The following is a 56,572-nucleotide window of genomic DNA, read 5'->3' as shown; positions in this document are numbered from 1 at the left end:
TCAGGAATGGGCTACCGGATTGAAATGATGCTTTTCGCAAATGCAGTATTCTCTTTTTGGGGAACGCGGTTCGGCTTCCTGTCAGCTTCCCTTGGGTTTCGTGGGCAGCGTTCCAACCGGGTCCGTTGTGATCAGCTTCTTGTTAACGAACTCCTCGAATCCAGCCATTGACAGCTCCCTCCCGAATCCGGAGTTCTTGACACCTCCGAACGGTAGCTGAGGAGTCGTCGCAAACGGTCGATTGACAAACACCATGCCGCTGTCGATTTGCGTAGCAATCTGCTCGCCACGCTCAAGATCGGCAGTCAGGATTGAGCCTCCGAGCCCATACTGCGAATCGTTTGCCAGCCGAATGGCTTCTTCTTCATTTGCAACAACGAAGAAGGAAGCGATAGGACCGAAGAACTCTTCCTGATAAATCGGGGCGCTCGTGTCGATGTTGCTAAGGATGGTGGGTTCGATATAGAAGCCTTCTCGATCGATACGATGGCCGCCACATTCGATTGTTGCGCCGCAATCCACTGCGCGCTGGATCTGGCCAAGAAGGTGTTCGAGGGCTCTTTGCGACGAAACAGGTCCGAGCGTCGTGTTCGCGTCCATTGGGTCACCTGCTTGCAGGTCGGTCATGGCCTTTTTGAAACCACTGAGGAATTCTTCACCACGCTGCTTGCCGACGACGATGATGCGTTTCGAGCCAACGCAAACCTGTCCGCAATTCAACGTCCGTCCGATTAATGCGGTATTGATTGCCCAATCGAGCGGCGCATCTTCCAGAACGATCATGGCATCGTTGCCGCCGAGTTCGAGCACCACCTTTTTCAGATTGCGGCCGGCTCGCTCAGCCACCGCGGCACCGGCTCTTTCACTGCCCGTGAGGGTGACACCACGCACACGTGGATCGTCGATGATCCTTCCGACCTGGTCAATCGACGCAAAAACGTTGGTGTAGACCCCCGTTGGCGCACCTGCTTCTTCAAATAGTCGGGCAAACGCCAGCGCGCATTGCGGCACGCTTTCAGCGTGCTTCAGGATGAGTACGTTTCCAACCATGAGCTGCGGAGCGGCAACGCGGGCGATTTGGTAGTAAGGGTAATTCCACGGTTCGACACCCAGCAGGATGCCAACCGGATTGACATGGACTGTGGCGCCCGAAACCTCAGGTACTGGTTTTGGCTCAACGAACGCGTGTGCATGCTGGGCGTAATAGTCGAGGATATTTGCAGACAGTCTCACTTCGACGCGTGCTTCGGCGATCCGCTTTCCCATCTCCAACGTAATGATCTGCGCATATTCTTCCTCCTTGTCGCGCAGGATAGAGGCGGCCTTCGAGATGATATGCGCACGATCCGCAACGGACCGGTGCCGCCAATCCAGTTCAAAAGCACTGTGGGCGGTCGCGATCAGTCCCTCGATCTCGTGGTCATTCGCACCCTCGAACGCTTTGACTAATTTCCCGGTTGCCGGGTTGATTGTTTTGTAGTCCATCGAACAGTCCTCGCTGTGTCGGTCGCATAGGGACGAAAAATGGGATCAGACAGCGCCCGATTCCGTGAATCTCCTTACCGCCCATGCATCGTTTGTTCATTCTCGAACTGACGCTGTCGACTGACAATCCCATTGGGAACGGATGCTGTGTTCACTGCCAGTTAACCTTGCGCCTTCGTCATAGCCCCCAGGATCGGATGGGCGTGGCACGTCGATCAGTGCACACGTGGCGAGGCCTGGTGTGGCGCGGGCGGTTGGTGCCGACGCGAACATGGCGTGCTCTGCGACGGACCGGTGGAGCGGGTGCACCGGTGGTCAGTAGTGTGGTCAGAATGAACAAAGGGTTCTCGCGGCGGCGCCTGGGCGGCCGCGCGATTATTGATACGCCTTGTTGAATGCTACGGTGCAACTAGAGGCGGTGAGGCGTCGAATTGGCGCACCGGATGGGAGAGATGGAGCAGGGTGATGCACTTACTTCCAGCACTCGGCGCATTCTCTCAATTCCTTTTCCAGGTAATCGATCAACGCCCGCTTTGCGGGTGACGGGAAACGGCTGGGAAGCGTGAGAATATACAAGCTGTTTAGCTGGCCGACGATCTGGTACTGCGCAAGTACTTGCTGCAGATTTTTGGCGGTGGGTCCGCGCATTGCGTATGTCGGCAGAATACCGATGCCCATGCCTTCCATTACCGCATCGAGGATAAAGGGGTAGTCGGCCGATTGCAGCGTTGGCTGGATATGGACGAGCTGGGCGTCCGTGTCATCATTTCGATTTCTAAGCTCGATCGTCGCCTCCAGACTCGGCGGCAATCCGATAAAAGTCTGCGACGCGAGGTCTGCGGGGTGGTTAATCGGTCCACGTCGCTGAAAGTAGTCTGCGGATGCGCAAAGAATCCAGTCAATTGAGCAAACTTGACGCGCAACGCAATCCAGAGGCGGTGATCGCTCGATCCGCAGCGCGATGTCGACTTCGGCGGCGATAAGATCTTCGATCCTGTTATTGAAAGTAATCGCCAGCGAGATTCCCGGATGAATCCGCGCGAATTCACGTAGCTTGGGCCCGACAAATAACCTGCCAACGCCAGTGGGTACGCTGATGCGAATCCGCCCCGTCAGCGTTTGCCCAAGCATGTCAATGGAGGCGCGAGCGTTGTCCAAATCATCGAGCATGCGCCGTCCGCTGGTGTAGAGAACCTGACCCGCTTCGGTCAACTCGAAGCTGCGTGCCGAACGTCGAACAAGTTGTGCTCCTGTTTCACGCTCAAGAACCTTGAGTCTCTGGCTGATGTTTGACTTCGACATATCGAGCTTGCGCGCTGCTGCAGCCAAGCCACGACACTCAACTATCTCGACGAACAACGTGATCAGATTCAGATCCATTTCAGGTACTTGATGAGTAGCGGCTGCAGGCCGGTGTCGACCTCTCAGTCATCGCACTGTGACTCGGTTACGAGAGGTCGGTAGCGACGCAGGGCTGCGTCGAAACTGATCTCGTCATGTAGAAACGGGCCCTGGCCACGATCCAGGGCCCAGGGGCGGATCTGGTAATCGATCCGCTTGTCGTCGATGGGCAGGTTGCCATTTGTGCAGCGTGAATTGGTATTCAATCTTCTGCAGCGGGAGTCAGGCCGGCTGACGTCGCACCGGTTGTCTGCGGGGTGTCCATGGCAAGGAACAGGCCAATACCACCTAGAATCATCAGCGAGCCCATGACGAACAGTCCATTGTTGAGACTGCCTGTCGTGACCTTGATCCAGCCCATCATGGTCGGACTGAAGAAGCTCCCCAACTGACCCAGGCTGCTGATGACGGAAATCCCCGCCGCGGCGCCAACGCCAGAGAGGTAGCGTTGCGGAATCGTCCAAAAGACAGCCAGGGCCGAGAAGGTCAGCGTCGCGGCAATGGTAAGTAACGCCAGCGCAGCCGGCAGGCTGTGTGTCCAGAAGGCCAGGACGAACAACGCAATACCGCCGCCGACCGCACAGATGAGATGGTGCCAGCGTCGCTCCTGCGTTGCGTCCGAATGTCTGGAAATCAAGATGATTCCAATGGTCCCGATTCCGTAAGGAATCGCACTGAGATAGCCGACCTCAAAGATCGTTTTTGCGCCGGCGTCCTTGATCACGGCTGGCAGCCAGAAGCTGATCACCGCCCCTCCACAGACCAGCGAGAACCAGACCGCAGCCAGGAGATACACACGCGCATTCCTGAGCACATCCCTCGTGGAATTCGCTGTACCTTCCGTGTTTCGTTCCTCCTCTCCGCTCAGCCTGGCGATCAAGGTATCGCGCTCCAGCGGCGCCAGCCACACGGCAGTGCGCGGACCGTCATCGATCATCCAGTAGGCCATGATCCCAAGTACTACCGCGGGAATTCCCTCCAGTATGTACATCCATTGCCAGCCCCTGAGACCATGAAGCCCATTGGCGTGGTCCATGATCGCTCCCGACACGATTCCCCCAACGACGCCAGCAACGGCAATGCCTACGAAGATCCAGGAAGTCGGGGAGGCTCGTCGGCTTGGCGGGAACCAGTAGGACAGATAGAGGACGATCCCAGGGAAGAAGCCGGCCTCGAACACGCCCAACAGGAAACGCACAACATACAGTTGCCAAGGTTCGACAACGAAAGCCATACCGGCGGAAACCAGACCCCAGCATGCCATGATCCGCACGAAGGTTCGGCGAGCACCTATCCTGTGCAGGAGAAGGTTACTGGGCACTTCGAACAGGAAATAGCCAAGAAAAAAAATCCCTGCGCCCAGCCCGTATACCGCATCGCTGAAGCCGAGATCGCCCTTCATCTGCATCTGGGCAAAGCCAATATTGATACGGTCAATGAAGGCAACAACGTAGGCGACAAAGAGGAAGGGCATCACGCGACGTGTGACTTTCCGGTAAAGAGCGTCCTCCGCTGCGGCGCAGCGGTTCTTATTCTTAGGGATCATTTCTGTCTCCGGCTGCCTCTGCCTGCGAGCAGAAGCCGTTTTATGCCGCGTTACCTTTTCAGTTGGCGTCGCGGTCGATGAATGTGGTTGGCCATTTCGACCATCCCAGGTAGGCCAGGGGCTTGAATCAACGATGCAGGACAGGACTCCCTGGCCGTCAACGTCCTTGTGTCTGTGTGAATTTCCCCAAACCCGAGGGCAGATAGAGTGAGCGAACTCTCCCGTCCACGCAGACGTAGCAAGGAACGGGCGGCGCAGAGGGACGCCCGCGCTGCCATTCGGCGGGGCCTGGCGCCAGCTCGCCCGCGGTTACGTCTCAGTCTTCTACACCTGCGACGATGCGCGCGTCCCTTTCTGCGCCATCCCCCAGTACGGCCAATACCTTTTGATAAGCCTCGCTCTGATACGCAGCAAGAGCCTGCTCGAAGCTCGGAAATTCAACCACGACGGTCCGCTGCTCCAGACCCGCCTCGGCCGCAACAACCTCGCCGCCCCGCACCAGAAACTTTCCGCCCGCTGCCTTCACCACGGGTCCCGCGAGGGCTCCGTACGCCGCCAACCTATCTACATCATGAATTGCTCGATACGCTGCCACCCAATATCCTTTTGCCATTTTTTTCTTCCTCAGTTGAAGAGCATTTGAGAACGCAAAGATCATTTACACAGACGTCTCTGCATGAGTACTGAGCGCGTGTATGCATGCGACGAAGAAGGGCCAAGGCATCAACCGGCACTTTCGCGGTGTCGGTCGAATATGGATGACATTGGGGTCAGACAGTGCCCGATTCCCTGAATCTCCTTACCGCCCATGCGCCTTTTTTTTCATTCTGGAATTGACGCTACCGACTGACAATCCCATTGGGAACGGATGCTGTGTTCACTGCCAGTTAACCTTGCGCCTTCGTCACAGTCCCCGGGATCGGATGGGCGTGGCACGTCGATCAGTGCACACATGGCGAGGCCTTTTTGACAGCTACGGTGCAACTAGATGCTCAGAGGCGTCGAATTGGCGCACAGGATGGGAGGGATGGCACAGGTTGATGCGCTTACTTCCAGCTCTCGGCGTATTCTCTCAATTCCTTTTCCAGGTATTCGATCAATGCCCGCTTTGCAGGTGACGGGAAACGGCTGGGAAGCGTGAGAATATACAAGCTGTTTAGCTGGCCGACGATCCGGTACTGCGGAAGTACTTGTTGCAGATTTTTGGCGGTCGATCCGCGTATTGCGTATATCGGCAGAATACCGATGCCCATGCCTTCCAGTACCGCGTCGAGGATAAAGGGGTAGTCGGCCGATTGCAGCGTTGGCTGGATATGGACGAGTTGGGCGTCCGTGTCGTCATTTCGATTTCTAAGCTCGATCGTAGTCTCCAGACTCGGCGGCAATCCGATAAAAGTCTGCGACGCGAGGTCTGCGGGGTGGTTAATCGGTCCACGTCGCTGAAAGTAGTCCGCGGATGCGCAAAGAATCCAGTCAATTGAGCAAACTTGACGCGCAACGCAATCCAGAGGCGGTGCTCGCTCGATCCGCAGCGCGATGTCGACTTCGGCGGCGATAAGATCTTCGATCCTGTTATTGAAAGTAATCGCCAGCGAGATTCCCGGATGAATCCGCGCGAATTCACGTAGCTTGGGCCCGACAAATAACCTGCCAACGCCAGTGGGTACGCTGATGCGAATCCGCCCCGTCAGCGTTTGCCCAAGCATGTCGATGGATGCACGGGCGTTATCCAAATCATCGAGCATGCGCCGTCCGCTGGTGTAGAGAAGCTGACCCGCTTCGGTCAACTCGAAGCTGCGTGCCGAACGTCGAACAAGTTGTGCTCCTGTTTCACGCTCAAGAACCTTGAGTCTCTGGCTGATGTTTGACTTCGACATATCGAGCTTGCGCGCTGCTGCAGCCAAGCCACGACACTCAACTATCTCGACGAACAACGTGATCAGATTCAGATCCATTCCATGTACTCGATGAATAGTTGGTGGGAAGGGCTAAGCCAAAAGGCCTGCAGATCGTGCGTGCATGGCCTCGAGCTGCGACGTGCTGATCGAAAACTACATGGCCGGCTCGTTGGCGAAGTATGGGCTGGATTACGCCACCTTGTCCGGGCTCAATCCGCGACTGGTGTATTGCTCGGTGACGGGGTTCGGGCAAACCGGCCCTCGGGCGGCCGGACCGGGCTGTACTCGACGGTGGCCATTCAGGCTGCGTTGCTCCGTCGCGAGAAAACCTGCCCGGGCCAGCATGTCGACATGGCGCTGCTGGATGTGCAGGTCGCCGCTCCTGAAGAACCTCGATTTAGGTTGACTGACTTCCTCAGGGCGTGATGCTGCCGATCATGTGTGTCTGTAAATCAAGGACAATCCGGTCGTCTTGGCTTGATTCATTCAATAGCGATCCACGTCCACCACCGGCCATGACAGTAGATCACTCGCAGTTTCAAATGATGGCCCGCATAAGCAATGACCAAGTGACTGAGCTTCAAACACTCTGGATCAATCCTGCGTTCAGCCCGAACAGTCGCCACTGCGCTAGTGCAAACGTTTCGAACACGCCCTCGACGTAGTACGGGTCCTTCAGGGCCAGTGCCATCGCTTCGTCTGTCGACTGCGCCCGATAAATGAACAGTGCGCCCGAGCCGTCAGCGAAAGGCCCCGCCATGATCAGTTCTCCGTTCGCCTTGAGTGCCTGTGTATACGACTGATGCGCAGGCATCACTTGCTCGACGTGGGAGCGGTCGGACACGTATTTCGCGTAGTTGACGTAGAGGCGTGCGGTGTGTTCGTCCGGGGCGACGGGGGTAGCGTCGGGTGCACGCGGTACGTTGGGAGGGGCACGCCGATTCGCAGGGACGAGCGAGGCAGTGAGCAACTCGATGTTGCTGTCGAGCACCGTCCATTCGGTCAGGCGATAGTTCGCAATTGCTCCTTTGAGAGCGAAGGGATCGTGTTGGGCCAGCGTTTCGGCTTGCTGTTTCGATTCGACGTCATAAACGAGCAGGACGCCGCTGGGCCGTCCATCGTCGTCGAGCAGCGGCCCGCCCATCACCAGCCGATCGTGCTCGCGAAGCATATCCGCATAGGTCTGGTGCTCGGCCCGGGACGCGTCCACCCTGGCCCGATCCTGAACGTACATCGCGTAGTTCACGATTTTCATCTGGACTGGATTTCCCGAGAGCACTGCGGAAAGTGTGGGAAGTGAAGACGCCGCCATGACCGAAGGCATGTCGGTCAATGCAAGGCATGCGACACCTGCCGCGGATGCGAGAAAGCGGCGACGCGACAGATCTTGAGACACGAAGTTGTCCTCGAGTTGGAGCACGGCTGATGAGGCGTGTCGAATGTGGTTTTATTGCCCCTGCGATGCTTTCACCAGCACGGCATGCACGGCCTTCAAAATTTTATCGGACAACGAAGGGTCGCTTTTGGCGACGGCCCGGGCGACGGCCATGGCACCGATTTCCGCCGCGACGATGGTCATCGCCAGTTGGCGTCGTTCGGCCTCGGGAATGGCGTCGTCGAGCACCGCTTCGAACGCGCTCGCCTTGCTCTGAAACCCTTTGGCGAACTGTTCACTGATGTCCTTTCCGTGTCGGCCGATTTCACTCGCCGACGCCGTCAGCGGACAACTCATGCCTGGGTCGTCCCGGTTAAGCGGCGAAAGCAAGTAGTCGAGATACCCCGACACGCTGTGCTGGCGACGCGACTCTTCGCCCCGGAACGCTTCGCGGCTCTGCATCAGGCCCAGCGAAAAGGCTTGCGCCGCAAGATCACCTTTCGAGCGGAAATGCGCGTACAGCGCTCCATGCGTCAGCCCGGCTTCGCGCGCGATTTGCGCAACGCCCACGCCATCGATGCCCCGTTCGCGAAATAGCCTGCTGGCCGTAGCCAGCAGCACTTCGCGGTTTTCGTCGGATTGCTCACGTTTTACATACACCACGGTCTTCTCCTGAAACGGCTGAAGTTCAGCGCTGCGCGAATACCAGCAATGGTTTGGCATCGTGTGCAGTGCTCTCGGCAGCCGTGAAGGCTTCGAATGCACGATCGACTGAATAGCGCTCTGTTGCCGGCGGTTTCAAGCTGCCCACGGCGATGCTATCCAGCAGATTGCGCAACGCCTGGCTGCTTTCATCCAGCCCCTTGCGTGCCAGCCACGAGAAGATGAGCCAGCCGCGCACCTCGGCACTTGAATAGATAAGCGCCGGGGCGAAAACAGGCATCTCGAAAGCTGCGGGGTCGGTCTGGCGGTGCGACGACAAGGCTCCATAGACGAGCAGGCGGCCATTCGGGGCCAACTGGCGCGCAAGCGTGGCGCCAGTGCGGCCGGCGACGCAATCGATCGCGCAGACGATGCCCTTGCCATCGGTGGCCTTCACCAACTGTTCGGGCCAGCTCTCGTCGGCAGTGCAGAGCACGATGTCACCACCAAGCTTCTGGATCTCGGCAACCTGCTCTGCACGGCGAACGAGGTTGATGGTGTGGACCCCCTGCGCTTTCGCGATCTGCAGTACAAGGCGACCCACCGTCGAGCCGGCCGCGCTCTGTACCAGCCAGTCGCCGCGTTGTAGCTGGTGCTCCGACATCGTCATCGCCCATGCCGTCATCGGATTGATCAGGGCCTGCGCGGCGTCCTCGTCGGAGATCGCCGCCGGTACAGGGATTGCGCGGGCCGCCGGACTAATGACTTGCTCTCTCCAGGTTCCGGGCACGTCCAGTAAAACCACGCGTTCTCCGACCCGCGTGTGTGGCACGTCGCTACCGACGGCGTCGATGATTCCGACACCCTCGGTTCCGGGCGAGGCGGGCAGTACGGGCTGACGCTGACGGGCGAAGCGCCCACGGATGACATGCAAGTCTGACGGATGCACGGGCGCCATCAGAATCCTCACGCGGACTTCAGCTGGACCGGGCGTAGGCTCGGGTAAATCCCGCCAGTGGACTACCTCTGACGGCTCGCCGTTTTGTTCGATGATCAGGGCCTTCATGTGCTTTCTCCTTCACTCGAGTGACGGTGTCAATCATGCCCCCATGGGCGCGACGCGATGCCAAGGCTGCACTCATGTAAAGCCAAGTAGCGGTTTGATTGTGGTCGCAATCAAGATGAGGTACAAGCGTCGCGCCACACCCATTGACCAACGGTATGGATGCGACCCATCGCTGCCGCTCATGCAGTCGTGTCCCAATAGAAATGGATGTACTCATCTTCATACTCCGCGAACAGCGAAACTATGAACTCCGTCTTCATTGAGTACATCAATAGCGCTCCAACGAAACCGGTCGGCTCATGCAGCGGTTGTTTGAGCGGAGCGATCAAATCGATCGCCTGATCCGCAACCATCTGATTGAAAACAGCTTCCGCGAAATAACGTTCTCCTCCAGGCCGCCAATCGATCCATTCCGCGAACAGCCAGAAATTTGATCCGTTCTCGCCTTGCCGCTTGTGAACTCTAGTGACCCTGATGCGCTCCTCAGATGAGCGGTTCGAAAAGCGCTGTATCGACGAATGGTTTCGTTCAAATAGCTGGGCGGTCTGCTGGAGAGAGTCACCTTTTTGCCAGTGATCCCACATCAATTTTTTCTGGCTTTCGGTGTAATAGATTCGAGGTCTCTGCTTCATCTGCAACACTCCTTCTGCTTACACAGAATTTAGTTGTGTTGCTTCGACCGGTTGAATCCACAGCCGATTGCTGCCCGTCACGTAGAGCTGAAATCTCGCCATGGCGGTCTGACCCGCTAAAAGGAAAACAACCAAACACCCTTGTTTTTTGCTTACCTTTAGAAGGCGCATGGTCGCGCGTCTACTGGTCACGCCGTTCTATTTTGATCGCTGAACTGCCGGAGGGCTCCATACGCCATCGACCATTACTTTTTCGGACCATAGCCTTCAGCCTGCCCGGCGAGTAATCCGAAGTCCAAAATAACGGCCAATGGCTTAGCAGCGAATTAACCCATCGTTCAACACGGATGCCCAATAGTCACTTCGCATAGATCGAAATGCGGCTATGGCTGTCCTGCATCACGAAAGATTTTCTTTCCATGCGACGAAATTTATCTCATTTGTCTGCACGTCAGCGCCAGCCAACAATGAGCCCGCACCTCTCCCCATGCGGGACAATTTCAACAACTGGCAAAGGATCTATATCCATGATGCAAGATTGGAATACCCAACGTAATGCTCTTCTTGGGCGGGTCGCCGAATACGCGAAGCTCAGCCCGGATGTGGTGCGCGGCGTCGGCATGATGGACGCAGCAGCGGTGAAAACCGGCAGGCTCGAACCGAAGATTCATGAGCTGATCGCACTGGCCGTCGCAGTAACCACACGCTGTGATGGCTGTATCGCAGTGCATACCAGGAACGCCGTCACCAAGGGCGCAACACGCGAAGAAATCGCCGAAGCACTGGGCGTGGCAATCGCCCTTAATGCCGGCGCCGCACTGACCTACACCGCACGTGTGCTCGACGCTCACGACGCGCTGACGAACAACTGAGGAAGCCCCTTTTATGCTGAACAACAAGACTGCTCTGATTACGGGTGGCAGCTCAGGCATCGGCCTGGCGACCGCAAAACTGTTACGCGATAACGGTGCTCGTGTCGCCATTGCCGGCCGCGACGTCGCCGCGTTGAGCAGGGCGCGCGCGATCCTCGGTAACGACGTGCTGACGCTGGAAGCCGATGTGCGTTCCCGCGAGGGCCTGCAGCATATGGCGGCGCAAGTGAAGAAGGAATTCGGTGGCCTGGATATCTTCTTTGCCAATGCCGGCGTCGCTTACACCACGCCACTGGCGACAACCACCGAGGAACAGTTCGATGGCCTCATGGATATCAACGTGAAGGGTGCATTCTTCTCTATCCAGGCCGTGGAACCGGTGATGCGCGAAGGTGGTTCGATCATTTTGAACACGGCCTGGCTGAACCAGGTCGGAGCGTCAGGGCGTGCTGCGCTGTCAGCGTCCAAGGCGGCGGTACGCTCGTTCGCTCGCACCTTGTCGGCGGAGCTGCTGCCGCGCCGCATTCGCGTCAATGCCGTGAGTCCTGGCCTGATTTCAACGCCGATCCTGCGTGGCGTCGGCCAGTCCGAGCACCCGGGTCAGACGGAAGAGCAATTCCGGGCCTACATCCAGACAGCGGCGGGACATATCCCTATCGGACGTTTGGGCAGCGCAGAGGAAATTGCGGGCGCGGTTCTATTTCTTGCCAGCGATGCTTCCAGCTATATGCTTGGTTCCGAACTCGTGATCGATGGCGGTTTCGGCCAGCTGTAAGCCACTTCCGAAAGTATCCAATCGCGAAACGCCTGCACCTTGAGCAGGCTTTCGCTCTCCGGTCGGTAGACGAGGTAATAGCCCAGGTTCAGTGAAAGGCTTTGCTCGCCGAACGGCCGCACCAACCGCCCCGCGACCAGGTCGTCATGAACCATGACACTTCGTCCCAGCGCTACGCCCTGCCCATCGATCGCGGCCTGCAGCACTGCAGCCGAATTGTTGATGCGAAGGCCGTGCTCCGTCTTCACCTCTGCATAGCCAGCGGCGTCCAGCCAGCTGCGCCAGTTCGGGAAATCCGTCACCGCCGTTTGCGTCAGCGATACATCGTGAATCAGGGTGCTTTGGGCTAAAGTAGCCGGCGTCAGGCGCCCCTCCAGCAGCAACGGATAAGTCGGTGCGCATACCGGATAAAGCGTTTCCTCCATCAAAGACACCACCATAAGGCCTGGCCACTTACCCGCGCCGTAGCGCACACCGACATCGATGTGTTCGGCGAGAAAGTCAACGACACGCGGGTTTGTATTCAGGAAGACGTTCATCTGCGGATTCGCCTGCTGAAAGCGATCAAGGCGCGGAAGCAGCCATTTCGCCGCAAACGCCGGGCTGACAGTAACCGTAAGCTCGGCATGTGGTGTCACGTCCTTGAGGCGCGCCAGCCCGACATTCAGCCGCGCAAAACCTTCCTGAATATCCGGAAGGGCGGCGCGTGCCACGTCGGTTAGGATCAGGCGCGAGGATCCGCTTCCCATGCGATTGAACAGGGAAATCCCCAGCCAGGATTCCAGGCTACGCACCTGCTGACCTACGGCGGCGGCAGTCACATTCAACTCCGCAGCCGCGGCGGAAAAGCTTTGATGCCGCGCGGTAGCCTCGAAAGCTTTCAACGCGTTCAGGTAAGAGGGAGCAGTCATCGGAAGAAATACTTCGTTAGCGGCATGGCAAATGTACGTCGCGGGATCATTTCGGCCCGGCAAATATGGAGCCTTCCAAATTATAGAGGCAAACCATACACCAAGCGTCTGGTGAGTGCTGAGCCGCGCACAGATGCCCGGCATGGGCATGTTGGGCGCGGCATCAGCGATTTATCAGGCGCGACTGCAATCGGCGCGGTTGCGTTCGAAAGCATGGACCTCTTGCGCCGACGCGGGCCGCGGAACACCACCATCGTCCAGCAGCACACGCCAGGCGCCGTCGGCATCCTTGCGCCAGACCGAGTGGAAGGAGTCGAGCAAGAAGTGGTGCCGGGCCTTCGGATCCAGATCCTCGATCAATAGCGGTCCCTTGGACCAGGCGAGATCGCCTGCCAAACCCAGCGTGACCACCGTGGGATACCAGCGCGCCCGGACCTGCTTGCCTTCGATCACACCTCTGAAGCGCTTGACGATGGCATCCCGACCCCGCGCAGGGTCGGTACGACCGACATCGAAGGTGGCCTGTTCGGCGACATGCTCGGCGAAGGCTATGACGTCGTGCGTGGCCACTGAACGGGCAAAGCTCTGCTCGCGTTGCCATACCGTGCATTCCTCGGCGTGGAGTTGAGGAGTCTGCGTGAACTCAGAAGCCACAGGGGCCTTAATGCGGCTGGCTGCCCCCTGCGAATCATTCCGGGTACCCGCCATGCATACGGAGGTGAGCAGGCTGGCAGCAAAAATGCTGACGATAAGTCTGATCATGTTCAAAGTCCTGAAGTCGGAGGAAGGCCGCTACGTGGCTCAGGCAGTAGCGGCACACTGTTGCGATGGGTCGTCAATGCGAGTGCTCGATCGAGCCGGTCACGACAAACGCCTGTGTCACGTCCTGGAACACGCGGTGGTTGGCGTCGACCAGCGAAATCTTCACCTTGTGCGGACCGGGCTTGAGTCCTGCGATATCGACTGTGTTGTTGTCACTTGCATCCGCCCACCACCAAGGCAGGTCGTCAACCGTCACGTGAAGATGCCCGATGCGTGGAGACACCTTTGCGGCAGCGTCTCCAAACACGCTGACGATGCGTAAGTTCTCCACTCGGTATTGAGCCCAATAGATACCATGGGCCAGCCCCTCGGCTAGTGGGGGATCGACGATCAGCTTCGGCGCGGGCTCGTTTTCGATCGCAACGTAAGGTGACCCACCGCGCACTTCCCGTGCGCTCTGAGCGAATGCGCTCGCGGTGAGTAGGGTCAATGCCACTGCGACAAGTGTTGTGATGAACTTGAACATTGCACTTTACCTTTGGAATCGTTGAGATTGGCGGAGGGGTTTCGGATGCCGACTTCGAGGCGCGACAAGTATCGAAAGGTTGACCCGAAATCCCCGTCTACTTTGGTGCCGTCAAACGGATACAGTGATGGCGACGTCGACGTTGCCACGAAGGGCCTTGGAGTACGGGCAAGTCTGGTGCGCGGTATCCACGATCGCTTGGGCTGTTTCCAGGTCCAGGCCCGGCACGCTGACATTGAGGCGCGCCCGCAGAAAGTACTCGGCCCCGGACATGCCGAGATCTACCTCAGCATCGATGGCGAGTTCGGCGGGCAGGGCGACCTTGATCTTGCGGGCGGCAAGGCTCATCGCCGTTTCGAAACACGCCGACCAACCGGCGGCGAAGAGTTGTTCCGGATTGGTGCCGGTGCCGGCAGCACCGGGAGGAGACAACTTGATGTCCAGGCGTCCGTCCGGACTGCGTGCGGTGCCATTCTCGCGTGCACCTACTGTGTGGACCTTGCCCGTATAGAGCACTTTGATTGCTTGGTTCATGGGACTTCTACTCGCTTTGAAATGGAAGGAAATTTCACCGTGATATGCCTGGCCCCATGAAAGGCTTTGGTGATTCGCAGGAGCCAATCGTTAAGGACCGGGCACGAACAAAACCTACTTGCTGCCAGACTCGTCGAGTAGTCGGTAAATTCGAGAGGAATCCTTGCGTGGATTGAAAGTCCGGTACTCACCGCACGTACCAATGTCGCGCTGTGGGACGGGCGCACTGAACTGGCCGCGCATCCTCAAGAAGCGCGGGCTGAACAGGGCCAGGTTGAAGACGTGGATGGATGTTTTGGAGGGTAGAACGAACGCTGCGCAGCGAGCGGACGTTGGAACCGAGGCTGCTCTTACCCGCACACTCGAGCGCCATCGCGGGACAAGTCGACGGTGGTCAGCTCATGCCGGTGGACACCGGAGGAGAGCGCCAAATGAGCGTGCGCGCAACCGCCAATCGGTAGCGCGCAAGCCCTTTCGGCATTGTCACATCAGAGTTCGCCAAACCCGCCATCGACGACCATTTCGGACCCCAGCATGTAGCTGGACGCATCACTGGCGAGGAACAGTACGGCCGCGGCAATCTCCTCCGGCCGGCCCAGGCGCCCGAGCGGAATGTGTTCGCTTGCCCCCTCGAGGTATTTGCGGAAGTCGGCTTCTGTCTGGCCTGGGAACTCCGATTGGCCCACGCGGCGCAGGATGGGGGTTTCAATCAGTCCTGGGCTGATAGCGTTCACCCGAATGCGCCGATCCAGCAGTTCTGCCGACAGCGTGCGCGCGAAGGAGCGTACGGCTGCCTTGGAGGCGGAAAGCGCTGCCCGACCGGGTACGCCGACATGATTGAGCCATGCAGTGTTCAGAATGATCGAAGCGCCTTGCCTGAGCACCGGTTCGATTGCTTGAATCGAGAAAAAGACCGATTTGACGTTCGTGTCCATGAGCTCGTCGTACTGTGCTTCGTCAGTCGTCGCCAATGGCGTAACGAACGCCACGCCTGCGTTGGCAAAGAAGATGTCGAGGCCACCAAAGGTCTGCTCGACTTGGGATGCCATCGCCTGAAGGTCGCGCGGCGAGCGGACATCGACCTGCAGGGTCAGGACGTCGTCGCCAATGGTTTGCCGGGCTTTTTCCAGTGACGCGAGGTCGCGACCGGTGATGGCTACGCGCGCGCCGTTGTCGTACATGAGCTTTGCAGTCGCCAGGCCGATGCCCGAACTTCCGCCCGTGATGAGTGCAGTCTTTGCGTTCAACATGTTCGTGTCCTCTCAGAAGGCTCTCAGGTGTTTTTATAGCGGTCCACGGCGTCGAGCACATGGGCGCTGTAAACCATGGCTGCACCGGCATTGAGATTGATGGCGACGCCCAAGGCCTCGGCGATTTCGTCATCATTGACGCCAAGTTTCACCGCCTGCAGGGCGTGGAAGGCGATACAGCCATCGCAGCGCGTGGTTACCGCGACCGCCAGCGCGATCAGCTCACGCGTCCTGGCATCGAGATGGTTTGTCTTTGCACCGGCTCCCGCGATCAAAGCTGTGCCTTTGAGGGTGTCAGGGGTGCGCGTGGCCAGTTCTTTCAGCCGGGTACCGTCGTCATGCAACGTTTGCTTCCAATCGATCATGAGTCTCTCGCTCCAGTGATGCCCGTCGACAAATGGCCGGGCCTGGAGCAAGAAGCTAGACGCGTCAGCAAATCACGACTAGACGCCAGGTTTGAGAGGAATCCTTGCGCACAGTGAGAGGTCCGGGGCCGGCAGTTTGTGTCGGCACGTCGGCTCACGTCATACGTGGGTCTACTCGACGGTTTACGGACTCTTGTACCCCAACCGCTCTCTCAATCGCGGCACCGAGAAGTCCAGGAATGCACGCAGCTTCAGTGGCACTTGGCGCTGACTGGGGTAGATCAGATTGACGGGCATAGGCGCAGGCTCATAGGCCGCCAGCAAAGTGACCAACGAGCCCGCGTCCACCAGGTCATCCACCTGATAGGAGAATGCCCGTGCAATGCCTGCCCCGGCTGTTGCCGCGATAATCGCCGCCTCGGACGAGTCCACGACGAGCCGCGAGGAGACACGGATCGCCTGCGGAATGGTGTTTGTACCGAAAGCCCAATAGCTGCCGGTCCAAAAACCTTCGTACGCCACGCAGTCGTGCGATACCAGATCTTCGGGCTTCGTCGGTGCGCCGCGAACTTTCACGTAAGCGGGACTCGCACACAGCACCTGTCGAAGCAACGCGACGCGCGTGGCGATCATGCTGCTGTCCGGCAGCTCGCCGAAACGTAGAGCGAGATCGACGTGCTCCTCCAAAAGGTTCACGTTTCGATCGGTCAGTTGCAAGCGCACGCGGATGTCCGAATAGGTTCGCAGAAACTCCACCACCACGGGGACAACATGGATGCGGCCCAACATCGTGGGTACGCTGATGATCAGCTCTCCCTGCGGTGCGCGATATTCGCCGGAAGCCGTTCGCTCGGCTTGCGCAATCTCCTCCAGGATCCGCCGGCATGAGGCGACGTAGTCGTGCCCGGCATCGGTTAAAACCAGTTTGCGGGTGCCGCGCAGGAGCAGGCGCATTCCCAGGTGCTCCTCAAGGTCCGAGACCCGGCGGCTGACTTTGGCCAGGGGGATGTGCAACTGGCGACTGGCGGCGGAGAGGCTGCCAGCGTCTACAGCGGCCACCAGGATGGTCATGGCTTCAAGTCGGTCCATGGTCTCTCTCCTGTGAAAGGATCCCTTGCGAATTTACCGGCTAGTCGGGAAATATTGAAGGGCCTAACCTCTGTGCCACTGGCAACCGCCTGCCACGGCAACACCCTACGTCCCCCAGAGTGATCGTCGCCGGTCACCCACCCATTGGAGTCGAGCATGAAAACGATAGAGCGCTCTGCCATTCTCGCCTTTGCATCTCTGGGCCTGATCTGGGGCAGCAATTTCATTTTCATGAAGTGGGCGGCCGAGCTGATCAGTCCGATCCAGATCGTGTTCCTGCGCGTGCTGTTCGGTTTCTTCCCGATCCTGGCGCTCGCGCTCTATCGCGGCGTCCTGCGCAAGCAACACCTGCGCCACTGGCCCCATTTCCTGGTCATGTCGATATTGGCGACTGCGTTGTATTACTACGCCTTCGCAAAGGGCACCGCACTGCTGCCGTCCAGTGTCGCCGGCATGCTCAGTGGCGCCATCCCGCTTTTTACATTTGTGCTGACGGCGCTGTTTCTAAAGCAAGAGTCGATCAATGCCAGAAAAATCGTCGGCGTGGTATTGGGATTCCTGGGCGTACTGATGATCGCTCGCCCTTGGAATACCGGTGCTGGCGGGCTTGATTTGTGGGGCGTGGGCTACATGATTCTGGGGTCGCTCAGCCTCGGAAGCTCGTTCGTCTATGCCAGGCGTTTCATGTCCAATCTGGACATCACGCCCCTCGCGTTGTCCACGTATCAGGTCGGGTTGGCACTGTTCATTCTCGCGGTGATGACGCCCTATTCGGGCTTGGGCAACATCGGTCAAAGTGGTGTCGCCCTGGCCGGACTCGTCCTGGGTCTCGGACTGACAGGCACTGGGGTCGCTTACGTCCTCTATTACTTCATCGTACAGCGCATGGGAGCGGTGCAAGCCTCTACAGTGACCTACCTGCCGCCGGTTGTGGCGCTGCTGATCGGGCTACTTGTGGGAGAGGCACTGCGGGTGATGGATCTGATCGCCATGAGTGCAATTCTCCTTGGTGTGTATGTGATCCAGACTTCCAATCAGCAACGCTAACAACGTTCGCTGCGACGCGATTTTCGTCCCGATCCTGACAGTCAAACGGGCTCTCAGGCCCCATTGGGTGTCCGGGGCCAAGCGGCCAATGGCGAGCGGGGCGTCAAGATGGCCAAGGCAACCGCCACGATGAAGAGCGCCGGCACGTCACCTGCCAAGTGCCCCATTTGCCCCGGCTGGGTGATCGCCTGGGCGGCCATGACGCCTCCGTGTACGGCGCTGGACCACACGGTGAACCAGATCAGGCTCAGATTGGCTAATGGATCACGCGCGGCCAGGATCAAGAACACGCCAAGTGTGGCGTAGATGCCAACGATCATCATCGGGTAGTCCGAGTGACCGACGTGCCAGGCCCAGCCGGACGGCCAGAACAACATAAGCGGGTAGAGAGCAAGGCACGCGAGGCCAGCCAAAACCAGAACGACGCGCAAATACCTGAGGCGATCGACTACGGTCATGGCGGGCTCCTCTTTGGGCCTGACTCTAAATGGACCCCAAGTGGGGTGATAACGCCTTCACGGGCTTGGTGGATAGCATTCCTTGTTCTGTCGTCTATCCCTGACCAGGCCGGGCATTGTGACAGTCGGGTGATCGCTGATGGGGTTGATACACCATCGACGCAAAGCCCGATCTGCTCAATCAGTTCCGGCAGTAGACCAAGCATAGCTACTCATTTGCTATCGCTCCGTCCAGCGGTTGCTTCTGGCCGATTAGCGTTCCAGCGGCTGTACGACGACAGCCTTTCAACACTGCCCAATGTTCAAAGACTGACGTCGACGTGGGTGATGAAGCGGGTGGTTCAGGATCGGCCGTTGCCGTTGTAGTTCGGCGTTCAGGCGCCCACGGCTTCGACAGGCGTTTGCCCGCGGGCAAAGCGCGTCGCCGAGGTCTGCAGCAACAGCACGACCGACAGGGTCACCAGCAGGAACGGCAGCAGCCAGGCGTTCTCGATGATTGCCAACTGCAGACTGAGGATCAGCAGCAGCATCGGCGTTGCCAGGGCATTTGCCTTGCTCACGTACAAACCGACGGCCGCTTCGCTGTAGCGGCAGGCAATCGCGACACGGATATGCACACGAGCACCGCCAAAGGCCATGCCCAGAATTAACAGGCTCAGTGCTTTGAGAAACAGCGTGTCCGGCATCAGCCACCACATCGTGGTGGAAATCACCGCCAGCGCAGTCAGCGCCGACAGGTAAACCAGCAGGTTACGGCCGGTGTTGGCGATGATGACCAGCACACCGATCAGCGCCATGCCCAAGCCGAACACGGCATCAAGGACACCCAGTTCAAACAGCGTCCATCCGTGATTCGATACGTACACGGGCAACATGAAATTGAACGCGCCTAGAATCGGCCAGATCAGCACCATCGGCACAAACAAAGTCATCGGCAGTCTGGCGGGAGCCGCCACTTCGAGCTTCTCGCGAACATCCATGGGCAGGCCGTTGCGCGTGTAGCAAATACCCGCAACCAGCAAGAAACCGGTGCTCAGTACAAGGGAAAAACCGATGCCGGTCAGAATCGGCATCAAACCCGCTGCCAACAACGGACCGATCATCAGGGCCGCCTGGCTGGTGGCCGTGGTGGCGCCACTGATCCGCCGTACTTTGGTTTCATCCATGCCCCGTTGCAGCTGGGTAAACCACATGTCCAGGCTGGCCTCGAGCGACATGATCATCAGCCACACAAACAGGTTGGTGATCAGCAAGCCGAGGGTAAAGTTTCTCGAGAACCCGGAGATCAGCGCCAGGCCTGTCAGGCACAGTACGAACAGGCTGCTCATCTGGCGTCCGGTCATGTGGCGCGACAGGCGCTTGATCATCATCGGGGTGATGAACGCCGGTATGAACGAGCAGAAAATTGCCAGGGCCAACGGCAGGTAGTCGCCATCGTTCTGTTTGAGAATGGTCCAGGTCAACGAGACCAGCAGTGCGCCGGAAAACAGGCGGTAGACCGTCGAGCAGAACAGGAAAATGGCCAATTCTTTTGCGGTGCTTGGGTGTTCACTCATGTCGTCGATCCTTGCCCTTGAGTACGCGCGATTCATTGAATTTGAATGGCCGACGTCAGCCCCGGCGCCGCATTGAGCGGTGCAGAAGACTGGCGTCGATCCGGGCTGGCTGGGTGTCAGGCGAACGTGCGCATGACCTTGAGGGTTTTCTCGATATCTTCAGGGGTGTTGATGATCCCGGCAGAGAAACGCACCGTCGAATGGCGATACGGTGTGGCACTGGCGATGATCTTCTGCGCTTTCAACTTCGCCACGACATCCTTGGGCGTCCAGCCTTTAACGTCGCAGCACACGATGCCAGCGGAAAACTCGGCGGAGCGGGGCGTGTGCAGGTGCACATTGGGCAGCTTCGCCAGGCCTTCTTTCAGTTGACCGTTGAGTTCGGCGACGCGGTCTGCGATACGCTTGCGGCCGATTTTCTTGACGAACTCGAATGCTTCGATCACGCCCCACTGGTTTTCAAACGCCAGGAACCCTCCAGGGCTGACCCAGGCGGCCTGCGTTTCACCTTGCGGATCGCGTTGCTGGCGCCAGGCGTTGCCAGGCTCGGCGGCCATGATGGTAGGGATGGTGGGAGTGATCTGCGCCCATTGACCTTCACGTGCCCAGACCAGCCCCGTACCGTGCGGGCCAAGAATCCACTTGTGCGTGCCGGCGCTGAAAAAGTCGCAGCCCAGACTGGCCACCTGCGCCTCGGAACAACCGAAGCCGTGCACACCGTCGATCACATAGATGATCCGATCGGCTTCAGCGCGATCACGATTGAGTCGGGTCACAAGTGCACCGATATCCTTGAGCGGCAGGCGCACGCCAGTGCCCGAGTGCACCCAGGTCATGGCCAGAATGCGCGTCGAGGGTTTGATGGCCGCTTCTATGCGCGCGACGATCGCGTCGACATTGACATCCTCAGGCCCTTCGTACAGGTCGATGCGACGGATGCTCCCACCCCATTTGACCACTGCCAGGCGCATGGCCTCGTCGTGGGTATACCACTCGTGATGGGTGGTCAGGATTTCCTGATCGGCACGCAGCTTCAGGCCGTTGTAAATCATCGCCAGACCCTGCGTGGTGCTGGTGGTCAGCGCGATGTCCTCGGCCCGGCCACCGGTGTACTCCGCCGCCGCAGCGCAAACCTTGCGCCAAACCATGTCTTCGGGTTTGGCGAACATATTGTCTTCAAGGTAGGTGTAAGGGTTCTCGTCGAAGGCCTGGCGGTGGCGCGCCATCGCATCGCGTACCGGCTTGGGGTTGGAAGCCAGAAAGAAATTGGAAATGTGCACTAACTCCGGCGACAGCTTGAACTGCGCCCGTACCGACGCCCAATCGGCGGGGTCAAGTGTCGTCACGGTTTCATCCTTGACAGGCGCTTGACCCACCTGTGCGTTTACTACACCAGCAAACATGCTGCCTCCAATCAGGGTCGCTCCTACAGTGGCGCCCATAAAATCACGTCTTCCCAGACTCATACCGGTTCCCTATCGATTCACATTGAAGTGCGCGCAGGACGCGCGAATATAGCGTTGAAAATACGCTGACCATAGAGGCCGACGGCCAGGCCGAGTACGATCAGCACCACCGCCAGTACTTTGCTCACCGGCACACTTTCGTTGAACACCACTACCGAGCCGAGCATGCCGAAGATCGGCACCAGCAGAGACAGCGGCGCCACTGTGGAGACCGGATAGGTTTTGAGCAGCGAGTTCCAGATCCAGTAAGCGAACAGCGTGTTGGGATAGACCTGGAACAGGATCGACAACACGGCAGTCGTGTTCACCTGGCTGACAAACGCGGTGTAGCCGGCGCTGCCGTTCACCGCGTAATCGAGGGCGAACAGCGGAATCGGTGCAAACGCGCTGGACCAGACCAGAAAGCCGAAGACATCCTTGGTGCTGGCCTTCTTGTTGATGATGTTGGCAACGCTCCAGGACGCCGCGCCCACCAGCACCAGCAACACGCCGGTCAGGCTCACCGAACCGTCACTGATCTTGATGATGCACAACAGCCCCGCGAGGGCGATCAACATGCCCAGCACCTGGAAGCGGGTCAGCGCTTCCTTGAACACCCAACCGCCGAGCAGGATGGTGAAGAACGCGCTGAACTGCAGCACCAGCGACGCGATGCCCGCCGACAGCCCGGCTTTGATACCCAGATTGACCACGCCCCACAGACCAATGCCGAACACCAGGCCATAGCCGATGATGTAGCGCCACGGCACGTCGGGTTTACGGATGAAGAAAATCGCCGGTAACGCACAGAGACTGAAGCGGATACCCGCCAGGATGAACGGATCGACGGTGGCCAGTCCCAGTTTGATCACCGAGAAATTCACACCCCAGATTGCCGTTATCAATACAGCCAACACTACGTGCAGTGGTTTCATGGATTATTTGCCTTGATGAAGGAGGTCGGTGTCACGCCACAGAGGTCAGGTTGTGCGCCAGGCGCACATGTGAAAACAACGATTGCATCCATGCCCGGGTCTGCTGGGGTTCAGCGCTTTTGACGATGCCGGCCAATGGCGCTTCGAACGCCGAATACGTCACGTGCTCCGGCAACAGCGCGCCCACTGACAGTTCGTTCCATTGCACGACGTGCGCACTCGCGCGCAGCTCTTCGGCGCCGTCCAGGCCCTGGTAGATCCGCTCCGGATGGGTGTGCCCCGGGAACACAAACCAGCCGAAACCCAGGTCGTTCTGCTGGCGACTGAAGGCCGAAAGGTCCAGTTCGCCGTCTACGTGAATGCGTAATTCCAGCGACGGCAAGTGGATGCCCGTGGCGAGCTCATAGGTCGCGACCACATCCGCGCCACCGACCCGGTTACCAACCTCGAGGAACACCGGCTCGTCGTCCGCCATGATCGCTTCGAGATGGAACGCGCCATTGTGAATCTGCACCGCTTGCAGCGCCGCGCTGACCCACTCATGCATCGACGCCGTGGTTTCGATGTGCCACGAACCGAGCGGTTGACCGCGCTCCATGTAATCCAGGCAGGTGCCCACGTATTCGCTGGACAGCAGGGAGATGACCCGACCGTTCAATACCAGACCGTCGAAATGGCGGATCGGGCCGCTGATGTACTCTTCGACCTGAAACTCATCAACGCGCAGCGCAAGACCACTGATCTTTTGCCTGATCTCATCGAAGGCGCGAGCCGGTTGCTGATGAATGCTGACGTCCATGCTCGACGCGCCGCTGTGAGGTTTCAGCACGGTTGCGCCAGTCCATGGCACATGGCCTTGCAGTGCCAGATAGCGCTCCAGCGACATGAAGCGCGGTACACGCAGATGCCGGGCTTGAACCGCTGCTTTCATCTCCAGTTTGTTGCGCGCCAGGGTCACCGACTGCAACGACGCACCTTCGATATTCAGCACTTCGCGCAGACGCGCCGCGTCGAGCAATTCGTACTCGGACATCGAAATGACGCGATCAAAGGTTTGTGGGCTTTCGGCCAGCCACGCCAGCGTTTCATCGAAGGCACTGTTCAGCCCGGCTCGCACCACGCTGTGGCAGCGCAGGTCGGCGGGGAGCGTATCGATCGCCGATTGTTTGCCGATGTACGTGACATCGTGCAAGTCATGGTCTATCCCGCGGTGGTATTCGATACGCGGATACGGGACACGGTGAAGAATCAGGATTTTCATGCCGGGGATCTCAAAGCGTATTAGAGAGAAGTCAGGACGCGACCTTGAACAATTGCGCAGCGGACAGGTGACGGTTCAGAACCGTGAGCCACTGTTCACGCAGCACCGTCACCAGATCGCGGATGTCGATGCGCGCGTCATGCAACGCGACGCAGGCATGGGCCACGAAGTCGCTGTTGTCTCTGGGTGTTGCATGGATCAGCCGTGACCGGCCGATGATCCAGGCGCATTCGAGCAGCGCGATATCGTCCTTGGCCATGTCGAGGGTCTGCGCGGCCAACGTCAGCGTGTCATCAACCATGGTGCGGATTTCGCCCAGTTCGATCACGTCGAGCGTCATGTCCTCGGGTACGCCGAACATCACCGTGGCGGCGCTGCAGGTTGCCGGTGGCAGTTCCTGGGGCACCGACGCGCAGAACACCGAATCGACCCACGCCGCATACAGATCGACTCCATGTACCGCGTGCGCCAGCGTCCAGATTTTCATGCCGCCGGGACGACGGTTAGGCTCGATCACGGCCGTTTGGTAATCGGCATCACTGAGTTTGATCTCGTTGTGAAACGGACCGTTTCGCTGGCCGACCAGACGATTGACCTGCTCGCCGGTCTGACGAATCGCCTGACGCTCTGGCTGGCTGAGGCGGGCGGGCAGGATCTGCGCTACTTCCACGGGATAACGTCCGGTGGCGCTGACTTTTTCCGTGATAAACCACAGATCGCCCAAGCCGTCATAAGAGTATTCGCGGGTGAAGGTGATGAACGCTTCTGCCAACACACCGCCCTCCAGGTAGGGCGCCACTTCGGCAAAGGCCTGCTCGCAATCGCCCCCCGGTGCGACCATCACCACCCCGCGATTGTTGCCTTCACACGCCGGTTTGATGACGAAACCGCGTTCCTGGCGCAGGGCGAAATTGCGCACATCGTTGATGCTTCCGATCTGCTGGAAGTCCGGCAGCATGACCCCCAGCGGGTCAAGCAGGGGACGGTCGCGACGCTCGGCGATGCGGTAGGCCAGTTTGTCAAAGGCGCCCAGCGCCAGCTCGGCGTCGTCCACCGGCAGGCCGAGTTGTTCGAGCAGGGCCGCACCGCTGGCGACCGCGTTGTCGGAAAACACCATTGCGGCATTGATTCTGCCCGCGTCCTCGCCCAACTGACGCAGCGCATGGCGGACGAAATCCGGGTCCAGCGGGTCGGCATCGATGACCCGGTCACTGATCTGCAAGTCATGATCCTGAGGATTGTCCCGGACCAGCCAGGTCTCGGCGCCCCATTGCTGGCGCGCATAGTTGCGCATGTGCAGAACATCGCCGATCCGGCTCAGGTTGTAGTCCACTATTAACAATACAGGCGCACGCGGCGGCATGTTCTTCATCCTTAAATGCATGGAATTGTTCATGGACAGCATTGCTGTTCCAGGCGCTTGCTCAGCGGGATTTCAATGGCTTTCGACGTCGTACTGGATGTCCAGCGCCGTGGCGGAAAGACGCGCCAGACGCTCAAGTTCCGTTGCCTGACGGTCTCGGTCGAATGTCCACAGCAACTGGCCCAAAAACACTTCGCGGGCATGCGCGGGAATCACATCGCCTGCTTTGAGCAGGATGTGTTTCACCACCGGTGCCAGAGGCAGGTCGTTGAGGGTGACTGAGCTCAGCGTTCCCGGTTTGGCGAAATAAACCCGGAAGAAAGTCGCTGTGATCTGTGCGCTGCTGCCATCCGCCTGCCAGCCAAATTGGGTCAGGCGTTGCCCGAGCGCTTCGCGGGGCAGGGCGTCGTCCTGACTGGCCAGAAGCAGATCCAGCCACAGTGAGAGCATGCTGTGGCCGCCGGTGGCTGCCTCGACGCTGTGGGAAATCAAGCTGCCGCCAACGCGCGGATTGATCTCGATCAGGTCCCAGTGTTGCCCGGTGAAACGCGCTTCAACGTGGTAGCAGCCCCATTTGAGATCCATGCAGCCCAGCACGTTCTTCAGCCACTGCAAGCCCGTCGCAATCTGCGCCTGATCAAGGCTTGCCGGCGGTGTGGTGCAGCTGTCTTCCAGCACCGTGTCAGCGGTCTCGGTCACTTCGTATTTTTCATGGACGGCCACGACATGCGCCTGACCATCGACCAACAGCGTCTCGAAACTGAATTCCTGGCCGGCGATGTAATCCTCCGCCATGAATTGCAAGCCGTCGTGGAAGGCCGAGGCATACACCGTGTCCTCGACCGAAGCCTTGCGCAGTTCCTCAAGCGCTTCCCAGGTGGTGTCCTTGCGCATCGGAAACGCCGCATACGAAGCGATCCCGTGGATCGGTTTGATGAAGTAGCGCTGGTTCTGCGCTTGCAGTGTTTCCAGCATCGGTGCAGTCAATGCATAAGCATTGGCTTGCGATAATCCTGCCTCGGCCAGTTGGTTGCGCACCTCAAGCTTGTTGCGCAATGCCAGTGCCTGTCGGGCATCAATGTCATACGTTCCGAGCGCAGCGTTGGCTGCGGCCATCAGGTGTCGATAACCTTCCCACACACTGATGCAGCAGGTGACTTGCTCGCCGGACTTGCGCAGCGTCTGGAGTGCGTTGTTCACATCTTCCAGTCTCAACTGGTGAGAGTCTGCGGTGTAGAGCCGGTCCGCCCAGCCCTGAATCTGTTCCAGGCGGGCCGGCACGTGTTCCGGAAGCGGCAATGAAGTCAGTACGAAACACCGGAGCTGGCGGCGATGCAGCTCCTCCTTCAAGTCCTCCAGGAAAGAAAAGCCGCAGTGGCTCAGGATCAGAACGCCGGGTCGATTTGAATTCATTGCCTGCTCCATGGCTTAAGCTGCCTTGTCTTGCGGCTTGGCCAGGGTGTCGATGTACAGCTCGCTGAAGTACATGGCGAGAATTTTCTGATGCTCGGCCAGGTAGCGTTTCAGGGCTTCGATGTCCTGCTCACCTTTGATCAGGAAGCGCAGAGCGGCCCAGACTTCACCCGGATGGTCGTCGTTGATATCGGTGTGAGAGTGGGAAACCTGACCGATGATGTTTTTCTCGCCAACCGATGCCTTGAGGGCTTCGAGCTTGCGTGGTTCGAGCTTCACGTTCACGTACTCGACCAGGTAGGAATAGGCAACGACGCCCAGTGGGCCTTCGTGGTCCAGCAGGTAGGAGAAGAAACCCGCCAGCAACTTGGTGGACAGGTACGGTTCGGTGGCCAGGAACTCTTCGCGACTTACGCCGACACGTTCCAGATCCTGAATGAACAGGTCGTCGTGGAGCATTTCTTCCTGTTCGTAGTGGGCCCAGATCTGTGCAGCTTCCGGGCTGACTTTGGCCACTTCGACCAGGGCTTTTGCTTCAGCCACGCGCAGCAGACGGATGCGCCATGCGGTTTCGACCAGGTGACGTTTGTAGTACGCGCTGTTGACGTCTTTGCCTTCCAGGTGAGCGGCTTGAGGCACGGTTGCGTACCATTGCTCGACTTGTGTATCGATAATCCGGTCAATTTCCCCACGCAGATTTAACGACGCGGCAGCATTGAGAAAAGGAGTGCGATCACCATAGCCAACATTCTTTACACGGTTAAGCATAATCAAGCCTCTGTTTTGGGTTTGTTTTTAACGCGTTAATTAGTGAACCGACTGCAACTGCAACTATCAGCCAATGATTTCAATGGCTAATTCACCTCTTATCAGGCACTGGCACGCCAGACGGTATTCTTCGCCGGTGTAGCCCAGTACTTCGATAAACGCTTCTTCATCGCCGTCCCGAGGGTTTAACGCCTCGAGACCCGATTTGACTTTGATCAGACAGGCGCCGCAGGCCCCGACGCGGCAGCCCAGCGGGATCACATTCTTTCCACCGGCTTCCCACTCGATATCGGTAATAGGCGAGTTGACCGGTAATTGAAACTCAAGTTGATGCGACGCAATAGTGAGTGTGTGCAACGCCATACTGACCTCGGTTGATATTAAAGTGTGTGTGGCAGGCCCACAGTTTCACGCCATCCGTTAACTTATGATCGCGAGAAGTTTGTTGATGTTGGAAAGTTATTTGGAAGTCAGTTCCAGGTAGATCCAGTACAGCAGGGCGACTGCGCTGATGGCGGCACCCAATATACAAACGGCGACCCAGCCAAAGTGTGCATAAGTATAAGTAGCGGCTATTGCACCCAGGCCACTGCCCACCGAATAGAAACACATGTAGGCGCCCACCAGTCGGCTTTGTGCATCGGGTCGTGCGGCAAAGATCAGGCTCTGATTGGTGACATGGACGGCTTGCACGGCGAAATCCAGTAACACCACACCCACCACCATGGCGAACAATGAGTGTTCAACGAACGCCGTAGGCAGCCAGGACAAGGTCAACAGTGCCAGCGCGACGCCTGTGGTGCGATTGCCGAGCCCTTGGTCGGCGAGCCGTCCGGCCCGTGCAGCTGCCAGCGCACCGGCCACACCGGCGAGTCCGAACAAACCAATCTGGGTGTGTGACAGCGACAACGGTGGCGCGCTGAGCGGCAGTACCATCGACGTCCACAACACACTGAACGCGGCGAAGATCAGCAGGGCGAAGGTGCCCCGGACACGCAATGTGCGTTCGGTCAGGTACAACTGGAACACCGATCGCAGCAATTGCCAGTAGCCGCCTTTCGTCGGTGGCGTGGTGGAGGCTGGCATGGTGCGCATCAGCACCAGTGCCATGCCGATCATCAGGGCGGCCGAGACAAAATAAACGCCGCGCCAGCCGGCCAGATCAGCCACTGCACCGGAGACGAAGCGGGCCAGCAGAATTCCCAGCACCACGCCACTGGTCACGGTGCCGACGGCTTCGCCACGCTGCTCGGGACTCGCCAGTGAAGCGGCGTAGGCAACCACCACTTGCACCACGACCGCCATCAGGCCCACCAGCACCATCGCGCCGAGCAACATGCCCCAATCCTGCGACAGGCCAACTGCGCACAGGGCCAGAGCCGACAGCAGCATTTGTGTAAGGATAAGTTTCTTGCGATTGAGCAAATCACCCAGCGGAACGATGAACAACAATCCGACGGCATAACCGGCTTGTGTCGCGGTCACTACGACTCCAATCGTACCCGGCGAAACCGACAGGCTGGCAGCCATCGATTCCAGCAAAGGCTGGGCGAAGTAGACGTTTGCGACCGCCATGGCGCAGGTAATTGCAAAAAGAAAAGTCTGATAGCGACTGAGACTGGAGGTGTCCCGGGTTTGGGGGGCTTGCGTGTGCCCACCGCTGGATTTTTCGGCTTCGATGTCCATCTTTGCCGGGGCATGAGACTTGAACGGCATCACTCCATCCTTGGAATATGTGGTTTCAAAAGGAAACCGATGCGTTGATTTTTATCAAATGAAGTTGTTAAATGCAACCACATTTTGTAAAACATTTTTGTCTGACGTTAGAACTTTTCCCCCCTTCCTACTGACTCGCTTCCAGGAGATCCATGGCCAGACAGCAATTACTGGCGCAGAGCGAATGCCCGGTCGCCCGCACGCTCGAAGAAATCGGAGATCGCTGGGTATTAATGATCATCCGCGACGCGTTCGACGACGTTCGCCGCTTCAGTGAATTTCAGAAACGTCTTGGTCTCGCCAAGAACATCCTCACGGTCAAGCTCAAAATGCTCGTTGAGTTGGGCGTATTCAACATCCAGCCGGCATCCGACGGCAGTGCCTACAAAGAATATGTACTGACTGATATGGGGCGCGCGGTGTTTCCCATCGTCGTCAGCATGCGCCAGTGGGGGGAGCGCTACTTGTTCAACACAGGGGAGAGCTACTCGGTGCTGCTCGACAATGAATTGTCGGAGCCGGTAGAAACCATCGCCGTACGTTCCAAGGCGGGCAAGGTGTTGACCCCGGCCGATTGTCATCGGCGGGTCGTCAAGCGCTAGGGTGGGCGTGAGCATATTTCTGGCGCTTTCGAAATTGCGCCGCAAATCGCCCGTTACATCCACCAGCCTGACGCGTCGGCCATCGTCCTCGGTTACGAGTGGATGGTCGACCGGTTGAGTCCACAACCCGAAGCTGTCAGTCGACCTAGGGACATAAACTGGATGGTGTGTACCAGTGGGCTGCGGAGTCGACATGAATGTGTTTTTGCTTTTGAGGCATGAGAGACGTGTCGAGCGTGCCCAGTGCTATCGAAATCCAGTCGGTAAATTCGCATTGAAATCGTGACCAGAACAACGTCGATCCACAGGTCTCGCAAAACTCGCGTAACACCGTCTCAGAGGATGCATAGGTTTTGATGCTGGTGGCGCCGCTAAGTATCCGTAGCGATTTGCGGGGAACGCTGCCGTACGAAGCGAATGCTGCTCCGTGACCTTTGCGACACTGGCTGCAATGACAATGACTCACTGATTTTGGCGGAGTGAGTAGCTCGTAACTGACGGCTGCGCATAGGCAGCTTCCTTGGTATTTCTCTGTCATGCGTCCAGCCCTGCGCTTGAAAACACGCCAGCTTAACCATCTCAGGCTAGTCAGTCGACTGACCGCTATTGATCGGTTGCTGCCTGTCATGACCGGCGGAAGATGTCTAACAGCTCTATGTGGCCTATATACAGTGGCTGTGGTTGAGGCAGGCCACAGTCATTATCAAGGAGGACTATTTTTTATATCGCTGCTTGGGCTGTGTTTTATATCGATTGAATTGTCGGTTTTTATTTCTGGCTCTAACGTGTTATCAGTATTTATATTTATCAACTTGTCGAGTTGAAATTGCGTGTTGCCAAGGGAGTGTTTCGATTTATCCATAGATTTACTTATTGTAGTTACAGTCAGTTCAATTGCTTTATGATTTACTGCCGCCTGGTATTGATGTTTGAAGTTGTGGAATTTTCTAGCAGCATTCGATCTGGCCGAATTATTGTTGTTTAAATGCTGAATGCAACCTCTACTATAGTCAGTTTCGGTAACGTCCCTCCAACCGAGATCCGTCAGTGCTTTATACAATCCTGATGGGGTGATTTTGGTTGGTATGTCTGACTCGGAAGTAAGCATCGCATGATCGAGTATTTTTTGTACCAACTGAGAGCAATAATACGACCTCAACTGATATTCAGGTAAAGCATCTGGTGCCCATTCATCCAGAAATGCAAGATGCTCTGGAGTTAAATTCATCATTGTGTAAAGATCAGAAGCTGATGACATTAGGTTTGGGAGATTACTGGATATCAGTTTTTGTAAAGGGTTTAGGTTATTTTCCATTGACTGCTGTAATTCATCAATCGAGTAGGCGCAGCCAATGGTAGCGAGAATATAAGGCGATAAAATATCAAGGCGCTTGGCGGATTCAGTGGTGTCCAATCCAGACCTCAGGACGAGCAAGGGAGATTTTTTCTCCATGGCGCCAACTAAGATGTCCCCTATCGGAATGAGTCGAACGCCAAAATCTAGATCGACTTTACTCCAGTGTGATTTCGTTGGGGCATCCTCGGCGTGCATCTTAGGGGCTATCTTGCTCGCGGTTGTGGCCAGCAAAGATGCTGAAGCAATTGGGGCCGGAACAGCTTCTAGCGCTATGGTATCGTTTATGGCAACAGCAACATGCGTAAAATAACGTGAGGATTCGTGCGCCATAGCATCAATTTTGCGCTGCGCCCAAAATGAAGCGATCCGGTTGAATCGACTATTAGTTGACGTAAATATAACATCGCCACATTGAGGCTTTGGAAGAATGAACGAATTCATAGAGTAGCTCCATAATATCGGATGCAGTTGAAGGGCTTGTTGCCAATGATTATTTTTGATTTTCACTATAGACTTTAAATGTGTGAATTTAAGTATAGTACGTATTTACAGGTGGTGAGCCCGATGAAAGGTTAAAACGGCAGTTGACTAATTTAGGCCGGTTGCTGCTTGTCGCGTAGAGGCTGCAACCGACCTAGGCTGTGTGAAAACACACTTGATACGTCCAGCACTGCGATTTTTTTGGATTGCCTGTGGGAAGTAAAGATTGGTCTGTGCGGCCAACATCGGCGCTCATAGGGCTGTTGGGGCCGCGTCCGCGGTCCCAGCGGAAGTGCATGCATAGCCTCGGGAAGACAGTTAAAGTGCTCTAAACCAATTGATCGTACACGCCCGCCGAGCACCCCAGGTTGTTTTGGTCAAGTGAGGAGTCATTCCCAATTTTGCCAGAACGTCCACTTATCGCGGTAGATGTCCGTGATGACGAACCTCTTGGATTACCTAGCGGTAGTTGCTGGTGCCGATACATTTCACAGGTTACTCGGCATTGATGGACTGGTGACGCCAAATTCGACTGAACTTTTCCGAACTTGTATTATCGTTAAGGTCTATACATTAGAGTATTAGATTCGCAGTTGAACTTAGCTGGGTTTGCTGGATTTTTTTGGGGTTAAAATAATATATGTATATAATTCAATATTATTGGGGGTCTTTTTTTTGTGATTTACTTATTCTGGAGTATTCGGCTTCATTGTCTACGTCCATGATCCAGTCCAAAGAGGGTTGTACTCTTTTGGCTAGGTCGTGAAGGGATATGACTCGTCCTTTATTTATGTAGGCCTTGGGTGTATAACCGCCAGATGAGATCCACTCGAACACCGATGGATGAAAATACTGATTTGGCAGTATTTGACGCTTGTATTCCCCTCCACCTAAAACGGCTAGAACTATTTTGAATCCGCTGTAGAATTCTTTGTAAGAATCCCTGATTATTGACCAGTCGGTATTGCCGCCAGCTTCGCCGACATACGCCGTAAGTTTCTCAAGATCTCCCATAAATTGGCACACCTCGGCTAGTTCTCTAAGCATCCAGATGTATGAGATGTTCGAAAGTTCGGTATTTTGATAGCCGCCCCCGATATTGCTATGCACGCCGCAAAACCATACTTCTCTGACTTTTTTTGGGTCTGCGTCCGCTGCTTTCCAGTAAGATGGCTTGAAGTGAGGTCTTGTCTCATCAAGAGCTAGCGCGTGACGGACATGCAGTACTCCTGTAGGCGATATTTTGTGAAACTTGTTAAATGTCTTTTGAAATGCCAAAGAACCGACAGTATCCCAAAGCCCTAAAAATTCAATTGTAATGAGGCTTGGGTCATATAGTGACGACTCTAGTCCCCCTTTGTAGAGTTCATCGTAGCGGTACGCTTTCCAAAGATTAGGGATTTCTTCCTCTGGAATCGTACGCCTGCTTTTGGGGAGGCCTACGTGTTTGATAAAAGCAGCTAGGCTACGTGCAGCAAAGGCGCCACGGCTAAACCCGAAAATGTAGATTTTGTCCGTCTTATGATAGCGCTCTGCTAGGAATCTATAAGCATCTCTGATTCGAGTGCTTGTTCCAGTCCCGGTCGCCCCGTCAATTAATTCGTCATTGGCAGAGCCTTGAGTTCCTACACCATTGATGTAGAGAGCTTCACCTTCAAACCCCTCGCCGACGTCTAAGGTTGAAACTAATCCGTAGTATTTATATTCATTTTTTCCGAAAAGCAAGCTACTTGGATTGTAGCTGTCTTTGTTGTTGGTTAGCGTGCACCAGAGTTTAAATACATTGCTTTCAACTCGATTTCGGAAAACTTCGTTGTTTGACTTAAATAGAACATCCTCTTGAATTGGGCTGTTTCCAGTCCCATCCAGGCAAACTACTAAATGTCGCATAGTGGCCTCTCCCGCCCATTACAAATGCACCAGCACTACCATTGATCGGTGGTGCGTCGAGATTGTTTATAGTTAGTAGTAGTCGAGTATTGGAAGGTTTTCCAGTCAACCTTGACGGCTAAGAGCCTTAAGCTAGGCTATCGGGATTGGTTTTTGAGTGAGGCTTTAAGATCTGTTTCTGGTCGCGCCTATAGGGAAAGCGTTTTCTAGCGCAGGTTTAACGTCCAGAAACCTGAACAAAAAAACGCATATTTTTAAGCCGCGTTTTTATACCGCTCTAGGACAGGACTAGATTTGCCAGTGTTAGCCATCGATCACGGAGTGCATTATTCGGGGTAACCATAAAGTTCAGTAGAGTATCGTGCGGCTTATGTTCCTTGGGATGAAGAAGCTGCGTACTTCCGAACATTTAAACACTGTCAACGGTTTTTCCAGTGCTGATTAACATATTAATGAGCTTTAGGGATGTTATGATATTTTTGTATAATTTTTGGTATGATTTCCTTGTCTCGCTGTTGAAAACCCAAGCGAATGGATCCCCCAAATCTTCGTATTTTGATAGCATTGTTAGATCTGGTAGAGCAGCCAGAAATTTATTAATATACTCTGATTTTACATTTCTAAAGTCTTCAAATTTGTCATGTGGAAATTTGTTAGCGAGGATGCTGGAAAGACCCGTTTCGGCTATTATTAAATACGTTAAAGTTCTTACTGTTTCTCTAGTGATTTGCAACTCAAGAATTGCAGCTGGAGTAGGAAGTCCCGCATAAGCACTGCTCCCGGTACCGTCTGTGTCGGTATTCAAAATTGTGTGCTCAATCAATGAATCAATGTTGGCCAGCCAAGCGAGGTCCAGCAATGGTTCAATCTGATTTAATATGCGTACAATTTTCTCTGAATATTCATCGTCGATAAGTTGAGGGGCGGTTCGGAATTGCTTGGTTAGCGTAAATTCGGCTGCGCAAAACTGTGCCAGCAACGCTTGTGTATGCAAATTGTCTCGATGGTTTTTCTGTATCAACTCATGATATTCTTTTTGCAATTTCAGACTCTTAAGTACTTTCTGATCGGTGGTGTGAAAAAACGTGGACATTGATAAGCTTCCGTCCCCAGGAACATCAATAGTACCTAGGATTTTGTCATGTTCCGGTGAGATGACTTGAATAATGGAGTCAGCAGTGATGTCCTTCCAAGGGGCAGATTGGCAAAGCATATATAAATCTAACGGCAGTACACTGTTATCGGGCATCTCGCACAGAGGCATTCCGGCAGAACGGTATGCATGCGCAACCAATCTTGAGCAAAACTGAGTCGTATCACCTTCCCGGAGTTTTCCAAAGTACGTACCGAAGCTATATTTTTGTTGCAAATAACGCATGCCCGCTTTTGCTATTTTTGTCGTTGCGTCGCCTGATACGCCAACGTGCCGATAAATTTTGTATTGGGTTGCTTTGAAATTTAATGCGTCAGTCACAACTTCCAACGCAACTATCTTTCCATTCGCATGGATGATGAGCCCATCTCCGACTCCGAGCATCACATGTGAGTATCTTTGAATACCGGTTTTCAACTCAGTCTGAACAGGGGTGCGAATTTTTGCCAATAATCGTTGGCCGTGAATATTGACCAATTGTTTAAGTTTACCTAATCCAGTGGAGTCAGGAAGTACAAAAATAATGTCTCCCGCTCTGACCGACATGATGTCAAATTTTACTTCATGCTTGTCGTCGAGTTGACTCATAACAAGGCTCCACCGTGAGTGGTGGTTAGGGGGGCTGAATTTGAGTTTAGATGGCTTTCAGGTAAATCACAGGGTTCGAGATGAGTCCGGCGATGAACGTCAGCGGTGTCGCAGATGAGCTAGCTCTGTTCCCCTGGAGTAACATTGATTTGGCGGTCATGAAGGGCTGCTTCTGGCCGAACGCGGACCTAGCCGAGCGTCTGCTTTTGGCCGGTTGCTGCCTGTCGCGAAGGGCAGTTGACGACCCGTAGCAGACGATCAGGGCTATGGAAAATAAATCTGCGTTTTTTCTGTTTTTCAGCCAATTTTCCGGGATATGGCCTTTTGCAATCACCGCGCACTCTCTAGAATCCGCCCAGCACTCCGGCCATGGAGGCGCTATGCCATCATTTTAGGAAGCCATCATGCAAATTGGAAAAATTCTGGGGTTGGCCCTGGTACTAGGGTTGAGCGGTTGTGCCAGCTTCACCAAGGATGAAGTGGCACCGGTGAATCTGCCGTCCATGTCGAGCTATTCGAACAAGCCGAATGTGTATGTGGACTTCGATTTCTACCAAGGCGCGCCAAAAAGCGCCTCAGCCGTTGAAATGCCCCAAGCGCGCGACATGCTCAAGCCTGAACTACAAAAAGTGCTGACCGATTCCGGGCTCTTTGGTCGCGTCACGCTGGATGAATTCCAGAAGCAACCTGGCGATTACAACCTGCGCCTCAAGGTTTACAACCACCCGCCTGGTGGTGGTCAGCTTGTCATGGCCTTTATCAGTGGGCTCACCATGACCGTCATCCCTTCGATGGCCACTGATCAATACACCATGAGTCTCGAGGCGCTTGACCAACAAGGGCTGGCAATCAGCAATGCCAGTAACCATGACTCGATCAATACCTGGATCGGTATCTGGTTTGTGCCTTTGATGGGCAATACCCCGAAAGCGGCGATTAGCGATACCTTCAGCCGCCAGGTCAATGCATTGCTCAAACAAATGGTAGAGAGCAAGAGCCTGAAATATTCGGCACTCGATTCCGGCGTGTCACGGATCTGAAAAAAAAGAGCCGCCATTGCGGCTCTTTTTTTACCCTCATTTCAGGGCTTGTATGAACTGCGGGTCGCTGTACAAGGTCTTCAGCAAATCACGAACCATCGGGTTGTAGGCATTGGCGGCGTTCGGGATCGCAATGGCTCCGAAAAAGCTGCTGTCCCACTGGCGGCTCACATCCTTGGTCGCGTCGTAAACCACCTCATTGCCCTTGAGCAAAGTAAAACGGGCAGCGAGCTGGCCGGTACCGGTACCCACGCCTGCCGTCAGCTCATTCTTGACCAGCAATACATCCAGGTGCCGCTGTGCTTGCGGATCCAGCAGGCCCGCTCGGCGCAGTTCTTCGTTGATGGCCTCCTGAATATGCAGTGGGATGCTGCCACTGGGCGAGCTGATCGGATTGGCCCGAACACTCAGCGAGCCCTGGCCAGCGTCCGCCTTCACCTGAGCATTGCTGATTGAGTGCAGTGGCGGGGTCTGTTTGAGCTGTTGGACGTTCTCGTAACTCGGCTCATAACGCGTCATGGTGACACCACAACCTTGCAGCAGCAGCGCGAGTAACGGGACGAACAGGAGGGACTTTTTCACGGCATTTCCTTGCATGAGAGGAGGGGGCCGCGATTATCGTAAGATGGCACTTAGCTATCAATCATGTTTCAACTTTTGGCTGAGAAAAACTGCTCGGCAAGCCCGACGATAATGCCCTCAGGCCCACGCAAATAGGCGAGCCGGTACGAGGTCTCGTACTGCATCTGGCCAATGAGTTCGGCGCCATGGGCCTGCATCCGCGCCACGACAGCATCGATACCCACGACGGCAAACATGATGCGACGAAGACCCAGGGTGTTCACCGGCGCATCCACGGGGCCGAACCTGACCGCGTCTGGCGTGTGGAATTTGTCCAGCTCTATTCCCTGCCCGTCGGGCGTGCGCAGCATCGCGATCGTGGACCGGACGTCTCCAAGCCCTATGAGGCTCCCGACCGCAGGGCCTTCAACGGTGGTTTGGCCTTCGAGTTTGAGGCCCAGTTCGATAAAGAACGCTTTTACCGCTTCGAGATCGTCAACGACGATCAGGACGTTGTCCATTCTCTGGATTGTCATGGGCGTTGGTCCTTCTTTGAACGGTGTCGTGGAGCTCCCGGCTTTCAGGCTCGTCAACCGCCGCTGACTTTCCAGTGTTTGACGTCATCAGCAAATACCATCTGCTTCATCTCATGAGCAATGCCGTAGGCCAGGGACTCGTGGGCGGCGATGACTTTTTCCTCGGCGGACAGGCAATGGAAAATATCCAGTTTGGTCACGGCGTCCGCCGTTTCGAGCGTGAAAATTTGCACATAGCGTGCAAGATCATTGTCGAGACTGGACAGGTATTCGCGCAGTCGTTGGTGGTCGACCGATTTTTGGCTGAAGTACCAGTTCATCGGGTGAATCAAGAATCTGGCATGAGGCGAAGTGATACGTCGATTGGCCGCCAGAAACATGATGATCCCCATCGATTCGATATTGCCGGCGTTGATGGCGCAGAGCGGAACCGGCAAGGATTTGAGGAACGTGTAGAGCGTGAAGCCGAAGTTGGTGCTTCCGCCACAGGTGGACAAATTCAGGAGCAGTGAGGTTGCGCCCTGGTCGATGGCTTCCAGGCAGCAATCCCTGAAGCGTTCAGTGGTTGCCTGATCGATCTGGCAGTGAAAGTGCACGATATGTTCTGTCATCGACGACCTCCTGAATGACATGCCGGGAGGGCTGCTTACAAGATAATCAGTCTAGTGAAACTTGATCCTGATGTCTGGAAATCCGGCATGCGGCGCCCCTTCATCATGGGGATGCCGCCAGTCGAATGAGTTGATTTTCGATGGAACCAAACCCCGAAATCCGCTCGTCGCGAGCTCGATATTTCCGTTCAAACTTTCGATTTTTGGCGCCCTCCGAATTAAACGGGCACCTGCTCGTGTCAACGATCTAGAGGTGAACTGACATGGCCAACACAGGAAACAACAACCCAGGCGGTTTTTCTGACCGGGACAAGACTTCGCAAGCCGGCAAGAAAAGTGGAGATGTTGCCAAAGATCCACAACGCACCTCTGAAGCAGGCCAAAAGGGAGGCCAGGCTTCGGGCGGTCAATCATCACGGGATTCGGACCGTATGTCCGGTGGCGGACAAGGAACGAATCGCGGCGGTGAATTTGCCGACGATAACGAAAACATGTCCAAGCCCGGCCAGAAAGGCGGTCAGGCTTCAGGCGGACGGCAATCAAACGATCCTGATCGTATGAGTAGCGGTGGACAGGGCAGTGGTCGCGGGACGCATGTCACCGATGATCGCAACAAGTCCTCCGACATGGGACGCAAGGACAATGAGCAGGGTGGCGGTGGAGGACGCAAATCCTGATGCAGTGTGATTGCCCATCAAGCCCCGACCTGTACTCGGGGCTTGATTTGATTGAGCATCGATCCGGGAAAATCTGAAAAAAGCCCTAAATCGAGGTTTTCATGGAAGCTGCGCGGTTGAGCCTAGGCATCGAAACCCTGGATCAGATCTGCGCCAAGGATCGCAGGACCATGGCTGTGACGATCTTGCCCATCTGGGACGCCAATGAAACGTGGCTCGTGCTGGGTGGCTTCGCGCTACTGATCCCGGTGACGCTGATCTACAACACTTTCGGCTTCAGCGTCTTCAGTGTCTTCAGCGTCTTCAGCGTCTTCAGTGGGAAGGTGCGTTCTGCCCGCAAATGACGGTGACGGTTCCAACAATGCGCCAGGCCTCAAACATGCGACGGGAAGTGCGGCAAGACGTGCTCACTGAGCTCGTCGAGAATCTCTCCATAGGGTTGGCGGCTGACCTTGGGGTTAAGCGCGATATGCGAAATGCCGGCAGCTTGCGCTTGTTCCAGATAATTGCGCAGGCCGTTGCGCCCGGCCCGGAAGCCTCCCTGAATGCGCTGGAATGGCTGGTCCGGGTTGTCGCTGAGGTCAAAATAGCCACCCAGACCTAAGGGTTTGAAAGCGTTTCGGCCTTCGATCTCACGCACTTTGGCGTGCCAGCTCTCGCCCAACGATGCCAGTCGCTCGGGGCTTTGCACGCCGGCCAGATAGCCATCGAGGTGTTCGGCCAACCATTCAATGTTCTGCTGCGCCTGGCCGACAGCGATTGAAGGGACGCGGCCATACGGCGCTTTCGGTACCAGGTCGAGGTTGCCGAATGAGTGACCGAATCGCTCGGAGCGAAAACGCGGGAAGTTCTGCTCGATCAGGGTGCGAAACACCGAAAAGGCATCACGATACCGATCACCACGGGTTTCATAATCGATACCCAGCATCGGGTAGTCGCTGTATCGATCGCCCGAGGACAGCCCCAACACCACGCGCCCTTCACTCAACTGATCCAGGGACGTCGCTTGTTTGGCCAGATACATGGGCTCATGGGTAGGCAGCACGATACCGGTGGTTCCCAGGACGATGCTGCGCGTGGCGGCGGCCAGGAAGCCGATGTAAACCAGAGGCTCGAAGATGTGCGCCACATCGTTGTAGTCCGGGTCGTAGAAAGGAATGTCACGCATCCACAGCGCGCCAAAACCAAGCGCCTCCGCGCGTTGCGCCATTTCCACGTGGCCACGCATGGTCGGTGCCGCTCGGCCGGCGTGGGTTTCGAGGGGCAAAATCAGGCCAATCGTCAGTGCCTGGGGTTTAAACAGACGCTGAAAACCAGGGTGACGCTCAAGCGAGGGATCAGCGGTCGGTAGGGCGGCAGGTTGCGCTTGTGGCGAGGGTTGGGTGGCGATAGTCATGATGGCAGTCTCGGTGAGTGGCGATGACTGACATATTTATTGAATCCTCAACTCGGATAAACAGCAGTAAACGACCATTACACGGTCCGCTGAATCCCTAATGATGTTCAGATTTCCCAAGGCACCCCTGATTCCCAGCGTTCAATCAACAGATCAATAAAGGCGCGGACACGCGGGGACAACTGACGCTTGCTCGGGTAGACAACCCGGATGGGGTCGGGCGATGCGCGGTAAGGTTTGAGTACCTCCACCAACGTTCCGTCGCGCAGGTCGTTACCGGTGATATAGGTCGGCAAGTGAATCAGGCCAATGCCAGTCAACGCCGCTTCGCGCATGGCTTCAGAACTGTCGATGTTCAGCCGCCCTGGCTGTTCGTATAAATAAAGGCCGGTAGGTGTCTGGTAACGCCAGACACTGGCCTGGCCACTGATGAACGCTATGGTGTCATGCCCGAGAAGATCAGCGGGCGTTTGTGGTACGCCGCAGCGGGCCAGATAAGACGGCGAGGCGCACGTTGCGAACTGCTGCCAACCCACCGTTCGGGTCAATAGTTGTGAATCATCTTTTGGCGCGCCAATGCGGATGGCTATGTCGATACCTTCTTCGACAAGGTCGACAAACCGATCGGTAAACCAGACGTCCGCGCGAAGTTCAGGCCACTGTTTCAGATAAGCATCCAGAATCGGCAGGATATGGCGTTGACCGAAGGATAGGGGGGCTGTGAGTTTAAAAGTGCCGGTCGGCCGCCCACGGCGCAAGGCCATGGTTGCCTCTACCTCATCAAGATCCTCGAGAATTTGCTTCCAGCGTTCATAGGCAACCCGCCCCTCGTCAGTCAGGCTCAGTTTGCGCGTCGTGCGATTCAGAAGCCGTGCTCCCATTCGACCTTCAAGGCGAACAATACTTTTACCTACAGCCGATCGGGTCAGACCGAGTGATGCGGCTGCAGAGGTGAAACTTCCAGCCTTCACAGACGAGACAAACGCAGCGATGTCACCGAATCGGTTGGCTTCCATGGGTAGCTTTACTCCAGTGCGTATGCGTTGTAGCGGGAAATGACGTCCCCCAAGACAGGTTCTTGCAGTGTCTCAAAATCAAAAACGCTGTCGAATCAGGTTTTGTCTCCTGCTGATGAGCCCACTGAGGGGTGGCTGTTGGTGATCTCATCTGATTATGTGGCTTGCGAGCCCATCTTTCACTGCTACGCTTAATACGTCGGAGCTGTCCGCAAGGCGACATGTTTCGCCCCTTGGATCCCGGTGATCCGAGGCCTTTCACGCCACCAGCCATCCTCAGCCGCTACTGCCGACCGTGCCAGGCCATATTTCGGTCACGCGCGCTAAACCCATGCACATGTGTTGACCCGCGAAGGAACGGAGGAAGGGGTGTGATTTTTCACGACCCCAAATTGGCAGGCCACAACGACGGCTCAATCGGGAATTCGCATGTCCTCAGGCATTCTTTGGAGAAATTGCCATGAGACTTCAATTGCTTACGGCTGCATTGATTTTCGCCAGCATGGCGACGACAGGTGCTGCTCTCGCTGGCGATACAGCCCCTTCAACCGCCACCAAGGCGGCTTCCACCACTGCGGTCAAACAGGAAATCAAGCTCACGCGAATCACGCCCGAATACTGGCGGGTCACGTTCCACAACCCGCCGTACAACATCTATGGTCCGGAAACCATGCCGCAGTTGAACGAGGTGGTCACCGCCATCGAGTCCGATCCGAAGCTGGTGGTCGTCGTGTTCGACAGCGACGTGCCGGATTTCTTCCTCACCCACTATGACTTCGTCCCCCCGCTGACTGACACCACCAGTCTGCCCAACGGCCCGACCGGCCTGCCACCGCTGCCTGACATGCTGGTGCGATTGAGCAAGGCACCTGTGGTCTCGATTGTGTCGATTCGCGGTCGCGCTACCGGCGTCGGCAGCGAACTGGCGTTGGCCAGCGACATGCGCTTCGCCAGCCGCGAGAAAGCCATCCTGTCGCAATGGGAAATCGGCGCCGCCCTGGTGCCTGGCGGTGGTCCTATGGCGCGCCTGCCCAGGCTGATGGGTCGTGGGCGAGCGCTGGAAGTACTGCTGACCGGCAACGACATCAATGGCGAATTGGCCGAACGCTATGGCTACGTCAATCGCGCACTGCCCGACGCCGAGCTTGACAAGTTCGTCGACACCATGGCCCGTCGCATCGCCCGGTTCGACAAGCAGTCGATAGCCGACATCAAGCACCTGGTCGACGCGGCCAGCCTGCCGCCCAATGACGCCATCGCCAGCGAATGGGAAGGTTTCATCGGTTCGGTGAAACGCCCGACGGCACAGGCGCGGATCAAACAATTGATGGAGATGGGCCTGCAAAAGAAAGCGGACGTCGAAAAACGCCTGGCCCATTACACCGGCACTTTGGGTGAGGCGTCGAAATGATCCTGCATCCCGTTTCCTTATAAGAATTGCGGTTGCTTCCCAGGCGTAGGGAAGCAGCCGTGACAATCTTTATTTATGGCGGACAATCGGGCCAGTGCTCTATGACGCTCTTGTAGCGGGTGTAAAAGCGCACGGCTTCCTCGCCGTATGCGTGATGAGCACCAAACATCGATCGCTTCCAGCCCCCGAACGAATGCCACGCTGACGGCACTGGACTCGGAACGTTGATGCCCACCATACCGATCTGAATCTGCCGGGTGAATGCGCGCGCGGCACCGCCGTCGGATGTGTAAAGCGATACGCAGTTCCCCAGCTCATGGGCGTTGACGAGTGCAATTGCGCTCGCGAGATCAGGCACCCGGACAACCGACAGGACTGGCCCGAAAATCTCTTCTCGATAGATGCTCATCTGCGGCGTTACGTCGTCAAACAGCGAGCCGCCGAGAAAGAAGCCCTCTTCGTGGCCGGCCACGGTCTGGCCGCGGCCATCGACGACAAGCCTGGCACCTGCCGTGAGGCCCGCATCGATATAGCCCAACACCTTGGTGCGATGCACGGCGCTAATAAGCGGCCCCATGTCCAGACCGGGCTCCATGCCACCGCCCATCTTGAGCGAGCGCACGCGCGGCGCGAGACGCTCGATCAGCTCATCGCCAATAGTCCCTACCGCCACCACGACTGACGTCGCCATGCAGCGCTCGCCGGCTGAGCCATATGACGAGTTGATTATCGCATCGACCGTTTTATTGAGATTGGCGTCGGGCAAGACCACGAGATGGTTCTTCGCACTGCCCAATGCTTGAACGCGCTTGCCGTATTTCGCGCTTTCTTTGTAGATATATTCGGCAACCGGCGTCGAGGCGACGGCAGATACCGCCACCACATCGGGGTGCTGCATCAGTGCATCGACGACAGCCTTGCTGCCATGCAAGACGTTGAACACGCCTTTGGGAAAGCCCGCTTCGATGAACAGCTCCGCGAGCCGGATCGATGCCGACGGAGTGCGCTCCGAAGGTTTGAGGATGAAGGTGTTGCCGGTCGCGGCCGCCATCACAAACATCCAGCACGGCACCACCATCGGGAAGTTGAATGGCGTGACGCCCACGGCCACGCCGACGGGTTGACGCAAATTCCACGCGTCGATGCCGGGGGCGCTCTGATCGGTGAAATCGGTCTTGAGCAGGTTTGGAATGCCACACGCGAATTCGACGATTTCGATCCCGCGTATCACCTCGCCCTTTGCATCCTCAAACAACTTGCCGTGGTCGCGGGTAATCAACTCTGCGAGTTCGTCGCTATACGTCTCGAGCAGTTCCTTGAACTTGAACATCAAACGCGCACGCCTAAGTGGCGCGGTTTCGCTCCAGCCCGGGAAGGCGGCTTTCGCCGCAGCGACGGCTGCGTCGACGTCTTCTGCGTTGGCGACCGGCAAGCGAGCTGTCACTCGGCCCAGTGCTGGATCCAACACGTCGGCGAACTGCCCGCTCGTGCCTGCAGCGTGTTGACCGTTGATGAAATGACTCAGTTGACGCACTGACCCTTGATTTGCTTCGCTCATACGGTCCTCCTGAACGTCAGGGTCCTGTATTGGCAGCAACATGCTGTGATCCATCCGTCACTATGCGCTCGCCCCGGCGTTTATCAAGGAGGTTGTCGCGTCAACCGTCGAGCGAGGTAGTCGCGACCCATGGCGCACGAGTTAAGTTCGGGCCGCAACGAACGGTTGTCCAATACCTCTAAACACCCCGGAATGAGCCTTGAACCATTCTTCCTGAGCAAGCTGCATTCTCCAGGGAGAGTTGTTCGCCTGTTCGCGCGCACTGGATTGGAGGGCATCGGCTGTCGCAAGGTAGTGCAAGGCAAGATGGGTGAACGGCTGCGGCTCCCCATCCACGATCCGGAATCGTCGCACCGCAAGCCAATCGGAGCAGCCGAGCAATGTGGGGATATGATCCTCTTCATACCAGCGGTCAAACGCTTCGGTGCGGGGCGCGGGCACGGTGAAGAATACGGCATAAACCCATGCGGCTTCGCTTGAGGATGCGTTGTGCGCCAGCGGATTCTTCCAGCTGCTGATTTCCTCCCCGATATAGCGCGTGACATCTTTGGCTCCGGCCATTATGCGGCGAGTCAATTCACCCGAGCTGGCCTTGATGTCCTTGTACTCGGGTGTCAGCAGGGCACTCTTGTCTTGCAACTCGTAGAGGGCCAGGTACGCAGGGCCATCTGCATTGCGAAAGCGCTGCGCACTGACGAAGCCCGGTGCTTGCATGCGCGGCGGGATATGCTCGGTGTCATACCAGTGGTTGAATTCGTCCTCCTGGGTCGCACCAGGCGTCATCTCTGAAAACAGCACAGCTTTGCGGGTCATTGGCCTGTCTCTCGTAATTGTTCAGCGCTAGCGCCAGCCGAGGTCGGGGGCGACATGGGTGAGAATCGATTCGATGACGTGCGCGCAGTACTCCACGCCCAATTGGTTTGGCACCGTGAGGAGCAGGGTGTCGGCGGCAGCGATCGCCTCGTCCTTGGCTAGTTGCGCAACGAGGACATCCGGTTCCGCCGCGTAGTTTCGACCGAAGATCTTCTGAGTATCGTCGTCCAGAAAACCGAGCGTATCGTTGCTTTGAGTGTCTCGACTGAAGTACAGCCGGTCCAGATCGTTCACCAGCGCGAAGACACTGCGGCTGACGGATACGCGCGGTTCTCGTGTATGTCCGGCCTCTTTCCAGGCCTCACGGTAGGCGCGGATCTGTTGTGCTTGCTGGATATGAAGGGGGAGGCCGCTTTCGTCGTTCTTCAAGGTCGAAGTCTGCAGATTCATACCCATCTTCGCGGCCCAAACCGCGGTTGCATCGGAACCCGATCCCCACCAGATGCGCTCGCGGAGGCCTTTGGAGTGCGGTTCGACCCGTAGAAGCCCGGGCGGGTTTGCAAACATCGGCCTTGGATTGGGTTGTGCAAAGCCCTTGCCCCGCAGCACCTCATAAAAGACTTCGGTGTGACGGCGCGCCAAATCGGCATGAGTCTCTCCCTTGTCAGGCTCGTAGCCGAAGTGGCGCCATCCGTCCATGACCTGTTCGCCGGAGCCGCGGCTGATACCCAGCTGCAGCCGTCCACCCGCAATCAGATCGGCTGCCCCGGCATCTTCTGCCATGTAGAGCGGGTTTTCGTAACGCATGTCGATGACACCCGTTCCGATTTCGATCCTGCTGGTTTTTGCACCGATCGCTGCGAGAAGTGGAAAAGGCGATGCAAGCTGTTGAGCGAAATGATGGACGCGAAAGAACGCCCCATCTGCGCCCAGTTCCTCGGCGGCAACCGCCAGGTCGATGGATTGCAGAAGAACGTCAGACGCCGAGCGCGCCCGCGAACCCGCAGAATCGCTCCAGTGGCCAAAAGAAAGAAAGCCGATTTTTTTCATGGGAACCTCACCGAAAGGGTTCAGATACAGGGTAACGAGTGGTCATGATCACCCTGGAGCAGGTTAATCAGGTCGCTTCTCCAACACGTCCTTAACCACAGGCAATGCCGTATAGACGCTGGACCAACCCGTGTAAAACGCCAGCTGCGTCATGACTTCTCCTACTTGCTCGCTGGTCAGTCCGTTGTCCATTGCGCGGTTCAAATAGAAGGACAGTTGTGCGATCTGCGCCGTGGCCACCACCGAACTGACCGTAACCAGACATCGATCTCGCGGGGCGAGGCCCGGTCGCAGCCACAGATCATGAAAGAGAACATCTCTGGTGAGCTGGACAAGCCCCGGCGCCACCGCACCGAAGTTTTGCGCGACGGTGGCCTCGCGTTGCGCTTCGGCTACCTCGTCGATGGGGAGGAGGTCGACGGAGGCCGGCGCAAGCTGCGCTGCACCCATTGCGCGTCGTTCAAAAACCGCATTCGTTACCTTCGCGGCCGCCATCGCATTGGCCCAGCCGGAATAGAACGCCAGATGGGTAATGATTTCCGAGATTTCGCCGGACTCGAGGCCGCTGTCGAGGGCCAGGTCGAGGTAATACGGCATCTCTGCACTCTGATTGCGCGCAATCAAGACCGACAGCGTCACGATGCTGCGGTCGCGCGCGGACAGTTGCGGTCTCTGCCATAAATCGCCGAGCACGACGTCGGTCGTATAACGCGCAAGGGCTGGCGAAACCGCACGGATGTCATCAAGCGCATTGCCGGAGTCGTACAGAACTGAATGTTGCATGGCTGTTTTCCTCAGGTTGTTGTGCGCAACGGTGTCAGGGGCAAAGGCTGGCCGTTTTCAGGTGGCCAGCCGGAGGAGGGCGAGTCTTGACTAGACGGCGAGTGAGGCGTTCTGCGGGAATAGTGCGCGACGGGTTTCTTCGTCAAATTCGCTTTTGAACTGGAGTTTGTCCTTCAGCGCCAAGGCGCGGGCGGCCGCCGGGCGCGACGAGATTTCATCGACCAGGCGTTTGACATGGGGATAATCGGCCAGACCTTTTTCACCGAAGATATAGCCGGCAAAGTTGGCCCAGCCCCAAAGTGCCATGTCGGCGATCGAATAAGTATCGCCAGCCAGGTACTTCGAGCCGCCGAGACGCGCATCGAGAACCCGGTAGTGACGCTCGACTTCTTTGATATAGCGGTTGCGCGCATACGGCAGGGGTTCCGGCGCGTGGTGCATGAAATGCACGGCCTGGCCGGAGAACGGCGACAGGCCAGTCGCGATGAACAGCAACCACGAAAGCATCGCCGCATGCTGCGATGGGTCGGCCGGCACGAACCTGCCATGTTTTGCCCCAAGGTGCAGCAGTATGGCGTGGGAATCGAATACCGCGACCCCGTTGTCGACGATGGCCGGAACCTTGCCGTTCGGATTGATCTCCAGAAATGCCGGCTGGTGTTGCTCACCCTTGAAGGTGTCGACGGCAGAAAGCTCGAACGGGATTTCAAGTTCTTCGAGCAGGAGCGCGACCTTGGTGGGATTGGGCGTCGGATGAAAGTAAAACTTAAGCATGATGTTTCCTTGATTTGACGTGAGATGAATCGCAGTGCATTGGCAGGCACAGAGGCACGAGATCAGCGAACCAGGGGCCTTTGAGGAGGCCTTCGGAGCGCGTAGGGAGATAGTGGACCGATAGTCCGGGTTTGACATACGATCGCCCCGATGAAAACGTTCGGTGAGATCGCACATGTTGTCTGAAGACGAATTGGCACTGCTGGAAGCGATTCGCGAGACTGGCAGCCTTTCACGCGCAGCCGCGCGGCTGGGCAAGGCGCCGTCGACGATCTCGCACGCCGCACGACAACTGGAGGCGCGCTTCGACGCCTTGTTGTTTGATCGCCGCCGTTACCGACTGCAACTGACGCCCGCCGGTCAGGTGCTCGCCGATGAAGCCGCACGCCTGATGCTTGATGTGTCGCGCATGACGCAGCGCGTGCGGCAGATCGCGAGCGGCTGGGAGGACCAGCTCTGGATCGTCACCGACGAAATTATCGAATTCGCCCTGCTGATGCCGCAGGTACGCGATTTCGATGCGCTTGCGTCTGGCGTCAAGTTGCGTTTCACGCACGAAGTCTTGAACGGCACCTGGGAAGCATTGCGTGACGGCCGGGCGGACCTGATCGTGGGAGCGACCAATGAACCGCCGGCGATTCCCGGGCTGCGCTGGTTCGAGCTCGGCTCGATCGAATGGGTGTTCGCGGTGGCGGCGCGACATCCCCTGGCGCGCGTTGACGGGCCACTCGGGCGCGAGCACCTACGCGAGCATCGCGCGGTGGTGGTGGGCGATTCGTCGCGTGCGATAGCGGGGCGCGCTTACGGGGTGATCGGTGGCCAGACTTCGCTGGCCGTGCCGAACATGCAAGCAAAAATACTCGCGCAGCGTGAAGGCCTGGGCATCGGCTGGTTGCCGCGTCAGCGTGTGGCGTCGTTGCTGGAAAATGGCGAGCTGGTGGAGAAGGCGACCGTCGATCCGCGCGAGCCGACCGTATCGTATGTTGCGTGGCGCGGTGATCGCGAGGGGCGGGCGTTGCAATGGTGGCTGGAGCAGTTGCGGCAGCCGCGCCTGGCCAGGCGGTTGATACAGGGCATGGATGTGACGATCAGCTCATGACACGAATCGAGTTGCGCGGTTGATCACAGGGCGCTGGCATCGTTTTCGTGTTCATCGGCAAATGCCATGAGCACCTCCAGATCGAGCACATCCAGTTTTATCTGAGCGATAAAAGCGGAGAAGGCCAGGTTGGCAGCGAGTAGCCGTAGATCGCTGGCCCAGGCCGGGAGATAGGTGGGGCCCTGAAGCCAGCCGGACTCGAATAGCGGCGCCAGGCGTAGGGTATCCGCCAGACTCAGGCGTCCCGCAAACAAATGACCCACCAGTTCCGGTCGATTGTCGCGGATCGCGATGCGAAGCAGGGTATGGACTCCCAGCAAACCCGTCAGGTAGGCGGCATCCTTGGTAAACGCCGAGCCACCACGCAGGTCGGCGCCACGGAAGACCCGCTGGGTTGAGCGAAAGGACTCCTCTTGTGACTGGCCGGCGGCAAGAAAACCCTCGAATACCTGTATGAAATCGGCGCCGTCCAACGCCTGCTGGACTGCAAGCACGCGCAGGGCCAGGCGGCGCAAGCGGTTGATGTCCATGCTGCCAGTGAACAGTTCTGCCAGGGTGGCAATGCCTTCCTGAGTCTGGGTCGTGCGTGGCGCTCCCAAACCCAGACTTTTGAGGTTGGGCTGCAGCGCGCCATTTTGTGCGGTAGCGGCATGCACGAAGGCCTCGTGCTGCAATAACTGATTCTTGTCCAGTTCAGAGAACAGGGCGCCGGTACGCAGGCGTATGCGGCTTGCCCCGGCGATCGCCTTGGCGGCCAGCGTCGGGTCGAGCACGACCGTGACCCGGCCTTCACCGAAGAAACGGTCCAACTCCGGCTGCATCCAGGCGGCGAAGGCTTCGGCCGGGATCTCGGCCTGAGTCGGTGGAATCCGGGCGCCACCCAGCAGGGCGTCGGTGGTCGTGAGAAAGAACTGCGCCGCGTCCAGCATGCTGAGTTTCTGGTTCGGATAATAGAAATCCGGGCGCCGGTACAACGCGGATGAAAATTGGGTAAAGGCGGGCGTGCCAATCGCCCCCAGCATGCGTCCGGCCGTGGCATAGCTACGCGCGGTCATGGCGAGATAATTCCCGGCCGGGTGCCCGAGATCGCAACGCCCGATAAAGGCTTCCAGAGCGGCGATGTCGGCGCTGTGTTCGCGGGGGCTCAATTGGACCCTGGGCAACTCTGCTTTCCCTTCACGCCAATGCGCCAGGAACACTTCCTCGACGCCATCGGGCCAGGACAGGGCATCCAGTACGCGGATCTTGCGCACCAAGCCGGGTAGGGCGGCATCGAGTTCCGACAGGGGGGCGCTGCTCATGGAGTCACCCTTGAAAGACGAGGTTCTTTCGAAAAAGCTTAGCCGTTGCGATGCATTGCGTCGTAACCGATCAACGGTTTCAATTAATAATGACAAAAACATCAATATTGAAATATCTCTCAATATTGCATACCTTGGTGATGCTTGACGATGAGACCTGTGCGCCTCACGACTTCAATCACCCAAGGGCTCAAGATGAACAACAATAAAAAAGTTTCCGAATTACCTTCCTCCGCCGTCGATGTGCTGGTCGTCGGTAACGGTCCGGTAGGTGCGACAATCGCGGCGCTGCTCGGCCGCTACGGGGTTACGACCCTGGTCCTGGACAAGCTCCATGACATCGTACTGATGCCTCGTGCCATTGCCCTGGACAACGAGGCCTTGCGCATCCTGCAACTCGCCGGATTGTCGGAGGACGCGTTCGAGAAGATCGTGATCCCGGAAGTGAAGATGCACTCTCCGGTCCTCGGGCAATTTGGTCGAGCCAACACGCAAGGGTGTATCGACGGCCACCCCAAGCTTGTGACCTTCTATCAACCCGACCTCGAACGAGCGATGCGTGGCCAGGTTTCCCGACTCAAATCAGTGACCAGCCTGGGTGGTTTCGAGCTGGAGAGCCTGGTTGAGGAAGCGGATGGCGTGGTCGCCACCGTGCGGGATGAAAATGGGCATTCGCATGCTGTTCGCGCCCAGTACCTGATTGGTGCAGATGGCGCCAGCTCCCGGGTCAGGGCGCTGATCGGCCAGGAGTTCGAAGGACAAACCTACGCAGAGGACTGGTTGATTGTCGATGCCAAAAACCGGCATCAGTCGGCCATTGATCACATTGAGTTTATCTGTAATCCGCAACGGCCCACGCCGCACATGCCCGCCCCCGGTGGCAGGGAGCGCTGGGAGTTCATGCTGCAACCCGGTGAATCCCGGGAGGAGCTGGAAAGCCCGGAAAGCATCGCCCGGCTCATTGCGCCATGGGTCAATCCGCAGGAGCTGGAAATCGAGCGCAAGGCGGTGTATCGATTCCACGCCCGTTGCTGCAACCGGTTCAGCAAGGGACGGACGTTCCTCGTTGGCGATGCCGCGCACATCACCCCACCCTTCGTCGGGCAAGGTCTCGTCGCGGGCCTTCGTGATGGTGCCAACCTGGCCTGGAAGCTGGCGTGGGTCCTGCGTGGCCACGCCGCGCCGGCGATACTCGATACCTATGACGTAGAGCGCCGTCCGCATGCCCAGGCGATGATCAATCTGGCAAAAATGATGGGCCGCCTGGTGATGCCCAAGAACAAGATCGCAGCGTTCTTCATCCATGGTTTTATGCGCACACTGGGGTTGACTGCCTCGACCAGAAGGTACTTCGAGCAGTTGGACATCAAGCCGAAGAACACCTTCAAGCAAGGCCTGTTCGTGCCACATCGTCGGGGTGACAAGCTGGTTCGTGGCAGCCTGTTTCCCCAAGCCTGGGTTCGCACCCTGCAAAAACAGATCAAGCTGAGCGACGATGCGCTGGGAGACAACCTGACCCTGGTTGGATTCGGCGTCGACCCGTTGTCACTGCTCACCACTGATCAGATCGTCGCCTGGGAAAAGATGGGGGGCCACTTCCTGGAGGTCAGGCCCCGCGGTCAACGCTCCGGCGGCCGTTGTGACTTCATCGAAGACATGAACCATGAGATCCTGCCGCTGGCGGCGAAAGGAACGCTGGTCGCCGTTCGCCCTGACCGTATCATCATGCACCATGCCCCTGGCACAGAGGCCGGCAGGCTCCTTCGAGACTGCCAGAGCCTGCTGATGAGTGATGACGCCACTGCTGACAGGGTTTCCAGTACCATCAATGAGCCGATTAGATTAAGAGCTTAATCATGCCTATCCCCACACCTCCTTTCGAAGCAGATGCGCCAGAACCTCTCACCAGGGGGCACAAGAAGCGTGAACGCACCCGTCGCGGTCTGATGGATGCAGCATTGCGACTTGTCGCACGCAAGGAGGTGGGGGAGATCGCATTGTTGGAAGTCGCCGCCGAGGCGGCGGTATCCAACGGCACCATCTACAACTATTTCCGAACGCGCGACGAAGTCCTCGAAGCGGTGGGCATTGCCATGGCCGCCGAGTTCTCTGACGCCATTTCCGTCCTGAACGCGGATGTGCAGTGCGGAGCGCAGCGGCTTTCGATTGGCGTACGCATGTTTGTGTGCCGGGCTGCGGCTGACCACCAATGGGCGAATGCTTTACTGCGCATCATCCATTTCGACCAGGCCATGCGTTCGCGTTTGGCTGACCATGTGCTGGGTGACCTGCGTGAGGGGCTGCGCGCAGGAACTTTGGCTTATGAGGACGAGGGGGTTGCCCTGGATCTGGTCTTATCGTGCACAACCGGAGCGATGCGCTCAGTGGTCGAGGGGCGTGCAGTGGTTGAGCATGATGTGCGGGTCGCCGAAATGATTCTCCAGGCGCTGGGCGTAACGCCTGCCAAAGCCCGGAAAATCGCGGCCAGGCCACTGCCTGGGTAAGTGCACAGGCTTACCATCCATTTGCGTTCGATGCACCCATGCCGCCAGGAAAGTGATTTTCCAATTACTGTCTAACCAAATCCCCCGGTTTCCAGCGCTTGTCGAAGAATGTTGAAGGCCACCCCTGACGCAAGGCCAAGGCGGTCAGTGCTTTGTTCAAGGTATTCATGATCGACATCCTGATCTGATCAATTTGTTTTCGGCGAGGCGCTGGCTACATCCTGCTTCGATTGTTCGATCAAGGGCGATTTCCACTTGCCTTCCAGCAGCTCGGGTTTCGGCCAGTAGTAGCGCATCGTCACCATGAAGGGGCCGTCAGGTGCCGGCAGCCAGTTCGCCTCTTTATCCTTACCAGGAGATTCATGCTGGATGTACAGGGTCAGTCCGCCATCCGCATCCTTCGCCAGGTTCGGCAGCATGGGGGAGTTGATCAAATAACGATTGATCGCGTTATCCACGAGCAATTGTTTCGGGAGGTCGTACATCGTTAACGACCAAAACGCCTGCACGGGCGGTTGCCGACCCTTGGCGAATCTCAGCGTGTAATTGTGTGTGCTGGCATCGAGAGGTTGGCCTGTGGCGTCTTTATCGTAGATGGGGTACATCGCTTCTTCGCGCGAGTTTGCGCCAATACCCATTTGCGCGCCTGTAGCGCGGGCGACGTAATTGTTTTTCAGGAAGGCCCTTGTTCCAAACAAAGTGTCTGTTTTTCCACCCAGGGAGTGACGGAGTTCGTCGATTTCTTTTTGGCCGTCTTGCATGCCAGCCAACAGGGCGGCTTGCTGTGCCGGTGTCAATGTCGTCAAGTCGAAGGGTTTTCCCGGTTCGATTCCAATCTCGGTGAAGCGCTTGCGCAGCGCGGCTTCACTGGGATGGGTTGGGGCGAATTGCAGAAGAAAGGCGAGCTGGTTGAAAAATTCTGGCGAGCTTCGTTCGATGGCAGGCGCTATTGGTTTGATCCAGTTCACGTCATCAGCTGCCTTGGGCGCAGCTTTTTTCTGGAACGCAGAGAGCGTCTGAACGTTGTATTTCGCCTGGATGTTTTTAACGTTCTGCAAATCATCGGGGTTGAACAGCTGAGTGCGACCGACCACTGAAACCATGTCCGTTTCGGCCTGAATCACCTTATCCACGCCCCGGGGTTTTTCACCCTTCCAGTCCGGCCCGGCGATCATATACGTGCCGCCCTGATTACCCGTGGTCCGGCTACCAATGTATGCAAAATTGAAGCTATACAGATCCATCAGCTGGAAAACGAAATAACGATCTTTTTCCATCGGTGGAACGCTGATTACCACCGGCTCGGCGCGCAAGTCCAGTCCGCTGAACGAGTATGGCGTATCGGAATTCGGGGTTACAAAAGCCGTGTCAGCAGGGGTGAACACTCTGGACACATTGAGGATGTTGTTGAACGGGCCTTTGTACTGTGGATTGTTTTTGTCGATGGAGAAGGCATACATGACACGATAGGTATCAACCATCGGAGTGCCGAAAACATAGGCTTCTTTCGCGATGTCTCGTGTTTCTTGCTCGCTGACCCCAGCGTGGGTGGCTGTGGGTGCGGCGATCAGAAAAGCGACGACCAACGACGAGGTAAATAATGCATTTCTCAGCATGCAGGACGCTCCCTTTTCCCTGGTGGCAATCTCGGTTCTTCAGTGCGAACCCAATGCAGCGTAGGTCCGAAAGTGGGGGGCGTCTAGTTGCCGGGCTGTTACATCAACGACAGGCGGGGTTTAATCTGGCTATGGATCACCGCGTATAACTAGCCGCTTTTGGCCGATAGCCTGCCGCGAAGGGCAACAAGTCACCCCAAACGGTTGCAGTTCAAATCCCATAATTGCGTTGGCTCGCGATGAACGCCAGAGCGCCGCAAGCAGCCAGTTAACACGCGTAATCGTTAACGACCATCGCGAGCAAGCTTGCTCCTACAAAAGACCACACTTTAGGGCGAGGCTGGGGATTGAGAGGGACTACTGGCCAATCTGCATGCCATTTTGTGCCTATCGAGGCTGGAAATGAATTTGTGGCGAGGGGATTTATCCCCGTTCGGCTGCGAAGCAGTCGTGAGTCCGCAAGGCTCAGGTTGATTGAAAGGGAGCCGGGGGCTGCTTCGCAACCCAACGGGGATAAATCCCCTCACCACAAAGGTAAGTGTCCGCTTTAAAGTGAGCAGCATTGCGCCTTACATGACGGGGCCACTTCTATCTTGAACTGGCCAAAACGGCTGGCGCTCAAGCCAGCCATCTGGATTGCGATCGACTTGGGTTAAACCACAAATTTCGAGACCAGACCATTGAGTGAAACGGCCAGTCGCGAAAGTTCCTGGCTTGCAGCACTGGTTTGTGTCGCACCGGCGGCGGTCTGCGATGCCAGTTCGCGGATATTGACCAGGTTGCCATCCACTTCCCGGGCGACTTGCGCTTGCTGCTCGGCCGCACTGGCGATCACCAGGTTGCGTTCATTGATCTGCGCGAACGAGGAGGCAATCTGATCGAGGGCCTGGCCCGCTGCCTGCGCCACTTCCAGGGTGTCGTGCGCGCGGGTGTTACTGCCTTGCATCGCATTGACCGCCTGCACGGTCCCCTGTTCGATGGCCATGACCAATTGCTCGATTTCCTGGGTCGAGCGCTGAGTACGATGCGCAAGGCTGCGCACTTCATCGGCGACCACGGCAAAACCGCGACCTGCCTCACCCGCCCTGGCCGCTTCGATGGCGGCGTTGAGTGCCAGCAGATTGGTTTGCTCGGCAACCGTTCGAATGACATCGACCACCTGGCTGATGTCGCGGACCCGGCCTGCCAGATTTTCTACTTCACCCGCCGTTGCAGTGACGCCGCTGGCCAGTTCGCCAATTGCGTCGACGGTGCGCAACACCTGCTGCCGGCCAAGTTGCGCCGTGAGGTCCGACGCCCGTGTAGCATCGGCCGTGGAGCTTGCGTTGCGGGCAACATCTTCCGCTGCACTGGTCATCTCGTTGATCGCCGTGGCCGCCTGCTCGATCTCACCATTTTGCTGGTGCAGCCCACGACTGGCATCTTCGGTAACGGCGCTCAACTCTTCGGCAGCCGACGTCAGTTGATTGGATGACTCGGAGATAGCGATGATGGTGTTACGCAGATTGCTCTGCATGGCTGCTAATGCGGCCATTAACCGCGCAGGTTCATCGCTGCCAACAAATGCGGTGCTTGTGGTGAGATTACCGGTGGCCACCGTCTCGGCCAGTTGGACCGATTGGCGCAGCGGCAGGACGATGCTGCGAATCAAGCCGACGGCGACGACGCAGGACGCCAGTGCGACGATCAACAACACCCCAATAACACCGCTGCGTGCGCTGTTGAAGACGTCGACGCTGTTTGAGGCTGCACCATTGGCGCCACGGTTATTAAATTCGATCAGGTCGGTGAGCGTCTTGCTCAGTGCATCCGCAAGCGGGTTCATCTCGCCATTGATAACGTTCCGGGCTTCTTCGAGTTGATCCTTGCGCGACAAATCGATCACTTTGGCCTGGAGAGCCATGTAGGCCGTTGCTGCGGTCCTGAAGCGCTCGAACAACGCCCTGTCTTCATCCACGATAATGGTTTTTTCGTACTGCTCCATTTCTTTTCGGGATTCGGCCTTGAGCAATTCCATCTTCTGGTAGTTCTGCTCAAGGCTCTGCGGATCGCGGCTGATCATGACCCGCAAAGTCAGGGCACGGATACGTTGAACGTTTTGCGCGCCGTGACTCAAGGCCATCACTCCGGGCAGCCAATCGTCACTTATTTGCCGGGTGCTTTCACGCATATCGTCCAACTTCGACAGCGCAAATATCCCCAACCCTGCAGTCAGCACTACCACCAGGCTGAAACCGATGGACGCACGCCAAGCGATACTAATATTCCTGATCATGTCTGGATTCTTCTTATAGTTTTTTGCGATCGGCTGCCGCCATGTAATGCCCATCGCTGGAAAGTGAAGACGTGGAGCGAGCCGCTGTTTGAAGCCCCGGTATGAAATTACCGAACTACCGCATTACCCCTAATCATCGAGCAATCCACCAATATCTACGGTATCCGGCATGGCTCATGCAGATCCGCTGAGTGCGAATTGCCAGCGGCTTTTTTTACGCGATTGTGTTGGCTGTGGATTTTCATTCGACGTCATTTTCTTTTCATTTCATGCCAAATTGCCTGATGTCAGGTGCTGAACCTGCCAGTCACCGCGGGCAATGAAGGGGGCCAAACGGCCCAAATGGGTCATTCGCGATAGGCAAAAAATGGCCAGAAGCAATGGGATGGA

55 protein-coding genes and 2 pseudogenes are annotated in these 56,572 nt (G+C 57.0%); 14 read left to right on the top strand and 43 right to left on the bottom strand.

The features are described from left to right. Positions 1-81: 81 nt before the first annotated feature. From GPL81_RS14535 to GPL81_RS14515, 5 genes are all read right to left on the bottom strand, one after another. Positions 82-1,485, bottom strand: a complete 1,404-nt coding sequence (locus GPL81_RS14535) for an NAD-dependent succinate-semialdehyde dehydrogenase (RefSeq protein ID WP_160107304.1) — start codon at positions 1,483-1,485, stop codon at positions 82-84. 471 nt (positions 1,486-1,956) lie between these two features. Next, positions 1,957-2,865 carry a LysR family transcriptional regulator gene (locus GPL81_RS14530; protein WP_160107303.1) on the bottom strand — a complete coding sequence of 303 codons (909 nt, stop codon included), beginning with the start codon at positions 2,863-2,865 and terminating at the stop codon, positions 1,957-1,959. Between the two features lie 223 nt (positions 2,866-3,088). Further along, the gene (locus GPL81_RS14525) at positions 3,089-4,432 is read right to left on the bottom strand and encodes an MFS transporter (protein ID WP_160107302.1); all 1,344 of its coding nucleotides are present in this window, start codon (positions 4,430-4,432) and stop codon (positions 3,089-3,091) included. Positions 4,433-4,748: 316 nt separating this feature from the next. Continuing rightward, the gene (locus tag GPL81_RS14520; protein WP_246218928.1) at positions 4,749-5,090 is read right to left on the bottom strand and encodes a DUF1330 domain-containing protein; all 342 of its coding nucleotides are present in this window, start codon (positions 5,088-5,090) and stop codon (positions 4,749-4,751) included. 388 nt (positions 5,091-5,478) lie between these two features. Then, positions 5,479-6,387 (bottom strand): LysR family transcriptional regulator, encoded by a 909-nt coding sequence (locus tag GPL81_RS14515; protein ID WP_160107301.1) that lies wholly within the window; start codon positions 6,385-6,387, stop codon positions 5,479-5,481. A 32-nt stretch (positions 6,388-6,419) separates the two neighbouring features. Here GPL81_RS14515 and GPL81_RS14510 point away from each other — a divergent pair. Next, positions 6,420-6,708: pseudogene (locus tag GPL81_RS14510) on the top strand (CoA transferase); the annotation flags it as partial. Between the two features lie 202 nt (positions 6,709-6,910). Here the strand turns inward: GPL81_RS14510 and GPL81_RS14505 are convergent. The 4 genes from GPL81_RS14505 to GPL81_RS31970 form a co-directional block, all read right to left on the bottom strand. Then, complete coding sequence (locus GPL81_RS14505; RefSeq protein WP_160107300.1) at positions 6,911-7,726, bottom strand: YciI family protein; 816 nt, start codon at positions 7,724-7,726, stop codon at positions 6,911-6,913. A gap of 51 nt (positions 7,727-7,777) precedes the next feature. Beyond that, positions 7,778-8,368 carry a TetR/AcrR family transcriptional regulator gene (locus GPL81_RS14500; protein WP_218585648.1) on the bottom strand — a complete coding sequence of 197 codons (591 nt, stop codon included), beginning with the start codon at positions 8,366-8,368 and terminating at the stop codon, positions 7,778-7,780. A 25-nt stretch (positions 8,369-8,393) separates the two neighbouring features. Next, positions 8,394-9,413 (bottom strand): zinc-dependent alcohol dehydrogenase family protein, encoded by a 1,020-nt coding sequence (locus GPL81_RS14495; RefSeq protein ID WP_160107299.1) that lies wholly within the window; start codon positions 9,411-9,413, stop codon positions 8,394-8,396. 179 nt (positions 9,414-9,592) lie between these two features. After that, the gene (locus GPL81_RS31970) at positions 9,593-10,045 is read right to left on the bottom strand and encodes a hypothetical protein (RefSeq protein WP_425502575.1); all 453 of its coding nucleotides are present in this window, start codon (positions 10,043-10,045) and stop codon (positions 9,593-9,595) included. A gap of 530 nt (positions 10,046-10,575) precedes the next feature. Between GPL81_RS31970 and GPL81_RS14480 the strand changes: the two genes are divergently transcribed. Beyond that, complete coding sequence (locus tag GPL81_RS14480; protein WP_218585650.1) at positions 10,576-10,917, top strand: carboxymuconolactone decarboxylase family protein; 342 nt, start codon at positions 10,576-10,578, stop codon at positions 10,915-10,917. Positions 10,918-10,930: 13 nt separating this feature from the next. Beyond that, the gene (locus tag GPL81_RS14475) at positions 10,931-11,692 is read left to right on the top strand and encodes an SDR family oxidoreductase (protein ID WP_160107297.1); all 762 of its coding nucleotides are present in this window, start codon (positions 10,931-10,933) and stop codon (positions 11,690-11,692) included. Here the strand turns inward: GPL81_RS14475 and gcvA are convergent. From gcvA to GPL81_RS14440, 7 genes are all read right to left on the bottom strand, one after another. Continuing rightward, complete coding sequence (gene gcvA / locus GPL81_RS14470) at positions 11,641-12,603, bottom strand: transcriptional regulator GcvA (protein WP_160107296.1); 963 nt, start codon at positions 12,601-12,603, stop codon at positions 11,641-11,643. The genes GPL81_RS14475 and gcvA overlap by 52 nt on opposite strands. 174 nt (positions 12,604-12,777) lie before the next feature. After that, positions 12,778-13,365 (bottom strand): YybH family protein, encoded by a 588-nt coding sequence (locus GPL81_RS14465; protein ID WP_160107295.1) that lies wholly within the window; start codon positions 13,363-13,365, stop codon positions 12,778-12,780. Between the two features lie 73 nt (positions 13,366-13,438). Then, a complete protein-coding gene (locus GPL81_RS14460; RefSeq protein WP_160107294.1) occupies positions 13,439-13,891 on the bottom strand; it encodes a DUF6130 family protein in 453 nt (150 codons plus the stop codon). Positions 13,892-14,002: 111 nt separating this feature from the next. Further along, positions 14,003-14,425 carry an organic hydroperoxide resistance protein gene (locus GPL81_RS14455; protein WP_160107293.1) on the bottom strand — a complete coding sequence of 141 codons (423 nt, stop codon included), beginning with the start codon at positions 14,423-14,425 and terminating at the stop codon, positions 14,003-14,005. Between the two features lie 488 nt (positions 14,426-14,913). Next, a complete protein-coding gene (locus tag GPL81_RS14450) occupies positions 14,914-15,675 on the bottom strand; it encodes an SDR family oxidoreductase (protein ID WP_160107292.1) in 762 nt (253 codons plus the stop codon). Between the two features lie 23 nt (positions 15,676-15,698). Further along, positions 15,699-16,040, bottom strand: coding sequence for a carboxymuconolactone decarboxylase family protein (locus GPL81_RS14445; RefSeq protein ID WP_160107291.1), 342 nt, complete (start codon positions 16,038-16,040; stop codon positions 15,699-15,701). A gap of 183 nt (positions 16,041-16,223) precedes the next feature. Further along, positions 16,224-17,129, bottom strand: a complete 906-nt coding sequence (locus tag GPL81_RS14440) for a LysR family transcriptional regulator (protein WP_160107290.1) — start codon at positions 17,127-17,129, stop codon at positions 16,224-16,226. A gap of 156 nt (positions 17,130-17,285) precedes the next feature. Here GPL81_RS14440 and GPL81_RS14435 point away from each other — a divergent pair, with 156 nt between their 5' ends. Continuing rightward, a complete protein-coding gene (locus GPL81_RS14435; RefSeq protein ID WP_160107289.1) occupies positions 17,286-18,176 on the top strand; it encodes a DMT family transporter in 891 nt (296 codons plus the stop codon). A 53-nt stretch (positions 18,177-18,229) separates the two neighbouring features. Here the strand turns inward: GPL81_RS14435 and GPL81_RS14430 are convergent, their stop codons facing one another. Then, positions 18,230-18,634, bottom strand: coding sequence for a DUF6632 domain-containing protein (locus tag GPL81_RS14430; protein ID WP_160107288.1), 405 nt, complete (start codon positions 18,632-18,634; stop codon positions 18,230-18,232). Between the two features lie 255 nt (positions 18,635-18,889). Between GPL81_RS14430 and GPL81_RS14425 the strand changes: the two are divergent. After that, positions 18,890-19,000 (top strand): annotated as a pseudogene (locus tag GPL81_RS14425) (AsnC family transcriptional regulator); the annotation flags it as partial. An 8-nt stretch (positions 19,001-19,008) separates the two neighbouring features. Here GPL81_RS14425 and GPL81_RS14420 read toward each other — a convergent pair. The 9 genes from GPL81_RS14420 to GPL81_RS14380 all read right to left on the bottom strand — a co-directional run bounded on the left by GPL81_RS14420 (position 19,009) and on the right by GPL81_RS14380 (position 29,091). Continuing rightward, positions 19,009-20,190, bottom strand: a complete 1,182-nt coding sequence (locus GPL81_RS14420) for an MFS transporter (RefSeq protein WP_160107287.1) — start codon at positions 20,188-20,190, stop codon at positions 19,009-19,011. A 116-nt stretch (positions 20,191-20,306) separates the two neighbouring features. After that, positions 20,307-21,536 carry an aminotransferase class V-fold PLP-dependent enzyme gene (locus tag GPL81_RS14415; RefSeq protein WP_246218927.1) on the bottom strand — a complete coding sequence of 410 codons (1,230 nt, stop codon included), beginning with the start codon at positions 21,534-21,536 and terminating at the stop codon, positions 20,307-20,309. Between the two features lie 137 nt (positions 21,537-21,673). Next, positions 21,674-22,570 (bottom strand): EamA family transporter, encoded by an 897-nt coding sequence (locus tag GPL81_RS14410; RefSeq protein WP_160107285.1) that lies wholly within the window; start codon positions 22,568-22,570, stop codon positions 21,674-21,676. A 31-nt stretch (positions 22,571-22,601) separates the two neighbouring features. Beyond that, the gene (locus GPL81_RS14405) at positions 22,602-23,831 is read right to left on the bottom strand and encodes an ATP-grasp domain-containing protein (RefSeq protein WP_160107284.1); all 1,230 of its coding nucleotides are present in this window, start codon (positions 23,829-23,831) and stop codon (positions 22,602-22,604) included. Between the two features lie 31 nt (positions 23,832-23,862). Next, a complete protein-coding gene (locus tag GPL81_RS14400) occupies positions 23,863-25,194 on the bottom strand; it encodes an ATP-grasp domain-containing protein (protein WP_160107283.1) in 1,332 nt (443 codons plus the stop codon). A gap of 72 nt (positions 25,195-25,266) precedes the next feature. Then, complete coding sequence (locus GPL81_RS14395) at positions 25,267-26,607, bottom strand: ATP-grasp domain-containing protein (protein WP_160107282.1); 1,341 nt, start codon at positions 26,605-26,607, stop codon at positions 25,267-25,269. A 15-nt stretch (positions 26,608-26,622) separates the two neighbouring features. After that, positions 26,623-27,375 (bottom strand): hypothetical protein, encoded by a 753-nt coding sequence (locus GPL81_RS14390; RefSeq protein WP_160107281.1) that lies wholly within the window; start codon positions 27,373-27,375, stop codon positions 26,623-26,625. Positions 27,376-27,441: 66 nt separating this feature from the next. Next, positions 27,442-27,738 (bottom strand): 2Fe-2S iron-sulfur cluster-binding protein, encoded by a 297-nt coding sequence (locus tag GPL81_RS14385; protein WP_160107280.1) that lies wholly within the window; start codon positions 27,736-27,738, stop codon positions 27,442-27,444. A gap of 96 nt (positions 27,739-27,834) precedes the next feature. Then, the gene (locus GPL81_RS14380; RefSeq protein ID WP_160107279.1) at positions 27,835-29,091 is read right to left on the bottom strand and encodes an MFS transporter; all 1,257 of its coding nucleotides are present in this window, start codon (positions 29,089-29,091) and stop codon (positions 27,835-27,837) included. A 152-nt stretch (positions 29,092-29,243) separates the two neighbouring features. Here GPL81_RS14380 and GPL81_RS14375 point away from each other — a divergent pair, with 152 nt between their 5' ends. After that, complete coding sequence (locus GPL81_RS14375) at positions 29,244-29,693, top strand: winged helix-turn-helix transcriptional regulator (RefSeq protein WP_160107278.1); 450 nt, start codon at positions 29,244-29,246, stop codon at positions 29,691-29,693. Positions 29,694-29,838: 145 nt separating this feature from the next. Here GPL81_RS14375 and GPL81_RS14370 read toward each other — a convergent pair whose 3' ends face one another. The 4 genes from GPL81_RS14370 to GPL81_RS14355 all read right to left on the bottom strand — a co-directional run bounded on the left by GPL81_RS14370 (position 29,839) and on the right by GPL81_RS14355 (position 35,161). Beyond that, positions 29,839-30,231, bottom strand: a complete 393-nt coding sequence (locus GPL81_RS14370) for a GFA family protein (RefSeq protein WP_160107277.1) — start codon at positions 30,229-30,231, stop codon at positions 29,839-29,841. A 165-nt stretch (positions 30,232-30,396) separates the two neighbouring features. Next, the gene (locus GPL81_RS14365; protein WP_160107276.1) at positions 30,397-31,491 is read right to left on the bottom strand and encodes a hypothetical protein; all 1,095 of its coding nucleotides are present in this window, start codon (positions 31,489-31,491) and stop codon (positions 30,397-30,399) included. 696 nt (positions 31,492-32,187) lie between these two features. Next, positions 32,188-33,420 carry a DUF2235 domain-containing protein gene (locus GPL81_RS14360; RefSeq protein WP_160107275.1) on the bottom strand — a complete coding sequence of 411 codons (1,233 nt, stop codon included), beginning with the start codon at positions 33,418-33,420 and terminating at the stop codon, positions 32,188-32,190. A 409-nt stretch (positions 33,421-33,829) separates the two neighbouring features. Next, complete coding sequence (locus GPL81_RS14355; protein WP_160107274.1) at positions 33,830-35,161, bottom strand: YiiX/YebB-like N1pC/P60 family cysteine hydrolase; 1,332 nt, start codon at positions 35,159-35,161, stop codon at positions 33,830-33,832. Positions 35,162-35,565: 404 nt separating this feature from the next. Here GPL81_RS14355 and GPL81_RS14350 point away from each other — a divergent pair, with 404 nt between their 5' ends. After that, positions 35,566-36,201: a hypothetical protein gene (locus GPL81_RS14350; RefSeq protein ID WP_160107273.1), complete on the top strand. Its 636-nt coding sequence runs from the start codon at positions 35,566-35,568 to the stop codon at positions 36,199-36,201. 36 nt (positions 36,202-36,237) lie between these two features. Here the strand turns inward: GPL81_RS14350 and GPL81_RS14345 are convergent, their stop codons facing one another. The 3 genes from GPL81_RS14345 to GPL81_RS14335 all read right to left on the bottom strand — a co-directional run bounded on the left by GPL81_RS14345 (position 36,238) and on the right by GPL81_RS14335 (position 37,909). Continuing rightward, positions 36,238-36,783, bottom strand: a complete 546-nt coding sequence (locus tag GPL81_RS14345; RefSeq protein ID WP_160107272.1) for a hypothetical protein — start codon at positions 36,781-36,783, stop codon at positions 36,238-36,240. Between the two features lie 68 nt (positions 36,784-36,851). Then, positions 36,852-37,298 (bottom strand): VOC family protein, encoded by a 447-nt coding sequence (locus tag GPL81_RS14340; RefSeq protein WP_160107271.1) that lies wholly within the window; start codon positions 37,296-37,298, stop codon positions 36,852-36,854. A 53-nt stretch (positions 37,299-37,351) separates the two neighbouring features. Continuing rightward, entirely contained in the window at positions 37,352-37,909 is a 558-nt protein-coding gene (locus tag GPL81_RS14335) for an ATP-dependent Clp protease proteolytic subunit (RefSeq protein ID WP_096512176.1), read from the bottom strand. A 263-nt stretch (positions 37,910-38,172) separates the two neighbouring features. On the opposite strand from GPL81_RS14335, the gene GPL81_RS14330 reads away from it, so the two are divergent. Further along, positions 38,173-38,586: a KGG domain-containing protein gene (locus GPL81_RS14330; protein ID WP_160107270.1), complete on the top strand. Its 414-nt coding sequence runs from the start codon at positions 38,173-38,175 to the stop codon at positions 38,584-38,586. Between the two features lie 101 nt (positions 38,587-38,687). Continuing rightward, positions 38,688-38,930, top strand: a complete 243-nt coding sequence (locus GPL81_RS31425; protein WP_160107269.1) for a cytochrome d ubiquinol oxidase subunit II — start codon at positions 38,688-38,690, stop codon at positions 38,928-38,930. A gap of 29 nt (positions 38,931-38,959) precedes the next feature. On the opposite strand, the gene GPL81_RS14320 is transcribed toward GPL81_RS31425, so the two are convergent. Both GPL81_RS14320 and GPL81_RS14315 read right to left on the bottom strand, forming a co-directional pair. Beyond that, complete coding sequence (locus tag GPL81_RS14320) at positions 38,960-39,982, bottom strand: LLM class oxidoreductase (RefSeq protein ID WP_160107268.1); 1,023 nt, start codon at positions 39,980-39,982, stop codon at positions 38,960-38,962. A 107-nt stretch (positions 39,983-40,089) separates the two neighbouring features. Next, positions 40,090-40,998 carry a LysR family transcriptional regulator gene (locus GPL81_RS14315; protein ID WP_160107267.1) on the bottom strand — a complete coding sequence of 303 codons (909 nt, stop codon included), beginning with the start codon at positions 40,996-40,998 and terminating at the stop codon, positions 40,090-40,092. 460 nt (positions 40,999-41,458) lie between these two features. Here GPL81_RS14315 and GPL81_RS14310 point away from each other — a divergent pair, with 460 nt between their 5' ends. Further along, on the top strand, positions 41,459-42,409 hold the full coding sequence (locus GPL81_RS14310) for an enoyl-CoA hydratase/isomerase family protein (RefSeq protein ID WP_160107266.1): 951 nt from the start codon (positions 41,459-41,461) through the stop codon (positions 42,407-42,409). 73 nt (positions 42,410-42,482) lie between these two features. Here GPL81_RS14310 and GPL81_RS14305 read toward each other — a convergent pair whose 3' ends face one another. The 5 genes from GPL81_RS14305 to GPL81_RS14285 form a co-directional block, all read right to left on the bottom strand. Then, positions 42,483-43,967 (bottom strand): CoA-acylating methylmalonate-semialdehyde dehydrogenase, encoded by a 1,485-nt coding sequence (locus GPL81_RS14305; RefSeq protein ID WP_160107265.1) that lies wholly within the window; start codon positions 43,965-43,967, stop codon positions 42,483-42,485. A 141-nt stretch (positions 43,968-44,108) separates the two neighbouring features. Continuing rightward, the gene (locus GPL81_RS14300; protein ID WP_160107264.1) at positions 44,109-44,780 is read right to left on the bottom strand and encodes a DUF4286 family protein; all 672 of its coding nucleotides are present in this window, start codon (positions 44,778-44,780) and stop codon (positions 44,109-44,111) included. A 27-nt stretch (positions 44,781-44,807) separates the two neighbouring features. Continuing rightward, positions 44,808-45,830, bottom strand: a complete 1,023-nt coding sequence (locus GPL81_RS14295) for an LLM class flavin-dependent oxidoreductase (RefSeq protein WP_160107263.1) — start codon at positions 45,828-45,830, stop codon at positions 44,808-44,810. Positions 45,831-45,893: 63 nt separating this feature from the next. Then, positions 45,894-46,613 (bottom strand): carboxymuconolactone decarboxylase family protein, encoded by a 720-nt coding sequence (locus GPL81_RS14290; protein ID WP_160107262.1) that lies wholly within the window; start codon positions 46,611-46,613, stop codon positions 45,894-45,896. Between the two features lie 90 nt (positions 46,614-46,703). Further along, positions 46,704-47,387: a glutathione S-transferase family protein gene (locus GPL81_RS14285; RefSeq protein ID WP_160107261.1), complete on the bottom strand. Its 684-nt coding sequence runs from the start codon at positions 47,385-47,387 to the stop codon at positions 46,704-46,706. Positions 47,388-47,562: 175 nt separating this feature from the next. Between GPL81_RS14285 and GPL81_RS14280 the strand changes: the two genes are divergently transcribed. After that, positions 47,563-48,486 carry a LysR family transcriptional regulator gene (locus GPL81_RS14280; protein WP_160107260.1) on the top strand — a complete coding sequence of 308 codons (924 nt, stop codon included), beginning with the start codon at positions 47,563-47,565 and terminating at the stop codon, positions 48,484-48,486. A gap of 23 nt (positions 48,487-48,509) precedes the next feature. Here the strand turns inward: GPL81_RS14280 and GPL81_RS14275 are convergent, their stop codons facing one another. Next, a complete protein-coding gene (locus tag GPL81_RS14275) occupies positions 48,510-49,787 on the bottom strand; it encodes a peptidase MATCAP family protein (protein WP_160107259.1) in 1,278 nt (425 codons plus the stop codon). A gap of 10 nt (positions 49,788-49,797) precedes the next feature. On the opposite strand from GPL81_RS14275, the gene GPL81_RS14270 reads away from it, so the two are divergent. From GPL81_RS14270 to GPL81_RS14260, 3 genes are read left to right on the top strand one after another with little or no spacing between them, the layout of a single operon-like run. Next, on the top strand, positions 49,798-49,935 hold the full coding sequence (locus tag GPL81_RS14270; RefSeq protein ID WP_160107258.1) for a hypothetical protein: 138 nt from the start codon (positions 49,798-49,800) through the stop codon (positions 49,933-49,935). Positions 49,936-49,982: 47 nt separating this feature from the next. Beyond that, complete coding sequence (gene mhpA, locus GPL81_RS14265) at positions 49,983-51,641, top strand: bifunctional 3-(3-hydroxy-phenyl)propionate/3-hydroxycinnamic acid hydroxylase MhpA (RefSeq protein WP_160107257.1); 1,659 nt, start codon at positions 49,983-49,985, stop codon at positions 51,639-51,641. Positions 51,642-51,643: 2 nt separating this feature from the next. Continuing rightward, a complete protein-coding gene (locus tag GPL81_RS14260) occupies positions 51,644-52,291 on the top strand; it encodes a TetR/AcrR family transcriptional regulator (RefSeq protein WP_160107256.1) in 648 nt (215 codons plus the stop codon). A gap of 188 nt (positions 52,292-52,479) precedes the next feature. Here GPL81_RS14260 and GPL81_RS14255 read toward each other — a convergent pair whose 3' ends face one another. Together GPL81_RS14255 and GPL81_RS14250 are read right to left on the bottom strand one after the other, a co-directional pair. Further along, positions 52,480-53,907 carry a DUF1254 domain-containing protein gene (locus GPL81_RS14255; RefSeq protein WP_160107255.1) on the bottom strand — a complete coding sequence of 476 codons (1,428 nt, stop codon included), beginning with the start codon at positions 53,905-53,907 and terminating at the stop codon, positions 52,480-52,482. A 652-nt stretch (positions 53,908-54,559) separates the two neighbouring features. Then, positions 54,560-56,182 carry a methyl-accepting chemotaxis protein gene (locus GPL81_RS14250; protein ID WP_160107254.1) on the bottom strand — a complete coding sequence of 541 codons (1,623 nt, stop codon included), beginning with the start codon at positions 56,180-56,182 and terminating at the stop codon, positions 54,560-54,562. Between the last annotated feature and the right edge of the window lie 390 nt (positions 56,183-56,572).

The sequence above is a fragment of the Pseudomonas izuensis genome, assembly GCF_009861505.1.
GTDB lineage: Bacteria > Pseudomonadota > Gammaproteobacteria > Pseudomonadales > Pseudomonadaceae > Aquipseudomonas > Aquipseudomonas izuensis.
This window is presented reverse-complemented; position numbering and strand designations above follow the sequence as displayed.

Bases quoted from the DNA above. Each gene is read 5' to 3' on its own strand.
- GPL81_RS14275 (WP_160107259.1), bottom strand. From the start codon at position 49,787: ATGAGCAGCGCCCCCCTGTCGGAACTCGATGCCGCCCTACCCGGCTTG.
- GPL81_RS14520 (WP_246218928.1), bottom strand. From the start codon at position 5,090: ATGATCTTTGCGTTCTCAAATGCTCTTCAACTGAGGAAGAAAAAAATG.
- GPL81_RS14445 (WP_160107291.1), bottom strand. From the start codon at position 16,040: ATGATCGATTGGAAGCAAACGTTGCATGACGACGGTACCCGGCTGAAA.
- GPL81_RS14255 (WP_160107255.1), bottom strand. From the start codon at position 53,907: ATGCTGAGAAATGCATTATTTACCTCGTCGTTGGTCGTCGCTTTTCTG.
- GPL81_RS14280 (WP_160107260.1), top strand. From the start codon at position 47,563: ATGTTGTCTGAAGACGAATTGGCACTGCTGGAAGCGATTCGCGAGACT.
- GPL81_RS14335 (WP_096512176.1), bottom strand. From the start codon at position 37,909: ATGACAGAACATATCGTGCACTTTCACTGCCAGATCGATCAGGCAACC.
- GPL81_RS14375 (WP_160107278.1), top strand. From the start codon at position 29,244: ATGGCCAGACAGCAATTACTGGCGCAGAGCGAATGCCCGGTCGCCCGC.
- GPL81_RS14260 (WP_160107256.1), top strand. From the start codon at position 51,644: ATGCCTATCCCCACACCTCCTTTCGAAGCAGATGCGCCAGAACCTCTC.
- GPL81_RS14435 (WP_160107289.1), top strand. From the start codon at position 17,286: ATGAAAACGATAGAGCGCTCTGCCATTCTCGCCTTTGCATCTCTGGGC.
- GPL81_RS14405 (WP_160107284.1), bottom strand. From the start codon at position 23,831: ATGAAAATCCTGATTCTTCACCGTGTCCCGTATCCGCGTATCGAATAC.
- GPL81_RS14355 (WP_160107274.1), bottom strand. From the start codon at position 35,161: ATGAGTCAACTCGACGACAAGCATGAAGTAAAATTTGACATCATGTCG.
- GPL81_RS14350 (WP_160107273.1), top strand. From the start codon at position 35,566: ATGCAAATTGGAAAAATTCTGGGGTTGGCCCTGGTACTAGGGTTGAGC.
- GPL81_RS14450 (WP_160107292.1), bottom strand. From the start codon at position 15,675: ATGTTGAACGCAAAGACTGCACTCATCACGGGCGGAAGTTCGGGCATC.
- GPL81_RS14305 (WP_160107265.1), bottom strand. From the start codon at position 43,967: ATGAGCGAAGCAAATCAAGGGTCAGTGCGTCAACTGAGTCATTTCATC.
- GPL81_RS14535 (WP_160107304.1), bottom strand. From the start codon at position 1,485: ATGGACTACAAAACAATCAACCCGGCAACCGGGAAATTAGTCAAAGCG.
- GPL81_RS14300 (WP_160107264.1), bottom strand. From the start codon at position 44,780: ATGACCCGCAAAGCTGTGCTGTTTTCAGAGATGACGCCTGGTGCGACC.
- GPL81_RS14515 (WP_160107301.1), bottom strand. From the start codon at position 6,387: ATGGATCTGAATCTGATCACGTTGTTCGTCGAGATAGTTGAGTGTCGT.
- GPL81_RS14295 (WP_160107263.1), bottom strand. From the start codon at position 45,830: ATGAAAAAAATCGGCTTTCTTTCTTTTGGCCACTGGAGCGATTCTGCG.
- GPL81_RS14465 (WP_160107295.1), bottom strand. From the start codon at position 13,365: ATGATCAGACTTATCGTCAGCATTTTTGCTGCCAGCCTGCTCACCTCC.
- GPL81_RS14250 (WP_160107254.1), bottom strand. From the start codon at position 56,182: ATGATCAGGAATATTAGTATCGCTTGGCGTGCGTCCATCGGTTTCAGC.
- GPL81_RS14290 (WP_160107262.1), bottom strand. From the start codon at position 46,613: ATGCAACATTCAGTTCTGTACGACTCCGGCAATGCGCTTGATGACATC.
- GPL81_RS31970 (WP_425502575.1), bottom strand. From the start codon at position 10,045: ATGAAGCAGAGACCTCGAATCTATTACACCGAAAGCCAGAAAAAATTG.
- GPL81_RS14475 (WP_160107297.1), top strand. From the start codon at position 10,931: ATGCTGAACAACAAGACTGCTCTGATTACGGGTGGCAGCTCAGGCATC.
- GPL81_RS14495 (WP_160107299.1), bottom strand. From the start codon at position 9,413: ATGAAGGCCCTGATCATCGAACAAAACGGCGAGCCGTCAGAGGTAGTC.
- GPL81_RS14380 (WP_160107279.1), bottom strand. From the start codon at position 29,091: ATGCCGTTCAAGTCTCATGCCCCGGCAAAGATGGACATCGAAGCCGAA.
- GPL81_RS14360 (WP_160107275.1), bottom strand. From the start codon at position 33,420: ATGCGACATTTAGTAGTTTGCCTGGATGGGACTGGAAACAGCCCAATT.
- GPL81_RS14340 (WP_160107271.1), bottom strand. From the start codon at position 37,298: ATGACAATCCAGAGAATGGACAACGTCCTGATCGTCGTTGACGATCTC.
- GPL81_RS14430 (WP_160107288.1), bottom strand. From the start codon at position 18,634: ATGACCGTAGTCGATCGCCTCAGGTATTTGCGCGTCGTTCTGGTTTTG.
- GPL81_RS14480 (WP_218585650.1), top strand. From the start codon at position 10,576: ATGCAAGATTGGAATACCCAACGTAATGCTCTTCTTGGGCGGGTCGCC.
- GPL81_RS14310 (WP_160107266.1), top strand. From the start codon at position 41,459: ATGAGACTTCAATTGCTTACGGCTGCATTGATTTTCGCCAGCATGGCG.
- GPL81_RS14395 (WP_160107282.1), bottom strand. From the start codon at position 26,607: ATGAATTCAAATCGACCCGGCGTTCTGATCCTGAGCCACTGCGGCTTT.
- GPL81_RS14385 (WP_160107280.1), bottom strand. From the start codon at position 27,738: ATGGCGTTGCACACACTCACTATTGCGTCGCATCAACTTGAGTTTCAA.
- GPL81_RS14525 (WP_160107302.1), bottom strand. From the start codon at position 4,432: ATGATCCCTAAGAATAAGAACCGCTGCGCCGCAGCGGAGGACGCTCTT.
- GPL81_RS14410 (WP_160107285.1), bottom strand. From the start codon at position 22,570: ATGAAACCACTGCACGTAGTGTTGGCTGTATTGATAACGGCAATCTGG.
- gcvA (WP_160107296.1), bottom strand. From the start codon at position 12,603: ATGACTGCTCCCTCTTACCTGAACGCGTTGAAAGCTTTCGAGGCTACC.
- GPL81_RS14460 (WP_160107294.1), bottom strand. From the start codon at position 13,891: ATGTTCAAGTTCATCACAACACTTGTCGCAGTGGCATTGACCCTACTC.
- GPL81_RS14370 (WP_160107277.1), bottom strand. From the start codon at position 30,231: ATGACAGAGAAATACCAAGGAAGCTGCCTATGCGCAGCCGTCAGTTAC.
- GPL81_RS14420 (WP_160107287.1), bottom strand. From the start codon at position 20,190: ATGAGTGAACACCCAAGCACCGCAAAAGAATTGGCCATTTTCCTGTTC.
- GPL81_RS14390 (WP_160107281.1), bottom strand. From the start codon at position 27,375: ATGCTTAACCGTGTAAAGAATGTTGGCTATGGTGATCGCACTCCTTTT.
- GPL81_RS14330 (WP_160107270.1), top strand. From the start codon at position 38,173: ATGGCCAACACAGGAAACAACAACCCAGGCGGTTTTTCTGACCGGGAC.
- GPL81_RS14400 (WP_160107283.1), bottom strand. From the start codon at position 25,194: ATGCCGCCGCGTGCGCCTGTATTGTTAATAGTGGACTACAACCTGAGC.
- GPL81_RS14365 (WP_160107276.1), bottom strand. From the start codon at position 31,491: ATGAATTCGTTCATTCTTCCAAAGCCTCAATGTGGCGATGTTATATTT.
- GPL81_RS14315 (WP_160107267.1), bottom strand. From the start codon at position 40,998: ATGGAAGCCAACCGATTCGGTGACATCGCTGCGTTTGTCTCGTCTGTG.
- GPL81_RS14440 (WP_160107290.1), bottom strand. From the start codon at position 17,129: ATGGACCGACTTGAAGCCATGACCATCCTGGTGGCCGCTGTAGACGCT.
- GPL81_RS14285 (WP_160107261.1), bottom strand. From the start codon at position 47,387: ATGCTTAAGTTTTACTTTCATCCGACGCCCAATCCCACCAAGGTCGCG.
- GPL81_RS31425 (WP_160107269.1), top strand. From the start codon at position 38,688: ATGGAAGCTGCGCGGTTGAGCCTAGGCATCGAAACCCTGGATCAGATC.
- mhpA (WP_160107257.1), top strand. From the start codon at position 49,983: ATGAACAACAATAAAAAAGTTTCCGAATTACCTTCCTCCGCCGTCGAT.
- GPL81_RS14320 (WP_160107268.1), bottom strand. From the start codon at position 39,982: ATGACTATCGCCACCCAACCCTCGCCACAAGCGCAACCTGCCGCCCTA.
- GPL81_RS14530 (WP_160107303.1), bottom strand. From the start codon at position 2,865: ATGGATCTGAATCTGATCACGTTGTTCGTCGAGATAGTTGAGTGTCGT.
- GPL81_RS14455 (WP_160107293.1), bottom strand. From the start codon at position 14,425: ATGAACCAAGCAATCAAAGTGCTCTATACGGGCAAGGTCCACACAGTA.